Consider the following 57671-nt stretch of genomic DNA (forward strand, 5'->3'; position numbering starts at 1 on the left):
AACTTTAATCCATAGGTCAATAAAAAAATGGACGCCCCCTAAAAAGAGAGGACGTCCATCTAAAAATGACCAAATATTAATAGATAGGTGGTTTAACAACACTTAAATAGTTACCTACCGAATACACTGAAAAGAAGCTTTTTATATGTTTATTTTTCTATTGAGCTAATTTAGCTTTAATGAATAACTCTACATCAGGCCATAAAACAGATTTACCATCAGCACCTTTATGCAAGTCATAACAAACTTTGTTTAATGCATTGATAGCATCCATGCCATTCCAATCTTTTACATCAATCATACCTTTCATTACAACTACGTTTTTGTCTGCTTTTGCAGTTAATTCTACGTCTTTTGTAATGTCATTCATAGTAATACTTACTTTAGCTTTACCATTTTCAACAGATTTAACTTCACCTGAGATATCAACAGTATTCGCTAATGTTCCAAAGAAGAATTCTACGATTTTAGCATTTCTACCATTGTCGTTTGTTTCGACAGAATTTACAGGAATTGTGAATTTTAAACCAGGTAAAATATCAATAGCATTATCTACAGATGCTTTTGCTGGTGTCACATCGAATTTTGTGAATTTCCCGCCAACACCGACTTTATCAGATGTTTTAAAAGCAGTAAAAGAAACTACTGTTCCTTGAGCATCATAACTATAACTTGATTCATCAACAGTGATTACTTTTTGTGAAGAAGATTCTTCTTCAGTTGACGATGATTTTGGTGATGAACATCCAATCGCTGAGATTAATGCTGCACCCATTAGATAGTTAACTAACTTTGTCATTTGTTCTTAAATTATTATTTAGTTGTTAGACCAACTGTTTAAAGTTTTTGTTTTAGTTTACGACTATAACGCTGTAAAACTAACTCAACCTCAAAGTTGCCTTTTTCTTTGTAAATTTTCAAAATTTTTGCTTCAACAGGTGATTGATTTTGCAAACGTGATTTAATTTCTATTGAAATATCCATATCCAAGAAACCAATTTGCTCACCATTTAAACGAACAACCTTGATTGCATCTTTATCAAATCGATTTAATTCATCTGGAATTAACATCAAAATTTCATTTTCTTTTGTAGAAGAAAGAATATCTTGACGATTTACACCTGTATCTTCATTATTATATTTTGTTCCAGCAACTTTAGTGACTTGTACTTCCAACTTTTCAAGGTTATTGATATCATTAAACCTTTTTAAATACAATTCATAAGTTTTTAGTTCCTTCTCTTTTTGTTCTTGTAACTGTTTCTTACTGTCACTTAAACTTCTTTTTATATAGAATAAAAACAGGATACAAATAGGGAAAATAATAAACCAAATTATCAGATTGCTCATATATTTATACGAATAGTTTCTAAATATTGAAGTACAAAAATGTTTTACTAAATATCGATGAAAAGTTTTATAATATTAAATTTTTAAAGAATTATACCTTAATATTTTTTGTAGAACATAGATTTTATCTAAGAATGATTATATTTATTAATTAATGCTATAATCTTGTTATTAGAGAATGACATGACTTTTTCAGTAGATTTTTTGTAATGGATAATTTTAAAGAAATATTTTTTTCAATTTTAGGTATTGGTCTCTATTGGTTTCTTTCCAATTTAGGAAAAAAGAAAACGGAGGACACACACAATCATAATATTGATGATGATAACATTGTTCCACCTTCTTATGAAGTTAATAATAACAAATCAGAAGAGCATTTAGGTGATTACAATTCAAATGAACCTAATTCTTTCAAAGATCTATTGAATGTTTTATCTGACCCAAGTAAAATTATCGATCGTCAAAAAGAACTAAATCCATTAGATCCTAGTTCTTCTGAAAAGAGGCTTCTTTCTGATTTGGATGAATATAGTCCATCAAGAGTAGCGCAAAATACCTATGAGTCCGGAATGGATAGGTATTATTCTGAAAAAGAAGAATATCAGTGGAAAGATGATTATGCTATTGATATAGATCGTGAAAAAGTTGATAAAGGTAAAAATATTACAAAAAAGAAAAAAAATAAAAAGAAACAGAAAAGTATAACACAGCTCTTAAAAAGTCCCAATAGGGTTCGAGATGCTTATATCATGAATGAGATATTGACAAGAAAATATGATTAAAAAGTCATAACCCTATACTAATTCCATAATTACCTTTTAGCTCTTTTTAATAAACTCACTACTTTATACTATGAAAAGAATATTGCTTTCGATGGTTGGAGGATTACCCTCAGAATGGCCAAGAATTGCTGCTTTATTAACCTTAGGATTTTTTACGGGTATTTTTATGGCGACTTATAGTGTTGCTATTAATACGCTATTCATATCATCATTTGGTAATGAAAATGATTTCCCATTAGCACTAATTACACAAGGAGTTTTAGGAATTATCTTCACAATTGTTTTCTCTAAACTCCAAAATATAATTGGTTTTAGGAAGCTGGTCTATTTTACTTCCATTATCATATTAATGATCATTGGGGGGATTTCTGCATCATTGATTTATTTTCATGAAAATGAATGGATTGCTTTTTTTGGATTTGCTACGTTAGGACCAATTGCGTCGATTTCTCTCTTGATATTTTGGGGTGCTTTTGGTCGTTTATTTAATTTCTCACAAAGTAAAAGACTTTCGGGTGGTATTGATACCGGTCAAGCAGTGGCCACTATATTGGCATTTTTCTCAGTACCCCTAATCCAACAAATTTTACCATCATTAGACTATTTGTCTCTAGTTGGAACATTTTCTTACTTGGGGTGCTTAGTTTCTTTAATTTATATCCTTAAGAAATTTAGAATGCATGCTGCAGAGGCACTTACTGTAGATGAAAATAAAAAGGATGATCATCAACGAGTTCGTTTAAGAGATTACAAAAAGTACTTTTTAGTGATTAGTACATTTGTTATGTGTTCAAGTTTTTCTGCAGCATTTGTTGACTATTCCTTTGTTACAGTTACTCCTCAATATTTTCTTAAGGAACAAGAACTAGCCAATTTCTTAGCCTTTTTTGAAGCTTTTGTTATCATTGTATCTTTCTTAGTTCAAACATTTTTGAATGATAAGATTCTTGAAGTATATGGTTTAAAGTATTCATTAATGCTATTACCAGGTCTACTTGTGTTTTTTGGTGTGATTGATTTAGTCATAGGTTCTTTATTTGGACATAGTCAAGAATCTGAAGTATTCCTTATGTTTTTCTTGATTATTTCAATGTCTAAACTTGTAACAGATGCCTTGAGAGATTCACTAGAAAATCCAACAGTTAAGATCTTCTTTTTTCCTCTTCCAACAGAAATTCGTTATGAAGCTCAAACATTGGTAGAAGGTACAGTTGCTCAAATTTCAACTCTTGGAGCCGGTATCATTATGATTGGTATTTCCCGAATGGGAGGGTACAATATTCTTTACAATAACTTTGTAATCTTTGGAATTGTTGCTGTATGGGTATTCATTACTGTTAAAATGTATAATGAATATAGAGTGTCATTACAAAACCTTTTAGCCGCAAATTCTACTGAGACAGAATACTTTGATGGAATAGGTAAAAGATTTCAAAATAATAAAGTACAAAATTTACTTCAAAATAGATGGAATAGCGTATCTACTAAGTTATCACCATTATTATTCAAACTAATTGAAAGATTAGATATTTTCCTATTTAGGTCAATTCTTTCTGAAAAGGGGAATTTATTGAGGTTTGTCAATAAGAGAATTGCTTTAGGTAAAATTAAACAGTATAGAATTTACGAAAGTACAACTGCCTTAGATGATTTTATTCAAGGGTCCTTTGATGATGATGAATTGACGGGCGTTGCTAAAAGCCTTTCTGAAGAATTAAAAGCTGAAGTGTTATTAGAAGCCAATGCTGAAAATATCATTGAATTTTCAAAATCTTCAGATCCAAAAGATAGAATAAAGGCTTCACGACTAATTTTTAGTCATTATAATGAATCATTAGATAATGTAGTTTCCAAGTTAATTAGAGATTATAATTATGATGTTCGTGTTGAGGCAATGTCGTTGGTGGGGTATCATAAATTATCCAATCTGATTCCAGTTTTGGTTGAACGTCTTTCAATAAAAGGAGATGAAAGAGTGGCCTTATCTGCAATTGTGGCTGTAGGCGAGGATGGAGCAAATATTTTAGAAAACTCTTTTCATAAAAATGGCCAAATTCAACAGACAAAAAGATTAATTCTTCAAGCTTATGCAAAAATTGGTTCAGAAGAATCAGTTCAATTGTTAGCAGATAAAATTACATCTCCAGAGAGGAAAATTTCATATGAAGCATTATCCTTATTGAGTGCTTTAGGTTGGAATGCAGAAGATGAATATCAAATTATTTTCTTAAAGGAAGCTCTGAAAAGAGAAGCAAATAACTGTTATTGGAATATAGCTGTTTCATTGGAAATTGAAGATTCTAGAGAAACTGTTTTAGTTCAAAGAGCTATACAATCTGAAATATTGAGCAATTATAATCAAATGTTTCTGATTCTTGATATGCTTTATGATAGAGGTTCTCTTGATCTTATTAGAAAAAACCATGAGTTAGGAACAGCTGATAGTATTGGATATGCAGTTGAATTGTTAGATGTATTGATTGATGAAGATATCAAAGGGTATGTTTTACCATTATTTGAAGATTCTTCAGCAGAGGAAAGAGTTAAAAAACTACAAGAGTTATTTTATAGAGAAACATATACAAGTGACTATGCTTTAATAAGGTTAGCTACTAGAGACCCTAACTGGCTGTCTTCTTGGGCTAGAGCAGCAGCATTGTATGCGTTAGCTTATAAACCTAGAATTTGTAATCCAAATATCTTAGTAGGTTATTTATTTGATCGAAATAAATTATTATCTGAGTTGGCAGCATGGATTTTGAAAATAAATTTCCCTGATATCTTAGAAGAGTCATACCATAGATTGGATCAGAAAATGGAATCTGATTTAAGGGAGTTATTGAGAGATGTAAATTCATTGGATTGGAAAGAAACGCCAAAATTCACCTTTTCTAAAGCATTATTTTTCTCTAATATGTCTGAGTTTCATGGCTTAACTGGGGATGAGTTGAGTGAACTTGCTGAGGTTTCTAATTTGAAATTTTATACTTCTGGTAAAACAATTACGACAGCAGATCAATTAAAGGAAGAAGGGCTTTATATTGTGAAGTCAGGTGAAGTTGCTATTGGTAACGGAGATGTACACACACTTTTATATAAGAAAAGATCAATGATTGGAACATATATTTCTCCAAAAGCAGAAGCATGGGTCGGAGAAATGTATACACTTTCAGATACGTATATTTACACTATCGATGAAAAATCTTTCTTCTTATTGTTAGCGACGGATATGCACATGGTTGAGATTATTATGAATAATGTAAGAAGATCATATAGAACTTCTATCAACCTCCAAAAAGTGGCATTAGAATAAACGAAAAGGTCATGAAATTAAATTATTTCATGACCTTTTTAATATAAAAAAAGATTTTACAAACTCAAACCAATTGTTTCCTTTTGATCAAATGGTACTTTGAAGTTTACCCCTAATACTTTTGTTCTGATATATCCAGTATAACGTACTTCAAAATCTTCACCAGTTGCCATATTTAAAAGACCACCTAATAAATTTTTAAATAAGGCTTTTGGAGGGAATTGTACTTCAAGCGGTAATTTAAATTCTGACTTTTTCTTTGCTTCAGAAGTAATATTTTGGTTTACTGACCCAATATTATTACCATTTACCAAGACATCAACATATATTTCATCGATTGTGATTGAAACACTATTCGGATTATATAAAACCGCTTCTGCTTTCACTACAAAATTACCATCTTCTAAAGAAAACATTTCCATATTTTCGAGGTTAACAAATTCTGGAGATTCAGGTCCACAAGAAGTTAATGATAAAAGTAAAATTGAAGTAAATAAATACTGTAATAAAGACTTAAAGTTCATTCTAAATTTAGTTTAAAAAGGGTGAAAATATTTCAACTTAAAAATAGTTTAATTATTCATTATAATTATGATTTATTAAAGAAATGATAGCAAAAAAATACCTAATGACATAATTATTACCATATTTCTTAAGAGAAAATTCCTTTTTCAAGTATTTTTAAGTTTTACATATAGCGATGGTTCAAAGTTATTTTATTACTCACGTGTGAATACATGTTAATATTATTCTGTATTCACTGATTTACATTAAATTTGTATAAAATAGTAATCCGAGAATTTATTATCTAAATAATCGACAATTTCATCAATGATTCAGCCTGATAAAAAAAGCATATTTTTTCAAATTATTGAATATTCTGTTTATCGATTTTATTCTCTTCTTAAAGAAGGAAAAGGTGATATCGGGGATGGAAAGCAATGCTTTAAATTAAAGGGGAGAGGTGTAAACCTATATTCAAAATTTGATTTTTTAGAATATAATAAAATTAATGATACTGATTTTAATGAAGTTTGTTTCGAATTATATTCATTATCAAAGAGAACTCCTACATGGGATATAGATAGATTATTTGCTTATAAAAATGAAATAGTAGATAACCTAGAGAATATATCTGAGGCTAGAAGTGTCAATGATTTAGAAGTATTTGTATCGGATTCTAAAACAGCAAATTTTATCTTTACCTTTCTAATGACTATACAACAAGAAACTGATGCTACCGAAAATTATGTAGAAGAAGTAAAAAGTGAACCTAACATTGAAAATGTTGAGTACAATTCTCATGAGGAATCAGATGTAATAAAAGGGTTGCAAATTGAGTTTTTACAACGTTTTCAAGTATTAGAACAACGTATCAACGATCTTGAAACAGATAATAAAAGATTGGAATCTAAAGAAAAAGAAGATCAAGAAAAGATCAAACTTTTAGAAGCTAGTTTAAAAAAAATAGAAAAAATTGAGGAGCAAATTGAGATTTTGCAAAAATCAAGACAGAAAGAAATTAGAGAAGTTTTTGATGAACTAGAAAATAAATTGACTGTTATTTCTGATCAATTGAGTAATGTAAATCAATCTTCTTTCCAAAAAGAATCTATGCATGATTTTTTGACAAGAATAGATCAAGTTGAAAAACAGATCATTGATATCAAAGATGAATATGTTAAAGATGATGCCTTACACTCATTCTCAAAACAATTTGAGAAATTAAATAAAGAAATTAGTTTCCTTACAGATGAACATGGTAATGAATTAAAGAAAGTTGATTTAAGATTTACCAAGATTAAGGGAGAAAGATTAGAATTAAGAGATAAAATGAACATTATCGAAGAAACTACTTCTGAGAAGATTGAAGATCTTAATTCGAAATTAGATACTGAATTAGAACAAATGAATACAGTATCGGATGAAATGACTAGACGTCAACAAGAATTGCAAAATATTTTAAGAGAAGAAATTTCTAATAATAAATCTTATATTGATAAACTTTCAGAAAAAGTAGCAGATTCATTTGCTGAGGTTAAAGATAAGCAACATGAGATGTTTATAATGTTGACTGAAAGTAAAATATCTAAATCAGATAATTCTCCAGAAATTAAGATAGAAGCATCTAGGCATGAATCTAGTGATTTCAACACAAACGAAGAAAATTCTTCAGGGGACTACTTAGAAGTATTTTATGCAGAACCTGATGGTAATGGTTTTCTTACAAACCTTTCTTCAAGAAAATTAACTTATAAACATGTTTATAAGATTAAAGTAATAGATGAAAATTCAGCAGACTTTGAATTTGTAAATGAAGAAGATGCAAAGAAGACATTAAATATGAATCTAGCTATGATGTTTGATGAGTATATGTCAGATAATGGGAGTGTTGGACCAAAAATTACGTTGTCGAGCTTTGGAGAAGCAAGAAAAGTAAGAGGTTTAAATGCTTGGAGAGTACATAGAAAAGCAATTGTAAGCAGGTCTTAATTTACCTTTGTGTATGTTTTTCAAAATGAAGAGGCTCACCTAAAATAGTTACTTTACTTAAAGGGGATTGAAAAATAATGGCACTTTCTTTAGCTGTCATTTCTATTTTTGAAACCCCTTTTGCTTTTGCTTTCAATTCATTTACATTGAATTTTTTACCCTCTATTTTTGATCCATCATTTGCAAAAATGTAGGCTTTAGAAGAGCTGCCTGAAATATTTAGTACAGACGAACCTTGTAGTATTGTGTACAAAAGTTCAGTATTCATGCATACATTTGCATCAATATTACCATCCAAGTCAATCTTTAATGAATCAGATTTTGATGAACTTAAATTAAATGTACCATTACCTTTAAACTCAACTGCTTTTATGTTTTTTGGTACTGTAATCGTTAATTGTTCATTTTTTTCATCTGATTTATTGAATGGATAAATTGATAAAACACCATTTTCATTTTTATAATGATAAGTAGAACTCTTACCTAAGATAATCAATGGTTTTTCACGTCTATCGGCTACTTTTAACTGTACATTTAAATTTCCATTTAATCTAAGCGTATCAAATCCTTCGTGAATTTGAAAGTTGATAGAATTATGATCACGCCTGTCTGTTGTATGTACCCTTTGTCTAAAAACTCTTGGTGCTTTTGCTGATTTTTTAGAAGGGTTTGTATACAATTGAAAGGGATTATTTTGTACTGTTTGACATAAATCATCTCTGTCAAACATTAAAAATTCGTCTTGATTATACTGATCAAAAGCAAGGTCTTGATTTTTTAATCTCGCCTGTAGGACTTCATCAATAGTGAAAAGTCTCATTTGAGGAATATAAACGTATAAAGAAAGTTCTTGATATCTATATTTAGCACCTCTTGGAAATGAAAAATGTGAACCTAAAGTAATATCATTATCATGAATTGAAGATAAATAATCTATTGCTTTGGCATTTCTGATTGCATCTTCTCTAGTTTTTCCAAGTGCTTTATGGAAAAAGACCATCTTTACTTTATCACCTTCATAACTATTGATATGAATATCTACTTCATTCGCATCGATATGACCTAATTTATTTAATTTAATATTAATAGGTCCACCATTTATTGGAATAAATACTTCTTCTTTATGTGAAGCTTGATTATCTATATTATAAACTGACATGTTTAAAGCAGTCAGCATTAAAACAAGTAATACAACGTTAGAAATCACTAAACCTACCCAACTAGTATTCTTTAATACCTTCTTGAAAGCCATTAATGTTATACTCAATGCAATCATTAAAGAGGCAGCTGCAGTAAATTCTAATGTGGATATTATTGCAAAAGTATTTGGTATACTATCTTGAAATGTATTTAAGAAGTTTTTATCATATTCCATTAATGTGAAAAAACCAAAATCTTCAGATATAATACTAGTTATTGAAGATAATGAAACAAATTTCAAACTAACAGCAATAAATGGTAAGGTTGTAATGATGGTTATAATCGTAGAAATGAATAAAAAACAACCAAATATAAAACTTAAAGCTCTCCATAATTTATATAATAAAGGGCTAACATTTATGTTTGTGTTTTCAACTTTCTTGTAGATTTTACCAAAATATTCACCAGAGAAATTAGTTTTTTCAAATGTTTTTGTAAGGTAAGTTTCAATTTCATTAAGGTTAAATTGAACACCTTTACTCTGGAATTTATCTTTTAATGACCTCGAATACGGAGTAACAATCCAAGTTACTATATAAACAATGATCAACTCATGAATCATGTAACTCAGTCCAATAAGACCTAATCTAAGCCAAGTAACTTCCATATTAAGGTAATTACTCAATCCTGAAGCAATACCACCAATCATTTTATTTTCTTTATCTCTAAAGAAGATCTTGGTATTAGGATCTCTTTTGATATTTCTTTTTTCAGGTAATAATAACCATCCGATCAGATAAGAAATACAAACAATAGCTAAAGGTATTTTAGTAGTTCCAAGTAAAAAGATGGGAAGTATTAATAACATTCTAATCCATAATGGATCTGTTCTCAATATATCAGCAATACCAGCAGCTACACCACCTATTTGTTGACGATCTATATCTCTATATAGATGTTTGAATTTTTCAGATAGAGTAGTAACAGTACCTTCGTAAATAGATTGGTTATAGTACTCTTCTTCTTCCACTTTGTTTTGTAGATCAGGAATTGTATAGCCATCAGGTAAACCAATAATTAGTATTGCTTGCTTAACATCATCTTCAGTTAAGAAATCAAATTCATTGTCTATATAGGGAAGGAGAAGTTCAGAAAGTTTATATTCTAACTCCTTAATTATGATTCCAGAATTATTGAAATTCTTAAGGTGTTCATATAAAGCAACACGATAGCTTTCCAATAATTGCTTGGCGTCTTCCGTGATCTTAAAGATATTATTACCTATATGTACACTAGTATGAATCATGTAAAAAGTTACGTTTATTCTTATTTGAACTATAATTATAACTAATCAAATCTAAAATTTGACCAAAAAAGTGTAATCATCTATCTTATTCTCGTAAATCACTGATATACAAGGTGTTGAACTTGGTTTCATTTTAAATGTTAAAATAAAATAAAAAAAAAGACTGTTCATTATTGTACATTTTGAACACAATTCTTTAGAAAAAATACATACAACTGTATATTTGATCATACAAAATTTAAAATTCTATTTAATATATGAAACATCTCGTTTTTTTAGTTTTACTATTCACGACTACTTATTCTTTTGGGCAATGTGATAAATGTAATCCTTCACAGGAAGAATCAGACTTTTGTTACACTGATAAAAGATTTGATGGATTATGTGCCAAGTTCGTTGAAGGTAAATCGTATTTTTTTCTTGATAGAAAGAAAAAAGAAGTTAGACTAGATTTTGATTTCAGTAAGGCTGACGACCCTTTAGCTTATAAAAAGCTTGTAATGGATAAAAAGCTAAAGGTTTCGGCTTATGAACTATTATTTATTCAAACTGCTGTTGAGGTTTGGAACGTTGAAAAAAATAAATTAGGGTATGAATTTTTACCGTCAGGTTTAGGTATAAAAATCATTACAGAAGGTGATGGAAGAAAACCAAAGAAAGGTGAGAATGTGATCGTACATTATGAAGGTTTTTTAGAAGATGGGAAAAAATTTGATTCATCTAGAGATCGTAACAAAGAATTTGAATTCCAAGCTGGAGTTGGGCAAGTGATTAAAGGTTGGGATGAAGGAGTTTTAAATTTACCAATCGGTTCAAGAGCAATGTTGATGATTCCTGCTGAATTAGGTTATGGCTCAAGAGGTATTGGCCCAATTCCTCCGAATGCTACTTTAATCTTTGATATTGAGGTAATTGGAGTGAATTAGTGTTAACTCTCGTTAATGCTTCTTATCGAAGAAACTTTTTCATTAAATCAAGAATCTTTTTTTTCTCAGTTACGTTAGAAAGGTTATAAGTACAATTAAACTTTTTGCTTTTATGAGAAAGATATTTTTGATTACTGTTTCTATTTTATCATCATTTATTGTTAACGGTCAGACTTTAGATAGTAAAGAATATTTAACTGATGTTACAAAAGACATCATCACTACGATTGAAAATGGTGAAGATAAAGAAAAAGCATTTGATTTGATTCAAGCATCAAAATCAGAAATAGAATATGCTCATTTCTTAGAAGATAATTTTGAATTAAATAACGAAGATAACATTCAGTTGTCGGTTAGAGATATAGATCATCTTACAAAAGTAGTTACAATCCGAAATAAGGGTAAATCTTTTATGAAGATGGTAGATGAAGCTGCTCCTATGGTACAATCGGATGGCACAACAGTATTTTATGCTAATTCTGACAAAACAGTGAGCTCAATAAATGCTCAAGTTGGAGTACGTGTAGCAGTTATATCAATAAACAAGAGATAAAATAATAACTCAAAATAACAATTAAGGCAACCATTTGGTTGCCTTTTTTTAAGTTGATAAGTTTTTAATGCTATTTCTTTTAGGTTTCCACTTAAAGCTATTTATTAAAAGACCTATTACGACTAACAAACCACCAAAGATTTGTGCGGTAACAATTGGTTCTCCTAAAATAAATGACGCACTTACACCAAAAACAGGAACTAGGTTCATAAATAAAGCACTTGTTTCAGCTCCAATTTCTTTTATCGAAATAAACCAAAAAGCTCCACACATTGCTGTACTTAATGCTCCCATAAAAAATATAGCACTGATATAAGTAATGTCAGTAGGGAAAATAAATGTTTCATTAGCAATGCTAAAGATATTAAAGCAAATACAAGCTACAATAGTGATTAAAGTAGTTAACCAAAGAGGAGAGATGCCACCTAAGAATTTCTTTAAGTATACATTACTAAAAGAGAAACTAAGATTTGCCCCTAGAATAAATAAATCACCTTTTGAAAAAGAAAGGTTTGTAATTACTTCAAGATCACCTTTAGAAATCACCATTAGTATCCCCAAGAAACCAAAAATAATGGCTAGAATTTGTTTTTTGGTTAACCGCAGCCCTAACATTGGAATGGAAATCAATGCTGTATTCAAAGGAGTTAATCCAATAATTAATACACCGTTAAATGCAGAAGTGTATTTCATTCCTTCTAAAAATAAGATGTTGTAAATAAAAGCACCAACAATACCGATGAAGATGATTCCTTTCCATTGTTTTTTAGAATCTTCGATATCCTTTTTTGTAGGTTTTTGTAAAAACATAAAACCAGCTAAAAGTATAGCTCCAAGAGTATACCTATAGTTGCCTGTTAACATTGCAGAAGTATAATCTAAAGCAACTTGTGTAATGTGAAAATTTACCCCCCAAATGAAGGTAGTTATCACTAAGAAGACATAATATTTATTTTTCGGTGGCACAGTGAGATTGATAAAAAGTTGGAAATGAGATGCAAATATCCAAAATTTCATCAATAGTGCTACAATTTTTTAATACATTAATTCAAAAGCACTTCTATAAGCATTGATTTCTTGAGTGTAATCCACAAATTCTTTATAAAACTGATGACGACAAATTGTACTGCTGTCACCAATAATAACAAGCTTTCTTTTAGCCCTAGTCATTGCAACATTCATACGACGAGTGTTTTGTAGGAAACCAATAATACCCTCTTCATTGGATCTTACTAAACTAATATAGATAATGTCACGTTCTTGCCCTTGAAATGAGTCAACAGTATTAATATTAATTTTTTCTTTTAAATGTTCATCAATATCAAGATGATATAAAGCTGTTTTTAATTTTTTGACTTGTGCTTTATATGGAGTTATTACACCTATATTCTTTACTTCATCTTGAATATTTTGTGCATTGAGATTTTCTAAATAAAGTTCTAAATGTTTTTTTAATAAATCAGCTTCTTCTTTGTTACTTGTACTTAAAGATTCAGGATCAGTATAATCATAGAAACCAGTCCCTGCCGTATCAATAAATTCTAAGGGTAGATCTTCAGAGAATATCAATTGCTCTTTGACGAGTTCATTTGCAATGAGTAGATTTTTGTAAAAATATTTCGAAGAGAAATTCATGATCTTTTCATGCATTCTATATTGCTCAGTAAGCATTACATCTACTTCTTTAGATTTGATTAATCTTTCGAAAAGTGTTAGCTCTAAGCCATTTTTTGCTGCTTCTATCGATTTAATAGTAGGAGGTAACTGTTGGTGATCGCCAGCTAATATTATTTTATCAGCTTTAAGAATTGGTACCCATGTAGCTGCTTCTAACCCCTGTGCGGCTTCATCAATAAATAAAGTTGAAAAGTTTTTACCTCTCAATACTTGAGTGGAAGCACCAACTAATGTACATGCAATAACTTGTGCTTTATCAATGATATCTTTAGAAATATAATCAGAAAGTGCTCTTATTTCTTTTCTTAATTTATTGGCTTCACTCCATAGCATTTTTCTCTCTGCTCTTTCTTCTTTTCCAAAGTTTCGTTTGAACTTTTGAGCAGCAGTTCGGTATTGATTTTCTTGTTGCTTTACCGCTTTTAATTCTTTATATCTTAAATGCTTTGTTGTTTTTACGTCGATAGTTTGATTTAGAATTGTATCAGTTATTCTAGCAGGATGACCAAGCCTGACAACATCTATGTCTTTCTCTACCAATTTTTCTGTCAGAAGATCTACGGCAGCGTTACTTGGAGCACAAACTAAAACTTGATCAGTATTTTTTAAACTTTGAATAATACATTGAATAATTGTTGTTGTTTTTCCAGTACCAGGAGGACCATGTACAATGGCAATGTCCTTACTTTCTAAAACATTCATTAAAGCATTATTCTGATTAGTATTTAAATATGGAACATCAAATTTGTGAATTTTATTTTTCTCCGGTGATTGATCTCCAAAGAAAACAAATAAGTGCTTTGAGATTGGCATTGTATCACTATCCTTACAGATCATTAATGCTCTTTCCATTTCTTTGTATGTACTTTCATCAAAAAGTAACTGTATTCCTAATTGCCCATCATTTATCCACTCCGGTAAATCATCGTTATTTAGTGTGATCGTCATGGTATTTTTCTTTACCATGTTCACTACAGCTTTTACATTTTCAGTATGTTCTTCGTTTTTTCCTGCTGTTGAAAATAAACTAATACTTTTTCCTGATTGAAAAACATGATTCTCCGTATGATTTTCATTTCTAGAGACTTCCACAATAATTCGGTCACCAGCATCATATGAAGTTTTATTTAATTGAATCGGATACCAGCATATACCTCTTTTTCTTCTCTCTTCAATAGAGGTATCACTCATTAATTTTTTGTACTGTTCTAAATCTTCCTTTCTTTCTATTTTCAATAACTCTAATTGTTGTTGAAAATGTTCTTTGATCTCTTGTTTGTTCATATTCTATTTTATGATAGGGTCTTTCATTTAAATTAAACTTTTTTTTAATAAAAATCATTGTTAATGCAACCCTTATCATTTCAAGATGTCTTTAAGGTAGAAATGAAATAAAAATTATAAAATTCGTACGATAATGGACAGTCCTGTTCGATGGTGTTACAGCGTACAGTGTGTTATTATTAAATTTATAATTTTTATTGCGTTTTGTTTGTGAATTTAAAATTCATGATCTATAATTGAATCAAATATTAAATGATTGTAAATTATTATAAGCTTCCATTAAATTGTTTATAATCAGCTCTTTACTATTTGCTGATCGATAAAAATCAGTTCAAAAAACTATTAGTGTCAAATTATTATTTTTTTTAAAATCTATGAAAACTTCTACTCTAGTATGTGCATATATAGCATTTATATGCCTAATTTTTACATCATTTACTTCCCTAGCAAATGAACCACTAGCAAAAGGTACTGTAAGTGGTAAACTAATCGATGCAGAAACAAGTGATCCTATAAGCTATGCATCAATCGCTTTATTCGACAGTAATAATACTTCAATTACAGGTGCGATGTCCGATGAAAATGGAATATTTTCTATTACCAAAGTTCCATTAGGTAAATACTCATTAGTAGTTCAATTTATTGGCTATGAAAAATTCACAAAAGAAATTGAACTAACACAAAAATCTTCTAAAATTAATGTTGGTGAAATAACATTGAAATCATCTATTGAGCAATTGGATGAAGTGGAAATCACTGGGGAAAAGTCTTTTATTGAAAATAGAATTGATAAAAAAGTGATCAATGTCAGTGAGGCCATGATCGCTGATGGAAATTCAACTTCTGAAATTTTAAACACTTTACCCGAGGTAAATGTAGGAGCGGATGGTACAATTTCATTAAGAGGGGACAATAATGTTAGAGTACTATTGGATGGAAAACCTTCTCAAATGGATATCAACCAAATTTTACAGTCACTTCCAGCGGATGCCGTTGACCGTATAGAAGTAATTACAAATCCTTCTTCAAAATATGATCCTGATGGTCTTTCAGGCATTATCAATGTCATTACAAAGAAAGATGCTTTGAAAGGATTCAATGGTAATTTTAGCTTAAATACAGGTTCAAATAATAAATATTCTGGTTTTGTTGGGCTAAATTATCGAGTAAGTAAATTCAACTTTTTTGCTCAGTCATATATAAGTTCAAATGAGTGGGATAATGAAAGAGATCTATACAGAGATTATACTGATAACTCTATCAATAATTTAAAGCAATACGAAAATATCAATGATGATAATGGATTTAGAAATGTTCGTTTAGGTATGGATTATTTCTGGGATTCAACGAATACATCAACTTTTGCATACGAAAGATGGCAATGGAAGTCAGATGCTTTTTCTGAATTTACTAATGAATATATGAATGGTGATAATGTTGAAGGTAGCACTTTCCAATTAGGAGAAAATTATAATCTTGCTCAAGGAGATCAGTATAATCTAAATCACAGAAAAGAATTCAAAAAAGGAAATTTAGAAATTGATTTATTTGCTAATATTGGAGAAGCTGATATTTCTCCAAGAAATGCTCAAAGAATTGGTAGTGGAGAATGGCAACCTCTAACAAGTAATAGCAATACTGCGAATTGGGTATTTGGACAGTTAGCTGTTGATTATGACCAACAAATAAGTAATAAGTCATCTTTTGAAGTAGGATATAAAGGACAAGTAACTGATGCTGAAATGAATGTTGAAAACGTAAATTACGTTTCTGATGACACATTGTCTTATACATATCCTTATGCTGAATCTGTACATGCATTATATGGATCTTATTCTTTACAGTTAGGGAAAACAAGAATCAAGGCTGGTTTAAGAGCTGAAACAGCAATGATGGAAGGACAAATTACAAACTCTTCAATTGGCGATACAACTTATACAATTGATTATCAAAACTTATTCCCTTCGCTACATATTCAGCATAAATTAGGTGACAAAAACACAATTGGTGTGAGTTACTCTAGAAGAATAAAAAGACCGAATGTGATGCAATTATTACCAATTGAGATGTCTTCAAATCCTCAAAGTGTAATGGTTGGTAATCCAGGTTTACAACCGTCTTTCACAAACTCTATGGAGTTGTCTTATGGATACATGGGAGGTGCTGTAAGTTTTAATTCATCATTCTATGTGCGTCATTCAACAGATATAATCAGAGAAATTGTAGAGTATAATCCAGATAGAGATTTGACAATCATGACCTATAGAAACTTAGGAGAGTCAATGACAGGAGGTGTTTCATTGTCTTCGAATTATTCAATGACGAAATGGTGGGAATGGAATGGTTCAGTTGATATTTACTATTTAGATATCGAAGATGAAAATGAAGAATTTACAATTCCTACAGATGCAAATCCTATCAACTGGTCCGCTAAATTGAGTGCAAAAATTACTCCTATTAAATCTTTGACTTTACAATTAATGGGTAGATATACTGCGGAAAAATATGATGCACAGCGTATTACAGATCCTCAATATTCAATGGATTTAGCTATTAAAAAATCAGTCTTGAAACACAAAGGAAGTTTAAGTTTTAAAATTAATAACCTTCTATATAGTGGTGAACAAAGAACATCATACGGTGATGGTTTTGTAGAGATGACTGATTTCCAGCAAGAAAATCCTGTATATAGACTCTCATTTTCGTATGCTTTCGGAGGTCAATTCCAAGGGCGTCAAAAAAGAAAATTACAGTCTAGCGGAGGAGGATTATAAAAATAATTCATAGATAATAGTATAAATGAGAAATGCTACCTAACGATGTTGGGTAGCATTCTATTTATACTTTTTTTACTTAAAGATTTGTCCAACCTCCAGCATTATATACTTCTTTTATACCTGCATTTTTCATTATTGCTTTAGCATTGGAAGCTCTCATTCCTGATTTGCATACCACAATAATTGGATCTCCAAGTTTTAAAATTTCAGGCATTCTTTTTTTTACTTGATCTAAAGGAATATTTACAGATCCTTTAAAATGTCCTGAACTAAATTCACCAGTAGTTCTTACATCTAATACTTTAACGCCATCTTGAATTAATTGAGCGTAATCGACTTTTGGCCCAATGCCAAATAATTTCTTTAAGAATTGCATAATTTGAGTTTAATTTTATTCAACGAATTTAAGATTAAATAAATTAACTCAATGTGATAATTGTTACTTTAGCAATTCAACTTTGTTTCTACCCAATTTAACACTACCTAATTTTTCTAATTGCTTTAATAATCTAGAAATAACTTCTCTAGACGAATTTAAATTCAATGCTATCTCAGAGTGTGATATATTTAATATATTACTATCTTTTATCTTACTTAATTTATCTAAGTAATTTAATAACCTCTCATCCATTTTTTTGAAAGCAAGTTCATCGATAGCCTTTAATAGCCCATCAAACCTTGCCTTATAAGCTTTCATAACAAAATTTCTCCATTCTGGGTATTTTGTTGTCCACTCAGTGATAATTTCTAAAGGAATTTTATAGACAATAGAATCTTCCTCTGCGGTTACAGAAACGGCACTTTCTTGATACATCATAGAAATAGTACAAGTCTCGCCATATTCTAAATAATATAAGAATAATTCATGACCATCTTCGTCCTCTCTTGTAACCTTTAAAATACCTTCAGTCACAATTGGAACAAAGTTCATTTCTTCTTTTATATCTATTAAATAGTCTCCCTCTTTAACATTAACTAATTCTCCTACTGATAAAAATTCCTTTTTTAATGGGTGATTTTCATCTAACATTGAAAAGCTAACATCAACAAAATTCTTAAGATTATTATTCATAACGGTTTATATATGAAGAAGTTTACATATGTCAAAAGTACAATATTAGTATGAATTCAAAAACAAAATAAACTTTAATAGTAGTTCTTTTTATATGAAATAGGTAACTAGTTGATAGAAAAATATTTATCTTGTATAAAAGATTAAATTAAGATAAACCACTTATAAATGAAAAAACAAGAAGTCATTGATTACTTAGAGATGATGCCTCATCCTGAAGGAGGGTATTATGTAGAAACTTACAGGTCGCACAAAACAACACATATCAAATCTGACGATCTAGAGAGAAATGCTTCAACTGCCATATATTATTTAATGGGAAAAGGGGAATTTTCTACATTTCACAAATTAAAATACACAGAAATTTGGCATCACTATGATGGAGCAAGAGTAAAAATTGTCGAAATAACTCCAGAAGGTGAATTATTGGAAACAATAGTTGGAAAAGATCTATTAGCAGGAGAGCATCCTCAATATGTTATCAAAGGAGGAAACTGGTTTGCTGCAAAAGCTTTAATCGATAATGACGAAGATTATGTTTTGGTGGGTTGTACAGTATCTCCAGGTTTTGAGTTTGAAGATTTTGAAATTGCTAATTTTGATAAATTAGTAGAACAATTCCCAAATCATAAAGATGCTATACAGGGTTTTAAAAGATAATCTATTTGAATATTATAGGTATTAAAGTATGACCTAAAATGGTTAATAATACCACGGATATAATATTTAGAGCAACTCCAGCTTTTACCATTTGCGATACTTTTACATGACCTGATGCAAAAACAATCGCATTTGGGGGAGTTGCCATCGGTAACATAAAAGCACAACTTGCAGCCATTGCAATTGGCGCAGCAAAGGCTAATATATCAAATCCCATAGCGGTTGCTACACCTGCGACGATTGGTAAAAATATTGTTGCTAAAGCTGTATTACTCATAACTTCGGTGGCAAACAACATAATGGTTATAAGTAATAGTGTCATCGCAATGATACTCAAATTCGTAGATTCATATATCTCTTTACCGATATACTCTATAACACCTACATTGCCAAGAGCACTTGCCATACTTAAACCTCCACCAAATAAAATTAATACACCCCAAGGTAGTTTTTCAGTATCTTTCCAAGCTAATAAAAAGGTTCCTTTGGCTTTTGATGATGGAATAATAAAGAGTAATACTGCTGAAAAAATCGCAATACTTGAGTCATTTAAATTTATAGGAAGATATTTATTTAATACTGTTCTAAAAGTCCATAATAATGCTGCTAATATAAAGACAACACCAACACTTTTTTCTTCCAACCCTAAATTACCTAATTCATCATATTTATCCTCTATTAATTTTTTTCCACCTTCTATTTTTTTCAATTTATTAGGGTAGACAATTTTTACCAAAAAGAAATTGACTATACCTAGCATGACGATAGAAAAAGGTAAGCCAATCATCATCCAGCTAAAAAAATCAATATCTATATCATAAGTCTCTTTCATAAAGCCTCCAAAAATAGCATTAGGAGGTGTACCAATTAAAGTAGCTATCCCTCCAACGCTTGCACTGTAAGCTATTCCAAGCATTAAAGATGTACCAAAATTTTTAGCGTCCTTTCCATTCGTTGAATTTTGGTTTTCTAACAACAGGTCTATTATTGATTCAGCAATTGGAAACATCATAACAGTTGTTGCTGTATTGGAAATCCACATACTCAAAAATGCAGTGGCTAACATAAATCCTAAAACTATCTGATTGGCGTTTGTTCCAGTTTTTTTAACAATAGAAAGAGCAATCCTAATATGTAAATTCCATTTTTCCATACCAAGGGCAATCATAAATCCACCCATAAAAAGATAAATGATTGGATTACTGTATGGTGAAGTAGTTTCTTTTATTGTTTGGACATCAAAAAATGGAAATACAAAAATTGGTAAAAGAGCAGTTACAGCTAAGGGGACAGTTTCCGTTACCCACCAAACTAACATCCATGCTGCTAGTGCAATAACTGTAACACCTTCATCAGATATAGACGAGGGTAATAAGTCGATATATTTAATGAAGAAAAATAGGAGTGGACCAACAATTCCACCGATCATTTTTTCTTTAGAATATTGTAGTAACTCAGGCCCTTGAGTGGTGACTGGATTTTCTGGATGTGTAGAATTGGACTTTTTTTGATGTTCTAAGTCGTTAGGATTTAAGTCACTACGTTTCATTCAATGTTACTTTAGGTCAGGAATGAGAATTTCTAATTTTTGTGTTCTGTTGTTAGTATAATTTACTTGATATTTTCCTTTTAACTTCTCAATTAAATCAGTTGTGATAAAAATTCCTCTAGTAAAGTCATTGTAGATATATTCAGAAGTATTTGATTTATCAAAACTATGGTTATTTGAAGCATAAGAATTTTGTGGGGAAACATTATCTTCAAAAGAAAGATACATTCCATTTTTTATGTTTTTTAGTTCAATCGTAAGTCTAATATTTATATCTCTTGATACATTTTGTAAAATTGTTGAACATATATTTTTGAATAACAATAGAAGCCTTTCACTATCTGTATGTATACTTTTTTTGATGAGGTTATTAGTTGTAATTGAAATATTATAGCCTGATCTCTCTATAAAAGATTCAAGTTGTATCAATAAACTTTTTATATCAACGGGTAGTATATTGATTTCTTTTTTCTGATTATAGTAATAGGTTAAGATTTTTTGAAGATGCATATCTTGTGTCCAAAGTGTTTCCTCTAATAATTGAGTATACTCTTTTGAATCATCAGAAGCATTCATTAATTGAACAAGACCTTGCATTGTAGTTAAAGGTCCTCTTAAGTCATGAGCTGCTCTATAAACAAAATGATCTAATTTATCTTCTACTTTTTTCTGGTCAGAGATATTTAAGAATACGACATTAAGACCTACAACTTTTCTATTTTCATATATCGGAGTGAGATATATTTCAATGGCTTTCCATTCTTTATCAAAACCAATATAGAAACTTTTATATTCTGTATTTTTTGATTTTAAAGTTTCATTCATCAATAAATAAATCACTTTTCCGGATTCATTAGTGATGATTTCTTTAATGTTTTTCCCATAATCCTTTTCAGTCAAAAAGATTGAAGAATAGGAATCATTTAAGGATCCAGTCCACGATAATTTTAAATTTTTATCAAATTGACAAATTTTAATCTTCGAATTGTCTAATATCGCTTCATAGCGTTTTTCGTTGTCTTTAAGTTGTTTTTTAGCTTTTGTAAGAGCTGTTAAATCTTTTAAAACACAAACGATATAAGGGGTGTCATCCTCAGAAGATACAACGTTGGCACTAACTTTTACAGGTAGTAAAGTATTATCTTTTTTTATGACAACAGTCTCCGTAATTATTTCTTTATTCTTCTTGAGAATGTTGAAATCACTTTTACTTTTTGCCTGTTTTTTATCTTCAATTATATTGATGTAGGAATGACCAAAAACTTCCTTTTCTGTATAACCTGTGATTTTTGAAAAAGATGGATTAGCAAAAATTATTTCTTTTGAAAATGGATCGATCCAAATGATAGCATCAACTGAATGTATATATGTATCTTTAAACCTCTTTAGGTGTAGTTCTCCTTCTTTATTTACTTCTTCAAAAGTTGCATTGACAAATGCTTCTTGAATAAAGAAAGGGTAGAGCGTTACTTTAAAAATATGAGGTTTAGATTGGATTGAGATAGTAAATTCAAATACGACAACGTCCTGTGTGTCCAAAGCATCAAATATTTTTTGCTTGAATACAATCTGGTTTTTCGGAGATAATCCAACAGCAATAGATCTATTTTCTTCAAAAGTGTGAATTCCATTAAGGAACCCTTTCGAAATAAATTTAATATTGCCATTACTATTAATAACTAAATAATGATTTGCCTTTGTTAGCATAGATGAACTTTCTCCGATATTATTGTCCTTCTGTAGAAATACATTCATAGAGTACTAGAATAGTAACATTTTTGGTGTTATCATATACAATTTAACGAATAAGATCTATTTTATTGTAAACAAATTAGAGTTTATTGATGTTGCCAACAAAATTTCTCACCATTTTGAACTTTTCTTTTGCATCTGTTCCCTTTTTGAGTTGTTCCTTGACATTGAGAACTTTTAATAGTAGGAATATCTTTATTAGTTGATTTTGCGTCACTTTTTTCTTCCCAATTCTCTACATTTAATGTTTTTTCCATTTCTGTCTGAGAAGATAAGAGAAGTTGAGGAAAGAAATTTAAATGTGAAATATTCTCTATTGAATCAATAGTGACATAATGATCGTTTAAATCTGTATCTAAATCTTCATTCTTTAAAATGATACCGATTGCTGCATATTTATTCGATTTTGCTTCAACTGCAATTTTATAATAATACTTTGGAATGGATACATTTGTATTATAAATTTTTGGTAAATCATCTGTAAGAATTGGGCCTGTTACAATATATAAAGAGTCTTTTTCTTTAGCCCAATCCCTCACTTTTTCTTCTGCCTGCTTCCAAATTCCTCTATTAAATGCAGGAACTTGAGGACTAATATTTGAGTAATAAAAACTTTCTTCCATAGCATCTTTGCTGAATGACATATCAGCAGCAGGAGCAAGGTGACCTCTATCATAGCCAGATTTATAATAATCTTCATCATCTGCAGACGAAGTTATCACTAGAGGATCTTCTTCAAAATGATTATTTCTTTCTACTGTTTTATGTAATTCATTTTCTGTGAGCTTATAAATCACAAAGGCAGCTTGTTCATGTTTTTCTGAATAACCAAGAATATAATTATGATGATAGATCAGTTGAATGTTACGGTCATATGTTGGAATAAATTCTTTTGGAATCTCTTGAGTAGTCTGCCCATAACTAATCGTGATAAATAAGCTAAAAAATAAGAATTGTACAATATTGAAAAATCTAGTCATTTTATCGGTAATTGAATTATTTTAATAATCTATATTAGTTATTTGATAGAATTTTGTAAATATAGAGGAGTTATTTGGCGTATTAGTAAAATATTATCCAAATTAATGTTACTATTGTAATGTTCATTGATATTTATTTATAAATGAACGTGATACTGCTAAACAAATAATAACCTAAATAATACAAACAATGTCTACCCTAACTTTAACTTCAAGTATACTTGAAGACAACATGTGTGAATCTTTATTTAGAAATTTAAATAAGAGTTTTGGAAAATCAATTGCCTTACAAGCAGGGTTAAAAACCAATACTCTTTTATTGCAAAAGGATTATATTCCTAGTAAAAATGAGACGGTTAGATTAGATGCCATCATGTATTCTAAATCTAAAACAAACACGATGATTATTGGTTTCATCGTTTTGGATAAATATTCTTTTAAAAAGGATATCCCTAAAATAATCGAAGCTAAAAAATACTGTCATAAACTTTATCTCGTTACAGATTTAAAAGTCAGAAATAGTTTATATGATTTATTAGATTACAATGACTTGAATGATCTTGGTGTAGTTGGTAGAATGTCAAACCATCAGTTTGTCTTATGTAAAACAGCAAATTCTCAGGAATTAAATAAAGATATTTACGTAGAAAAAGTACTTTCAACTGAACATATTACTATTGAAAGAAAACAGATTGAAACTACGAATAGATATAAAAATTTGATGTTTTCTTCGCATTAAATGTTAATTGAATAACACTCATGTTATTGTTCTTTAAACTTGTGAAAACAAGTGTAAAGAAATGTCTACTTAAGAAGAAAATAGACGTAATTAGGTGTATAGGATGACGAAATCTTCCTGTTATAACCTAATTTTATATTCGTAGTGAGCTACGGAAAAGATTTACAAAAAAAATCCCTTACATTTTACTGTAAGGGATTTTTTTTATGCAAGACACTGGATTAACCAATGATCTCTAAAGTTTGTTGAGCAATCTCTAACTCTTCGTTTGTAGGGATTACCAATACTTTGATCTTAGAATCTGCAGATTGAATTTCTTCAATTTTTGAAGCTCTTAAATTATCATTTTTCGCTTCATCGACTGAGATACCTAAATGTTCTAAATTATTGGCCGCGTTTAAACGTACACCATGATCGTTTTCACCAACACCAGCAGTAAACACGATTGCATCAGCACCATTTAAAGCAGCTAAATAAGAACCAATATATTTTTTAATTCTGTAAGTATACATACCAAGACCTAAAGTAGCAGCGGCATCACCTTCTTTTACTCTGTCCTCAATATCTCTCATGTCACTGTCGCCAGTTACACCTTGCATACCAGATTTTTTGTTCAATAAATCATAAACTTCATCTGATTTCATTCCTAACTTGTCGATTAAGTAGAATACAACTGCTGGATCAATATCACCAGAGCGAGTACCCATCATTAAACCATCAAGAGGAGAGAAGCCCATTGAAGTATCAATACACTCACCATTTCTAATTGCAGCCATTGAACAGCCATTACCTAAGTGAATTGTAATGATTTTTGAATCTTTACCTTCTAAACCTAAATAAGAAATTGCTTCCTCAGAAACATACTTATGAGAAGTACCGTGCATACCGTATACACGAACACCGTTTTTCTCATATAATTCTGTAGGAATAGCATATCTGTAAGAAGTTGCAGGCATTGTTTGATGGAATGCAGTATCAAACACAGCAACTTGCTTAGCTTTAGAAAAGATTTTTGTACAATCTAAAATACCTTGTAAGTTAGCAGGGTTATGTAGAGGTGCTAATTGGAAACACTCTCTGATTTTTTCTTCAACATCATTATTGATTAATGTTGTTTTGTTAAAGAATTCACCACCGTGAACAACTCTATGACCTACTGCTTGAATATCATCAGTGTTTTGGATAACACCATTGTCAGCATCAGTCAGCAAGTTTACAACTTCATTTAAACCAACATTGTGATTTGGAATTGGTAACTCAAGTTTTGTTTTAGAAGCATTACCTTCAGCATCAAAAGTTTTGTGCGTGATAATACCATTTTCTAAACCAATTCTTTCTACAATACCTGAACAAAGAACTTGCTCTCCGTCCATTTCGAATAATTGGTATTTTAAAGAAGAACTACCTGCGTTGATGACAAGAATTTTCATTTTAAACTGTATAGAGTTATTTTTTAAATAAATTAGATTGCGAATTAACAAGAATACCCTTTACGCAAAGCAAAGGGTATTCTTAATAAATTTTATTAATAACAATTGTTTACTATTGAATACCTTGGATAGCAGTAATGATTACTGTATTCAAAATATCTTCTACTAAACATCCTCTACTTAAATCGTTAACAGGCTTGTTCAAACCTTGTAAAACAGGACCAATTGCTAAAGCACCTGTTTCTCTTTGAACGGCCTTGTACGTATTGTTACCTGTATTCAAATCAGGGAATATTAATACGTTTGCTTGACCTGCAACTTCAGAACCTGGCATTTTCTTTTGTCCTACGGTAGCATCTACAGCCGCATCGTATTGGATAGGGCCTTCAATTTTCAAGTCTGGACGTTTTGCTTTTGCAATTTCTGTAGCTTTACGAACTTTTTCTACTTCTTCACCTGATCCTGATGAACCTGAAGAATAAGAAAGCATTGCAATTTTAGGTTCAATACCAAATGCAATAGCTGTTTCAGCTGAAGATAATGCAATCTCTGCAAGTTGTTCAGAGTTAGGATTTGGATTAACAGCACAGTCACCATAAACTAAAACTCTGTCTGGCAAGCTCATAAAGAACACAGAAGAAACAACAGAAGTTCCTGGTTTCGTTTTAATCACTTGTAAAGCAGGGCGAATTGTAGCGGCTGTTGTATGTACTGCACCCGAAACCATACCTTGTGCATCTCCCATTTGTACCATCATAGTACCAAAGTAAGATACATCTGACATAGCATCAGTAGCCATGTCTAAGTTCATACCTTTATGTTTTCTTAATTCATAAAGCGTATTTACATATTCATTGAATTTTTCGTATTCAACAGGGTTGATAATTTCTACTTGATCAAAATCAATGTTGATTACATTCTTACGAGCGATATCAACGATTTCATCTTTTTTACCTAATAAAACAATATCAACAATATCTTGATTTGCTAAAATTGCAGATGCCTCCAAAATTCTTGGATCTGTACCTTCTGGTAATACAATTTTTGCTTTTTTCTTTCTAGCACGTTGTGTTAACATGTATTGGAACATCTTCGGAGTCATTCCAGTAACTTTTACAGTACTTAATAACTCTTCAAGCATTTTTGAATCTACATGTTGTTCAAATAATTCTTTTGCATAAGCAATACGCGTCAAATCATTCGCACGCATAGATGCTGTTACATTTGAAGCTGCATTTGCGGTTTGATATGTGTTTTCTTTTACTGAAAGAACAGGAAACATATCTTTCATACCTTCGATTACTTTTTTTATTGAATCTTCTGGTTCTAATCCAGTTGTTAAAAGTAATCCAGCTACGTTAGGATAGTTTTGGGATCTATGTGCTGATAAGGTACCTAACACAATATCACCTCTATCACCAGGTGTGATAACTAACGCATTATCTTTAATTTTTGGTAAGAAGTTTTGCATCTGCATGGCTGCAATTGTAACATTATCTGCCAATACATCCATATTTCTTACACCATATAATACTTTTGCATCTAAATGCTCAGCAATATCTCTAATCGTTGGACTAGAAATTCTTTCATCATCAGGAATAGAAGCAAGTAACATATCTTTACTTGCAAATTTCTCTGCTAATTTTGTATTTAAAGAATTGATAATATTATGATCAACTCTATTTACGATAGCACCAATTACTTTACAGTCATTTGATCTAAAGTCATCAATAGCTACTCGTAATGAATCAGTACATTCTTCTAATGATTTATTATGAGCATTTGTAAGAATTAGAACAGGAGTCGCTAAGTTTTTTGCAAACTCAATATTCAAACTATGTTCTAATGTAATACTATTTTTATAGTCGCTACTTTCAATTAAAATGAAATCAAAACGCTCTTCTAATTTTTTATATTTCTCAATAACAATTTCAAGCATTTCGTCTTTTTTGCCTTGAGAAATTAATTCGTTTGCTTTTTTTAATGTTAAACCATAAGCTTCTTCATGAGAAAGGTCTAAACCAAAGTGTTCAATAACTAAAGAAATATGTTCATCTTCTTTTCCTGAAGTATAATCTCCAATAACTGGTTTAAAGAATCCGACTTTTGAACTTTTACGTAAAGAATTTTCTAAGATGCCTAAGGCAACCAATGCTTTGCCACTATTAGGCTCCGCAGTACTGATGTAAATCGAATTTGTCATTTGATTTGAAATGGTGGTTGATTTATATGCGTGTAGATAACGTTATAATAGAGGTCTAAAAATCATTAGACCTCTATTATCCCACGTTTAATTTTTACCTTTGTTTCAATTTTTTGTGAATTAATATTAACAAGATAAAAATCGATTTATTTAGTGTTCTAAAAAGTGAATTAGAAAGATTTTTCTTATTGAATTGCTATACATGAGATTTCGATTCCAACATCCTTCGGCAGTCGTGCAACTTGCACAGTCTCACGGGCTGGAGCAGTTTCCTCATTAAAATAAGTAGCATATACTTCATTTATTCTAGCAAAGTCATTCATATCTCTAACGAAGATACTACATTTCACTACATTCTCATAAGACAAACCTGCCTCCTCAAGGATGTGTCCTAGATTCTTCATTACTTGGTGTGTTTCATTTTCAATAGTGTCAGAAATAAATTTTCCTGTAGATTGGTCAATTCCTATTTGTCCAGAAACATACAATGTTCCATTTGCGAAAATGGCTTGATTATAAGGTCCAAGAGGTGAGGGTGCAAGCTTACTAAAAATAATTTTTTTCATGAGAGTACATTAAATATTTGATTTTAATGCACAAAAATATACAGATAGTTTGACCCTCTTAGTGACAGATGTCAGTTTTTTGATTAATTATTAGAAATTTGTTGAATTTGCATTAACAAAATTCTACATTTTTCGACAAATCCCTCGACTTTTGTTCCTAATTCTTTTTCATCAAACCCTTCTTCTTTGAAATCTTTTTCAAGATGGAGTATAGTTTCTTTTAAACTTGTAACACCTAACACGAGCATTGAAGGTTTTAACTTATGAGCAATTTTACCAATCGTTGCCCAATCATGTAATCGATAAGCATCGTTTATTTCCTTAATGCCGTCTTTTAGGTTATTTATAAAGGAATTTAGCATCTTTTTTACAAAAGTCTCATCTCCTCTAGAAAGCATTTCTAACTGTGATAAATCGTATAGCTTTGTATTTTGAACAGTACTCATGAGTAATAAAATTAAGTTTTAGGTTTTTGAGATCTTGCCTTCAGTAATCCATTTATAGATTTTGGATTTACTCATTGCAAGTTTATCTGCTACAAAGTTCACCTTTCCTTGGTACTTTTTCAAAAAATGCTCAATGATCTCAATGTTATATTCTTCCAATGTTCGTTCTTTTTCAAGAATATTGAAGTCACTTTTTTGATATTCTATTAATATATCACGCTCAGAAATGACATTATTATCTGATAAAACTACAGCCAATTCGATTATTGCTTTGAGTTGTCGAATGTTTCCTGGAAATGAATAGTTGTTTAAAACTTTAAGCGCTTCTTTATTGATTTTTTTTAAGGGTATAATATTATTTTGAAGACATGTCTGCTCAATAAAGTTGCTAACAATTTCAGGGATATCTTCTTTTCTTTCTCTTAAAGGTGGCAAGTGAATAGGCAAACCAAGTATTCTATAATATAAATCTTCTCTAAAATTATTATTAGAAACTTCATAATTCAAATCTCTATGAGTCGCTGTAATAAGTCGAATATCTGTTTTGACAACCTCATTACCACCTAATCTGCTTAATTCTCCCTCTTGTAAAACACGAAGTAACTTTGTCTGAAGGTTCATTGGTAGTTCTCCAATTTCATCCAAAAACAAAGTGCCACCTTTAGCCTCTTCAAATTTACCTATTCTCTTTTTTGTTGCTCCAGTGAATGCACCTTCTTCATATCCAAATAATTCACTTTCAATAAGGTCCATAGGGATCGAGGCAATATTGACTGAAATCAATTTATTATTTTTTCTTGATGACCCTTCATGAATTGCTTTAGCGACTAATTCTTTACCTGTTCCTGTTTCTCCAGTAATATTTACATTAATTTTACTAGCAGCCGCTTTCTTCATGACTTTAAACACCTTTGAAATTTTTTCAGATTGTCCTTTAATAAGGTCATTGAATTCAAAACTATTTAATTGGCTTTTGGGTGTTTTCAGAATTGAATCATTGAGTTGATTAACAAGATGTTTATCATTTAAAATGTAGTTATCAAAACCAAGAGATATAAATTTTTGAAATTGGTAAATGTCATTTACAGTAGAAATGATAATTTTTTTTTCAAAAGCAGGATTAGAAATAATAGATGTTAGGAGGTCTTCATTAAAAGATTTAATCATCAATTCATCGATATATAGGAGGTCTATTTTTCTATCTCTAGTAAATATCTCTTCTAACGAATATATCAGTTCAACCGACGCATCGTGATTTTTGAGTTTTTCATGTAATGATAAATCCGTTGATAATAGTGCTGTACCCATTCAGTTTTTTTTACAATTCAATATCAAAGGTAAAAAAAAGGTGACCTTTTGTAAAGTCACCTTTAAATTCAATCATTTCTACTAATATTATTTTGTAACCACAAGAAGGTCTTCTTTCTCAACATGTCTGCCTTTTAAAGCCTGAATATGTCTAGCGTTATTTCCCTCAATTTGATTTAATATCTTTATTTGCTCTTCTGAAGCTTCAAATATTACTTGGTTGATATGCCAAGAAACAGTTTCAGTATATGGAGGAGTAGTAAGCGATCCTTTATAATGATAATAATGCTTCATTTCTTCACTTTCATAATTACCAAAAAGATCCTCAAGGTTTACTTCAGTATCTTTTACATTGACCATACCTGTATGATCTCTAGGTATTTTGTTGATAAATTCATCTATGAATGCATTTCTTTTACCCATTTTAAATAATACACCAATTACTAAGTAATGTGGCTTAGGGCTTTTGTCATCTTGCAATACATTGACCATATGCATTTCCATTGGGTAGGTAATACCGTCAATTTGATGCTCCGAAGGTGTGTGGAAATGCAATTGATTGAAATCATAGGCATGATTATCAAATAAAATTTGAGAAGTACTGTCAAAATCTAGTTGTACAGAATGCCCTGTATTCTCAACAGCATTAATATGTGCATTAATATTTAGATTTGATGCAACAGCTCCTTCGACTTTGCCGGATAGGATATTTATTGGAGATTGTATATTTCCAAATTCTTTCTCAGTCTCACAGTAAGCAATTTTGTTTGTTTGATCTGAATGATTTTGCTTACATGATAGTGAAATAAAAACGAGACATAAGATGCTTAGCGATGATAGTAATTTCATGTTAAAAATGAGATATTGACGAATGAAATTTTTATACTTCAAAAGTCATTGAAATAGTTGTAAAAAGTAGTGACATATAAATGCAAAATTTGATAATTTTCGTCATTAATTCATGAAACCCAATTTTTTAAACAAGATACCTCTCGTTTGTTTTAAAAACCTCTCATTGTTATAAATAAAACATATTGTGAAATATCGGTATTTTTACTTTTTATATTTCATTAAATAAACCCTACAAATCATCTTTACGTTATATTTTAGGTTAAACAGAAAAAATAAACAGATTTAGTGCGATGTTAGTTTATAAATTTGGAGGTACGTCAGTTGGTTCAGCAGAACGCATGGTTCAAGTATCAAATTTAATAGTAGATGAAAAACCAAAAATAGTTGTATTATCAGCTGTTTCAGGTACTACAAATGCTTTAGTAGGTATATGCGATGCTTATTTTGCTGGCGATAAACAATTAGTAGAAAAATTAGTTGCTGACTTCAAACCAAAATACGATAAACATATTTATGAGCTTTTACAAGAAGAGTCTTCTCGTGAAGCTGCTCATACCTTAATGAATGAGAAATATGAACTATTAACATCTTACAATCTTGAAGGTTTTTCTGCTAAGCAAGAAAAAGAAATTCATGCTCAAGGGGAGTTGATTTCAACCAAATTAATGCACTTATATTTAACTGAAAAAGGAATTAAGTCTGCATTATTACCTGCATTAGATTTTATGAGATCTGAAAATGGAGAACCTTCATATGATCAGATCGAAAATAGATTAAAAGAAACATTAGCTCAAAATAAAGATATAAACTTGTTCATTACGCAAGGATATATTTGCACGAATGAATTTGGAGAGGTTGATAACTTACAAAGAGGAGGTAGTGATTATACAGCAACAATTATTGGTGCATGTATAGAAGCTGAAGAAGTTCAAATTTGGACAGATATTGACGGAATGCATAATAACGATCCTCGTTTTGTAGAAAATACAAAAGCTGTAGAACAACTAACATATGATGAGGCTGCGGAATTAGCTTATTTTGGAGCTAAAATTCTTCACCCATTAGCAGTTTTACCAGCTCAGAAAAAAGATATTCCAGTTCGATTAAAAAATACAATGGCTCCTCAAGCCTTTGGAACATTGATTGGACCAACTTCTGATAGTTCAATTCCAGTAAAATCTGTAGCTGCAAAAAATGGTATTGTAGCAATAAAAATTCGTTCAAGCCGAATGCTTATGGCATATGGTTTCTTGAAGAAAGTATTTGAGGTATTTGAGAAATACAGTACTCCAATTGATATGATCACAACGTCAGAAGTTGCTGTATCATTAACGATCGATAATGATACTCACTTGGAAGAAATTGTTCGTGATTTACAATCTTTAGGTGGTGTTGAAGTTGATAAAGACATGACAATTGTATGTGTTGTAGGACAAATGCTTGTTGAAGATGCTAAAATTGTCTCTCAAGTAGTTCATGCTTTAGAGTCTCTTCCAGTGAGAATGATCTCTTATGGTGGTAGTAAATCAAACATTTCTGTTTTGATCCCAACTTTTGAAAAAAATAACGCATTAAACTTATTACATAAAGAACTTTATAATGAAGAATTAGTTTAATAAGGTTTATAAAAAATACTTAAGGTACTTGCTATTATAGTAGGTGCCTTTTTTTGTGCAAGAAATAATAAGTGTTTAATGTACAACTTTAATTGAATTTTAAGAATAGTTTTTGTACTTTATTATGAATATCTAGAGAATAGTAGATATTTTGTCGTTTACCTTAACTTATGAAGCTAAAAAAATTGCACTTCTTATCATTAACTATATAAATTAGCACCCTGAATTATAGCCAAATTAAATAAATGCATCAATTACCCCGTAAAATACTCATCATGATTACACTCCTTGTTACATTTGGAGTGGGGGATTTGTATGCTCAAATGAATAAACAGCTCGCTCAATATTATAAAAGAAGAGCTCAAAAATATTTGGTAAAGAGTCCACATCTTTATGAATATTTCACTATTAACACTAGAGGTATCGTAATTTTTGCTTCTCCAGCACATAGAAAAAAGGGGATAGCGGAGTTTTTTATGCCTTGGAGTGAATTATCCATGATGCAGGACGTATTCGAATTTACCGATAGAAACTTTCAATATAATGTCTATAATTCAAAAGGTATAAAACCTTTCTCACAAGATATGATTCAAACAATTAGAATTTTGAAATTGAATCATAATTTCGTTCCAACCTCTGTGATGAAACCTCTTTCGGGCATAAGAGTAGCCATTGATCCTGGTCATATTGCTACTGATATGAAAATGGCCAAGATAGAAGGTAGGTTTATTGATATGAAACTTGAGAATGGTGAAGAAATCAAATTAAAAGAGGGTGATTTAACACTAACTACTGCCTATGTTTTAAGGGATAGCCTTGAGAAATATGGTGCCGAAGTTTTTATGACTAGAACAGCTGGAAATAATTCAGGAGCATCAAGTGAAAATTATGAGCTTTGGAAAAAGAAACATCTTCAACGTAAAGTGACACATAAGCACAAATTGACTAAAAAACAATTAATGCATGTACTTTACCATTCTCCTGAGTCAAAGATTTACAGGGATTATTATTTACAAGATGACCTAGAAATAAGAGCGAATAAAATTAATTATTTCAAACCTGATGTTACCGTAGTTTTACATTATAATGCTGATGAGTTAAATGTAGGATGGAAGAAGCCATCTAAAAGAAATTTCTCGATGGTTTTTGTTCCTGGCTCGTTTATGCAAAAGGAGTTAGCTACTAAAAGAGACCGATATGATTTTCTAAGAATTTTAATTAGTGATAATACTAAGAACTCTTATTATCTAAGTAAATTCATAATGGAGCAGTTTGTAGATTATCTAAAAGTCCCTGCCGTAGATCAAACAAATGAACCTAGATATCTAAAGAATGTTGCCATGTCTTTAGGAAACGGTATTTATGCCCGAAACTTAAGATTATGTAGACTGCTAAATAGTCCATTGTGTTATGGAGAACCACTATTGCAAGACAATGAATTAGAGCTAAGGGGATTAAATAACAACGACTTCAAAAATGGTAATATTTCACCAAGAGTTATTGAAGTAGCGAACAGTTATTTTTATGGAATTCTTGATTATGTGAATTATCAGAAAAGCAAACATACTCCATAATATAGCCTATCTTATTTCGTGTTAACAAAACATCATTTCCTTTTTCAAAATTTTAGTTGGTAAAATTGGATAATAACAAAATATAATTATAAATTGCATTCATCCTATTTTAAGAGTGAATCTGATTTTTTATTATTTACAGATTTTCTTTTTTAATCACATACAACACATTGGGACAATAATTAAAAGATATTTTACATGTCAACTTACAAAAAAGCAGTTTTAAGACTTGATCAGACTGACAGAAGAATTTTAGATATTCTTCAGAAACAGGCTAAAATAACAAACGCTCAGCTATCGAAAGAAATTGATTTATCTCCAGCCCCAACATTAGAAAGGGTAAAGAAATTGGAGAATTCTGGAATAATTGAAAGTTATCATGCAAAACTGAATACAAAAGCGTTAGGTTTAGGCGTAACTACTTTTGTAAATGTGAAGATTGAAAAGCATAATCAAGAAAACCATACTTCTTTTTTAAAGCAAGTAGACAATATACCTGAAGTGATTGAGTGTCATCACGTAACAGGGAATAGTCACTATTTATTGAAAGTTATCACAACTGATATAGAAGAATATCAAAGAGTGTTATTAAATAAACTAAGTGAAATCAAAGAGGTTGATGATTTACAATCAATGATCGTATTATCTTCACCTAAAGATGCTCACACAATTCCAGTTCCTTAGGTCTGGGATTCAGTTCATTAAATTTCATCGAAACAAACTAAACACTTACATCTCATAAGAGACAATCAACAATTATGAAAAAAACAGTTATCACGGCTGGTATTCTAGCTGCATCACTGACTTCTTCATTTGCACAGAACATTACCCTAGAGTCAAATAAGGAGGAAGTAAATAAGTACAAGAATACAATCACTCAAGAAGAGTTAAAAGGTCATTTATCAATCTTAGCTTCTGATGAATTTGAGGGAAGAGAAACTGGGGAAAGAGGTCAAAAAATGGCTGCAGATTATATTTCTCAATTCTTTTTCGACCAAGGTTTAACAGGGCCAGTTAAAAACGTTCCAAATCCATATTTACAGAAATTTGATTTATTTCAACAGAAATATTCAAACTTTACAATCAGTGCCAATGGTCAATCATTATCTTTAATCGAAGATATTTTCCCATATGGCAACTTTTCTTTTGACAAAGATTTAGAGGTTGTTTTTGTTGGATATGGTGACGAAACTACTGATATCAATGATTATGCTAATGTAGATGTAAAAGGAAAAGGTGTAATTTTCTTTGAAAAATCTCCAGAAGGCTATGGTGCTACAAGCAAAATGAATGGTTTAAGAAGAAAAGCAAAATTAGCAGCTGAAAAAGGTGCTGCATTTGCAATTATTCTTCCTGAATCTGATGAAAAATACAATACGCAAGCTCAGCGCTATGGAAGTTATATTACTAAAGGTAGATTAACTTTTGAACCACAACAGAAGAATGCAAAAGCAGGAAGTTTTGGTTTAATCTTAGGTAAGCCGTCTAGCTTTATGTCATTATTAGGTTTGAATGAAAAGAAACTTGAAAAATCAATGGCAAAAGCAGTAGCAAAAGGTAAATCTGCTGCAACAGGTGAAGCTTATACTTTAGATATCAATGCTAAATTTGAAACGAAGAAAGTTCCTACGGAAAATGTTTTAGGTTTCATGGAAGGTACTGATCTTAAAGATGAAATTTTAGTTGTTACTTCACATTATGATCATGTTGGTATTATTAATGGAGAAATCCATAATGGTGCTGATGATGATGGTTCTGGTACAACAGGTCTTTTAGAAGTTGTGAATGCATTTTCTCAAGCTAAGAAGGATGGACATGGACCAAGAAGATCTATCTTGTTCATGACTGTTACAGGTGAAGAAAAAGGTTTATTAGGTTCTGAGTATTATTCAGATCACCCAGTCTTCCCATTAGAAAACACAATCGCTGATATCAATATTGATATGATTGGTAGAGGTGATGATGCACATAAAGATCAAGAAGACTTCATTTATGTTATCGGTGCAGATATGCTTTCATCTGAGTTACATGTAATTCATGAAAAAGTTGCCAAAACATATATGCCTGATTTAGCATTAGATTACACATACAATGAAAAAGACGATCCAAATAGATATTACTATAGATCTGATCATTATAACTTTGCGAAACATGGTATTCCAGTAATCTTCTACTTCAATGGTACACATGAAGATTATCACCAACCAACGGACACAGTAGACAAAATTACTTTTGGTCCAATGGCAAAAAGAGCTCAACTTGTATTCTCAACTGCTTGGGAATTAGCGAATAGAGATAAAGCACCTGTCGTTGATAAAAAAGACGGAGAGCAAAAATAATTTAAGAAAGAGGTCATTAGAAATAATGATCTCTTTTGTTATAAACTTATAGGACATGTTAGTTCTATCATAATAATTGAAGAAGGAAGAGAAATTTTCCTTCTTTTTTTTGCACGATATTGTTAATAATTATCATTTGTTTAAGCTTGAATATGCGTGTTTATGCGTTTTTTGATTTCGAATGTGTAAATTTAACACGTTAAAAATAATAGAAACCTTAGCATTACTACAGAATATTAATAGAAAGAAACAATACGATTTTACCATGAAATGATTGAAATATTAAACTCAAGAATGAATCATATATTATCTTTTTAAGTTATTCAAATTGAAGTAATCACATAACACGTATTTATCCATGGGAAGCAGAAGAGATTTTTTAAAAGTTTCGGCTTTATCATCAGCCGCATTAATATCACCAACATTATCTTCATTTTCATTTGCAGGGAAAAGAAAAGGTACAATGCCTTTAATGATTTCAACATGGAATCATGGTTTTGGAGCAAATGAAGCGGGTTGGAAAATTTTAAAAGATGGAGGTTCTTCTCTTGATGCTGTGGAAGCAGGTGTAAGAGTACCTGAAGGTGACCCTAATGAAAGAAGTGTAGGTTATGGAGGTTTACCCGATCGTGATGGTATAGTAACCTTAGATGCTTGTATCATGAATCATGATTATGAGTGTGGAGCTGTAGCGTGTTTAGAAGATATTATGCATCCAATTTCTGTAGCTAGATTAGTGATGGAAAAAACACCACATGCCATGCTTGTAGGTCAAGGAGCCAAGACTTTTGCTTTGTCTCAAGGTTTTAAGGAAGAAAACCTTCTAACTGAAAAATCTAAAAAAGATTGGGAAGAATGGTTAAAGAAATCTGAATATAAGCCAGTCATTAATATTGAAAATCATGATACTATTGGAGCATTAGCTATTGATGCCAAAGGACATATTGCAGGCGCTTGTACAACTTCTGGTGCTGCTTATAAAATGCATGGTAGAGTGGGTGATTCGCCACTTATTGGTGCAGGTCTATTTGTAGATGGTGAAATTGGAGCAGCTTGTGCTACTGGATTAGGGGAAGCTGTAATCAGAACTGCTGGTTCAGCCATGGTTGTAGAACATATGCGTATGGGGAAATCACCTGCTGAAGCATGTGAAATTGCAGTAAAACGTATTATGGATACCCATAAAAATAGAATGGAAAATCTTCAAGTCGGTTTCTTAGCTATTAATAATAAAGGTGAATATGGTGGATACAGTATTCGTAGTGGATTTAATTTCGCTGTGGTAGATACTGCCAACGGAAACAGAATGGAAGATTCAAAATATAAATTAGAGTGGTAATTAACCATTTCAATTGACCAACAATGCATTAACTACGTTTTAAATGATAAATATCAAATCAACTTTACTAGCCTTATTATCAATCTCACTTTTTGTTTCTTGTTCTGAAAATAAGCCAGAACATAAAACAGTTCAAGTGAGATATACTGATTATGTTAATCCTTTTGTAGGTACAGATGGACCTGGTAATACATACCCTGGAGCGACTGTTCCTCATGGTATGGTTCAACTTTCTCCTGACAATGGATATGGTGGTTGGGATAGAATTGCAGGTTATTTTTGGCCTGATTCTACTATAGCAGGTTTTTCTCATACTCACCTTTCAGGAACTGGAGCAGGTGATTTATATGATATTCTTGTAATGCCCTTTAACAGTAAGTCAGATAGAACATTAACTGAAAATGGAAATATTAGACCTGTTTCTTTATTTTCACATGAGAAAGAAGAAGCAGAACCGGGTTATTATGCCGTAGATCTTCTAGATTACGATATTCATGCTGAGATGACGGCTACTTCTAGAACAGGTTTTCATAAATATACTTTCCCTAAAGATGATGATTCTCAGATTTATATAAATCTAGGCTATGCTTTAAACTGGGATGGTCCTACTGATACATATCTAAAAGTAATTGATAATCAAACTGTAGTAGGTTACCGTTTTTCTTCGGGTTGGGCACCTGTTCAACATGAATTCTTTGTTGCAAAATTTAGTGTTCCTTTTACCTCTTACGAATTGTTCAATTCTGAAAAAGGAGATAAGCTAAGTAAAGTTGAAGGCAAGGAAATTAAAGCAAAGAAAACAAGAGGATACTTCCATTTTGATACTTCAAAAGACAAAAATGAAGTTTTAATAAAAGTGGCACTGTCATCAGCAAGCATTGAAGGTGCTCAAAAAAATCTGGCTGCAGAAAATACAACTTGGGATTTTAACCAAGTAAAACAAAATGCTTCTGATACATGGGAAAAAGAATTAGAAAAAATTAAAGTCTCTTCAAATGACATTGAGCACTTGAGAGTTTTCTATACAGCAATGTATCAGTCGATGTTAGCACCAACTTTACATTCAGATGTAGACGGTGCATACAAAGGTGCTGATCAAAAAAATCATATAGCAAAGGGATTTAATAAATATGATACCTTTTCATTATGGGATACTTATAGAGCTGTACATCCTTTGTATACAATGATTCATACGAATAGAGTACCTGATATGATCAATTCTTTTCTTTCCCATTATGATGAAACAGGTTTATTACCTGTATGGTCAATGAAAGGAAATGAAACAAATATGATGATCGGTTATCATGCTGTCCCCATCATTACAGATGCTTATTTTAAAGGAATAAAAGGATTTGATGTAGAAAAAGCTTATGAAGCTTGTAAAGCCTCTGCCATGAATGAAAATGGTGATGCAATGAAAGATTACATCAAATTAGGTTATGTACCTATCAGTTATGATCATGAAAATTGGAATGTTTCCAAAACACTAGAATATGCATATGATGATTGGTGTGTCGCTGAATTTGCCAAAGCATTAGGGAAAGAAGATGACTATAAATATTTTGCTAAACGTGCTGAAAACTGGAGGAATGTATATGACCCTGAGTCTTCTTTTATGCGTCCAAAAGACAAAAATGGAAAATTTATTGAAGATTTTACCCCAAAGGATTATACAGATCACTTTTGTGAAAGCAATGCATGGCAATATTTCTTCTATGTACCACAAAATGTAAAAGGCCTAATTGATGCAATGGGTGGAGAAGAGCGTTTTGAACAAAGATTAGATTCAATGTTCACATATTATCCAACAGCGGATGACAAATTACCGATCTTTTCTACAGGTATGATTGGACAATATGCTCATGGTAATGAACCTTCTCATCATGTAGCTTACTTATACAATTACATTAATAAACCAGAGAAAGGACAGAAGCTTATTCGTCAAATCATGAATACGCAATATAAGTCTACTCCTGATGGAGTTTGTGGTAATGAGGATTGTGGTCAAATGTCTTCATGGTTTATTTTAAGTTCAATTGGTTTGTATCCTGTAAACCCGGGTAATGCAACATATGACTTAGGTGCACCATTATTTAAGAATGCCATTGTGACTTTAGGTAATGGAAAAGAATTAAAAATTATCGCAAAAAATATATCTGACGAGCACCCAACCGCTAGCAAAGTGCTTTTCAATGGAAAAGAAATTAAAGGTTGGAAAATAAGTCACAATGATTTAATACAAGGAGGAACGCTTGAGTTCATCTAGAAATAAAAAAGGGCAATTAAATATCACATTTAGTTGTCCTTTACCTTTTAGTATTGCGATTAAATAAATCTCTTGAAATGAAATTAAAACTACTAACAATATTACTTCTATTGAGTCAAATAGTAATTGCTCAAACATCAAAACCTACTTTAATCCCTTATCCTCAAAATATAGAATGGAAAGAGGGTGAATTTAAGTTGCAGAACAATGATTGGATTTATATTGAAGATCAAAATTTTGATGTTCAACATTTTATTGATGAAATAAAATTTCAAACAGGCTTATCAGTTTCAAGTACAAATGAATTAGAAAAAAGTAGTATAAAGATGCTATTAGACTCTACAATTCAAGAAGCTGAAGGTTATCAATTAACTATTGTTGATTCCTCTATTGTCTTAAAAGCAAAAACAACCAAGGGAATTATTAATGGATCATCTACTATTCTACAGTTTCTAGGTTTCAATTCAACTATACCGAACGTAATTATTTATGATTTTCCAAAGTTTGCATGGAGAGGAATGATGTTGGATGTAAGTAGACATTTCTTTTCAGTGGAGATTATAAAATCTTATTTGGATTTGATGGCTCACTATAAGTTGAATAAGTTTCATTGGCATCTCACCGAAGATCAAGGGTGGCGAATAGAAGTCAAACAATACCCTGAACTCGCAAATAATAGTGCATGGAGAGTTGAAAAAGATGGAACAAAATACGGGGGATTTTATACACAAGAACAGATTAAAGAAGTTGTCGCTTATGCTTCTAAAAGAGGAATTGAAGTGATACCTGAAATTGATATGCCTGGACATATGTTAGCTGCTTTGGCTTCATATCCACAATATTCTTGTACTGGTGGGCCTTTTGACGTTCAGACAGAGTGGGGTGTTCATAAAGATGTACTTTGTATAGGCAATGAAGATACTTATGTTTTTATTGAAAATATTTTAAAAGAAATAATGCCTCTTTTCCCTTCGAATTACATGCATATTGGAGGAGATGAATGTCCTAAATCAAGATGGGAAGTCTGTGATAAATGTCAAGCTAAAATCAAATCTGAAGGTTTGAAGAATGAAAACGAATTACAAAGTTATTTTATCAAAAGAATAGAAAAAGTCGTTAATAATAACGGAAAAGAGATGATTGGTTGGGATGAAATCCTTGAAGGAGGACTTTCAGAAACAGCTACAGTTCAACTTTGGAGAGATTGGCACGATAAAGATGCCGTTAGAAAGATTGCAGAGCTGGGTAATGATGTAATTGTATCCCCAACAGGTATGTGTTATTTTGATTATGATATTGAAACTACAGATGTAAAACAAGTCTATAATTATAGTCCTATTCCAATTGATTTAATAGAAGATAAACATCATCATATTTTGGGTGGAGAGGCTACATTATGGACAGAAAGAATGCCAGATAAAGCACGTTTAGACTTTATGGTTTTCCCAAGACTTTTGGCCTTGTCTGAAGCTTTATGGATTGGTCAAAAAGAAGGGTTTGATAATTTTATGCAACGTCTTGAAAGAGAATATGCTTATCTAGACAAAAAAGGAATCCAATATGGTCCATCTTCCAAAGTTTTAGAAGTCAATGTTTTTAAGAAAGAGAACGGACTTTTTATTGAAGGAAATTCACTAATTGATGGAGTTTCATTAAAATACAAAACTCCATCTTCTACTCAATTCATGAATTATAACGGAGCAATTGAGATAAAAGAAACAGGAGAAGTAATACTTCAAGGTTATAAAAATGGTAAAAAATATGGTGATCCTGCTATTTCCAAATTTGTGATTCATCAAGGTAATTATGCCAAAGTATCTTTATCTATTAATCCCGATAAACCATATAACACCGTAGGTGCACAAGGATTAGTGGATGGTCGTTTAGCCAACGAACAGAAATTTAAAGATGAAAACTGGTTAGGATTTAATGGTAAAGACCTTACCGCAACTTTAACTTTTGAAAAACCTATTAACCCAAAAAAGATAAGTATAAGAGCATACGATGAAGTAGGCTCGTGGATTATGGCTCCGAAGAATATAGAAATCATGTATTCTAAAGACGGGAAAAAATATAAATCTGCGGATAAATACAGAATGGATGAAACGACTGTAGACGGCGATGTGTTAATTTATAGTTGGGAGGACCTGTCTAAATTAAAAAATATCAAGTCGATCAAGGTTAAATATATAAATGGAGGCCCATTACCAGAAGGGGCTATGGGAGCAGGTCAACCCGCTTGGCTTTTTGTTGATGAAATAATAATAGAATAAATACAATATAAAATGAATCGAATTTTCATTTCTTTCTTTTGGGTACCTCTACTTTTTAGTTGTGTTTCCCATTTAAATAAAGTAGCTAGTAGCGAACAGGATGATCCTGAAATAATAGATTATACAAAATATATTGATCCTTTTATAGGTACTGGAGGTCATGGTCATACTTTTCCTGGAGCAACAGTTCCTTTTGGTATGGTACAATTAAGTCCGGATACTGGTATCCAAGGATGGGATTGGTGTTCAGGATACCACGCATCAGATTCTTCCATTATGGGATTTTCTCATACACACCTTTCAGGAACCGGTGGAGGTGATTATGGGGATATTTTACTTATGCCAACTGTTGGAGGAATTAAAATCGATGCAGGAACAAAAGAAGACCCTGATAGTGGATACAGATCACGTTTTGAACATATAAAAGAACAAGCACACCCAGGTTATTATTCAGTGTATTTAGAAGATTATAAAGTTCAAGCTGAATTAACTTCTACGACACGTGTGGGTGTACACCGTTATACTTTCCCTAATTCAAAAGCTTCTCATATTATGCTAGACCTAAAGCATGGTATTTCAGATTCACCAAGGGAAACATGGTATAAAATCAATGGGAAGAATGAGATTGTAGGATTAAGACGTTCTTCTGGATGGGCTAGAGATCAATATGTTTATTTTGTAGCTCAATTCTCTAAACCATTTAAATCCGTTGATGGTGTAAAAGAAGGAAAATTAATACAAAACGTATCGAATCTTTCTGGAACAGGTGTTAAAGCTGTGATTAATTATGAAACAGAGGTAAATGAAGAAGTAATTGTGAAAGTTGCTATTTCTGCTGTTTCAGTTGAAGGTGCGCGTAAAAATTTAGAAACAGAGGTTAAAGATTTTGATTTTGACGGAATCCATAAGCAAGCACAAGCACAATGGAATGAAAAATTATCAAAAATTGAAGTGGAAGGTGATGATAAAGTGCAGAAAACTATTTTCTATACCGCTTTATATCATACTATGATGGCTCCCAATGTATATATGGATGTAGATGGTTCATACAGAGGAATGGATCACAAAATTTATAAAGCAGATGGATTTACAAACTATACATTATTCTCACTTTGGGATACGTTTAGAGCAACACATCCTTTATACACTTTTATTGCCCCTGCTGAAAATAATGATTTCATCAAATCAATGTTAGCAAAATATCAACAGTCTGGACAATTACCTATTTGGGAACTTTCAGCAAATGAAACAGGAACGATGATTGGTTTTCATTCAGCTCCAGTCATAGCAGATGCCATGTTGAAAGGACAAACTGACTTTGATGAAGAATTAGCATATGAGGCATTAGTTGCAGCAGCAGAAGATCCAAAAAGAGGTTTAAATTGGTTTAATTCTGAAGGATATATACCAGTTGAAAAAGAATCAAATGCGGTCTCAAAGGATGTGGAATATGCTTATGATATGTGGACGGTTGCACAAGTAGCAAAACGATTAGGAAAAGAAGAAGACTATAAAAAATATATTAATAGAGCCTTAAATTATAAGCTGTTATTTGATGAAGAAACAGGGTTCATAAGAGGAAAAGATTTATATGGTAATTGGACAACACCTTTCGACCCAATGAAAATTTCTTTATTGGGTGCTGGTGATTATACAGAAGGAAATGCTTGGCATTACAATTTCTTTGCTCCACAAGATGTAAACGGTTTAATAGGTTTGCATGGTGGAGATGAAGGTTTTGTAGCTAAAATTGATGATATGTTCGTACAGGAAGCAGTCAATGATAATCACATGGCGCATGATGTTACGGGTTTAATTGGCCAATATGCTCAAGGTAACGAACCTTCTCATCATGCCATTTACTTGTACAATTATGCCGGTCAGCCATGGAAGACGCAGGCCCGTATTCGTCAGGTTATGGATGAAATGTATACTGCGAAGAGAGATGGATTATCTGGAAATGAAGATTGTGGTCAGATGTCTGCATGGTATGTATTTTCTGCGATGGGATTTTATCCTGTTAATCCAGCTAGTGGTCAATATATTATTGGTTCACCTATTTTCAAGAAAGTGACGATACATTTAAATAATGGACAAGATTTTATTATTGAAGCTCCTAATAACGATTTTAATAATATCTACATCCAACATGCTACATTAAATGGAGCTCCTTATAGCATGTCATTTATCACTCATGATGAAATTGAAACAGGCGGAACATTGTCTTTTACGATGTCAGATATCAAATCAAGATGGGCAACAGAGGTAGGTGATAGACCTGTTTCATACGCAATTGATCCATCAGAAACAGAAAAATGGTTGGTTAAAAAGGAACAAGTTTTCCGCCCCGCTATTTCTAATAAATCAGTGATTTTTAATGCATCTACTACCGTTACTCTAACAGATGTTACTCCAAATGTAAAAATCTATTATACTTTAGATGGATCAGAACCGACGACATCTTCTACTGAGTTTACAACACCTTTTACTTTGGATAAATCAACTATGGTGAAGGCAATGGCTGTCAATGATAATAATGTGTCAAGTAAAGTTTCAGAATTTGATTTCAAAAAAGCTTTTTATAACACAGGTGGAGAGTATCCAAAATTATCCTTGAATTATAAAAAACATGGGAAATATGATGCTGGAAAAGATGGTATTTTAAATGGCATTTATGGTTCTGATAACCTAAGAGATGGTAAGTGGGATGGAGTCTCCAATCAAAATTTAGAAGCAGTTGTCGATTTAGGTAAACCAGAAGAATTACATCAAATTTCAATGGGTTTCCTTGAAAATACTTCTTCTTGGATATTCTTACCAAAAGAAATTTCATTCTATGTTTCTAAAGATGGAAAAGAATATACAAAGTTAAGTACTCAAAATATTGAGATGCCTAAAGATCACCCAGTGATTAGTATCACTCGTTTCAAAACGGCTGTAGAAGGTTCTTATCAATATGTAAAAGTGGTAGCTGTTCCTTTTGATCAACTACCATCATGGCATGCAGGAGCAGGTAACAAACCTTGGATGTTTACAGATGAAATTGTGATTGAATAAAGCAAGATTTTAGAAATGAAAACCTTCTATACACTAAGTATGGGAGGTTTTTATCTTCAAATTTATAAAGATATACTACTTAAAAACTTCTGATAGTCTCAGACTTTATTTTAATTGAAATGAAAACGGTATTATTTATTTTCTCATTTTTCTTGAGTACCTCATTACTTGCTCAAGATTATACAGAATATGTCAATCCATTTATTGGAACTTCCAATTATGGTGCGACAAATCCAGGTGCAATAGCCCCAAGAGGAATGGTGTCTGTTGTTCCTTTTAATACTTCAGGCAAAGACAATAAAATGGAAAAAGATAGTGATTGGGTCTCTTTTCCTTATGCTTATGAAAATACTATCTTTACAGGTTATAGCCATGTCAATTTAAGTGGTGTAGGTTGTCCTGATTTGGGGGCTATTATTGTCATGCCTACAACAGGAGCATTAAATATTAATCCTTCTGAATATGGAACTACTTATTCAAAAGAAACTGCAAAGGCAGGGTATTATTCCAATTTCTTAGAAAAATATAATATTACAACTGAAGTAACTGCTACACAAAGGGCAGGGATAAGTAAGTTTAAATTCCCCGCTGGAAAAGCCAACTTATTACTGAACTTGGGACAAGCGCTATCAAATGAAAGTGGAGGATTAATTAAAGTTGTTGATGATCAAGAAATAGAAGGAATGCGTATGGTCGGATCTTTCTGTTATAATAATCCGAAAACTATCTATCCCGTTTATTTTGTGATGAAAGTCAATAAAGTAGCGGATAAGTCGGGCGTTTGGCAGCAACACAATAAAGTAGAAGGTATCGAAGGACAATGGATGTCTGCCTACAATGGAAAACAAAGAATAATTGAAGATGTATATTATCCCGTAATTGGTGATTCTCTAGGAGCTTTTTTCTCCTATGATTTTGAGGTAGAAACTGAAGTAGAAGTGAAGATAGGTATTTCTTATGTGAGCATTGAAAATGCAAGGGAAAACCTAGAGAGAGAGGTTTCTAATTTACCATTTAAAGAGGTTACAGAAAGAGCAAAGAATAATTGGAATGATGTACTTTCAAGAATAAAAGTTGAAGGAGGATCAGAGGATGACAAAACTGTTTTCTATACTGCTTTATACCATTCTATGATTCACCCTAATGTGATGAGTGACGTGAATGGAGAATACCCTGAAGCCAAAACGCGTAAGACTAAGAAAACAGAAGGTGAACGTTATACAGTTTTTAGTTTGTGGGACACTTATAGAAATTTACATCAATTGATGACATTGGTTTATCCAGAACAACAATTAAACATGGTCAATACAATGTTGGATATTTATGACGAAACAGGTTGGTTGCCGAAATGGGAATTGAACGGAACAGAAACATTTACAATGGTGGGTGACCCTGCAGCTATTGTTGTAGCTGATACTTATGTTCGCGGTTTAAGAGATTTTGATGAAAAGAAAGCATTAGAAGCTATTTTAAAATCTGCCTACCCAGTAGAAGGAGGAAATCCAGTTAGACCTTGTATTGATGATTACATTAAGTACGGTTACATTCCTGTTGAAGATGAATTAGATAAAAAAGTATGGGGTTCTGTTTCTACTTCATTAGAATACAATGTGGCAGATTGGAGTATAGCACAATATGCAAAAGCATTAGGAGATGAAGAAAGGTACAAGGAGTTTTATGATCGTTCGATGGGTTATAAAAAGCTTTTTGATAGGGAAACGGATTTCTTAAGACCAAGACATAAAAATGGAGATTGGTATACACCTTTTGATCCAAAAGATGGAGCTAATTTTACCCATAGTGTAGGTTATGTTGAAGGAAATGCATATCAATATAACTTAATGGTACAATACGATATTCCAGGTTTAATTAAGCAATTTGGTGGAAATAAAAGTTTTCAAAACAGATTAGACGAGATCTTTTCAACCAAACAGTTTGATATGGCAAATGAACCAGATATTGCCTATCCTTATGCTTATAATTATATAAAAGGGAAAGAGTACTTGACTCAGGACAAGGTAATTGAACTAAGAGAGCAATATTTTACAAATAAACCTGACGGAATTGCTGGAAATGATGATACAGGAACGATGTCAGCATGGGTGGTTTTCTCAATGATGGGCTTTTACCCTGATGCGCCAGCAACACCACAATATGCACTAACTACTCCTGCTTTTGATAAGGTAATTATTCAATTAGATAAAGAAGTTTGGGGTAGTGATCAATTGGTTATTCGTAAAAAAGGAGGAGAAAGCAATCATATTAATTCTATAAAGATCGATGGTAAAACGAAGAAAGGATATTTTATTACGCATGAAGAATTAATTAAAGCGAAAGAAATTATTTACACTACTAAATAAGTTTAATAAAACTTTAAAAAAGGTAAGATATTTAAAATGTCTTACCTTTTTTGTTACCTTAAACATTGATCTTACAGACTCTTTTCAAATATAGAAGCAAACTCTCAATGAAATATATTCTCATAATTCTAAATTTTTTCATAATTACTTTTAGTTCATCAGCATGTAGTTTTAAATATATTGGTGGTTTTGCTTATGCTAATCAACTAGCTGATATAGTAGTAAAAGGAGAAGTACTTAAAGAAAATTATGGAGAAAAAATTAACGGTGAACCTTATATGAATATTAAGATTCATAAAACGTTTAGAGGTTATTCAATCCAGAAAATTATAAGAGTTTTTGGCGATAATGGCGCTGCATGTAGGCCTTATCTTGGAAAATTTAAACCAGGTGAAGAATGGGTTTTTGCATTAAATTTAATGGATGATGATTATGAAATTTTAATCTGTGGTGAATTGACATTAAAGGTTGAAAATGAAATTGTTATAGGAAAAATCTTTGGCTATAATTACAATGAAAAGGAAACAACAATAAGTTTAGAAGAAATAGACAAGGTCATTATTTCACCGTTTCTTTATCCAATAAAAAGACGTTGCTATCCTAAAATTAATAAAGGAGAATACTTCCCAATTTTCTACAATACATTTAGCAATTCATCTTGTACAGCGGAGTATATAAATAATGTTGTTAATTCAGAATTATCATACGAAGGCTTATTATCATCTTTAGATTATAGGTTATTACTTCATGTAAATGTCAATTTTGATGTTAATGGAAAAATTAAGTCTATATGTATTCCTAACTTTTCTGAAAACAAAAATATTATTGAATTATCACCTTATATATATCAAATTTTTGAAAATAAACTGAACTGTTATGTAACACCAACTTACCAAAAGATGAGAAATCAACCTTGGGTAAGTTTTCCAATTTTATTATCAAAAAAATCTTTTTGAATCCATTTGATTTGAGAAAAGATAACTAACTTAGAATATGTAATAACCCTAAAGAAAAGCAATTTGAAAAATACAATACTTTTATTCATTTTATTCTTTCCCATTCATAGTTTTAGTCAATCAATAGATATTGAAAATAAAGAAACAATAATTTACACTAATGATTCTCTAATTGAAGCTAGAGGAGTAATATTGAATGGTGAAAAGCAAGGTGAATGGAAATATTATTTTAAAACTAAAGAACTTAATACACAATTATCTTCCATCATTAATTATAAAAATGGCAAACGGGATGGAAAATATATTGTCTATTACCTATCTGGTAAAGTGAAGGAAAAACGAGAGTATGTCAATGATCAATTATCAGGAGAAAATATACAATACTATTATGACGGAACTCTACAAAGCATTACACATTACCATAATGGGAGAAAAGATGGAAATTCTAAATTGTTCTATGCAAACGGAAAAATAGAAAGGACTTTTACTTATAAAAATAATAGACTTGAAGGAGAATACTTACACTATCATAAAAATGGAAAGTTAAAAGAAAGAAGATTATTAGTGAATGGAGTGGTAGTCGATACAATCACTACTTATTATGATACTGGAGTAATAGAGAGTGTATTATGTTATGAAGATGGTTTAAAAGAAGGTGATTTTAAAAAGTACTTTAAAACTGGAATTCTTGCTAAAGAGTATCAATATCAAAAAGGTAAAATTAATGGAGTTTACAAAAAGTATAATTTTGAAGGAAAATTACAGAGTATTCAGCTTTTCAAAGAGGGTTTTAAAGAGGGGAAAGCAATAAGTTATTTTACAAAAACATCTACAATCAGTTCTTTTGAATATTATCAAAGAGGAAAAAAAGAAGGGATATCAAAAAGATATTACCCATCTGGTGAATTGGAAATAGAAAGAGTTTATAAGAACGATTTTATTGAAACACATTATCATTACTCAATAGAAGGGAAGTTACAAAAAGAAGTACATTATATAGAGAAATTAAAAAAACTCATTTTGAAAGAATACAACGAAGAAGGTAAATTAATTGCTTCAGGACCAGTTACCGAAAAGTTAAAACGTTATGGGCAATGGCAACTATTTTATCAAAATGGTTCTGTTGAAAGTGAAGGTTATTTTAGAAATGGAAAAAAGGTAGGAGAATGGCTTTTCTACTCTGATGATGGAAAGGTAACAAATGAATTAAACTTTGATAAATTAACAGAATAAGAAAAGAATAAATGATTGATTTTTCTACTATATTTATATGTATAAAGCAAACTAACAATAAATATTTCTATGAATAAATCAATAGTTTTTTACTTTTTCATCTTCATATTTAACTTCTCTTGTGCAAAGAAGGAAACAAATAAAACTCAGAATTTAGATCAAAATAGTAAGGGAGAAACTCCATCAATTGTAGAGAAGGATACAGTGGTAATAACAACAGCACCTAAACTTATTGATCTTAACTTTGGGAATACTATTCTTAATCAGCGATCGATAGAAAAAATTGATTCTTTAATTGAATTGAAGGAAGGAAAAGTGGAGTATTTTGCTAAAACATATTTAGATAGCACTTTTACTCGTTATACCAAAAAAGAAGATGTTCCGAACTATGATCATCTTTATATTTTCTGGAATTATAGAGGAAATACACATTTTGCTATTGAATTATTTAATGATGAAAGTGGAGATACTGAAATTCAATATCAATATTATTTTAATAAAAAGAAGGAGACCATAAAACATATTGCACAAGCAAAATACTTCAATTGTCTAGCGAAAGATGATCTCACTATGGAAACCATCATTACAGATTTTGATTTAAATACGAGTAGTGTTTCCTCGGATACAACCTTTGAAAACTTTGAGGATAGTAAGGCTGTCAAAAATGATTGTATTAATCCTCTATCTTTTGATTTTACGATTGAATCCAATTCAACTAGTATGTATAGTAAAATAAGAGGATGAAATCTAATGTTTCATTCTCTTATTTTTTTAAACAAAGTTTTAATTCAACTGTTCTAATTTTGTATTAAAAAAAGCGGAAATGAAATACCTATTACTCCTTCTATTTTTCTATTCACCAATGCAATTATTAGAAAGTTATAAATGGAAAAATCGATTAGTTATCCTTCTATCATCTTCATTGGAAAATGAGGTTTATATGAAACAAAATGTTCTTCTTTCTGGTGAAAAAGAAGAATTGATAGATCGGAAAATTATTCTAATACATATCATAGATGATAATTACCAAATTATCGATTACAATACAAATTCTATAGAAAAGTGGAAACCATTGGATAATGAATTAAAAAGTATCGTTGATCAGGATGCCAATTTTCAAGTTATTTTATTGGGTTTAGATGGAGGTATAAAAAGAAAACAAACAGAGGTTCTTTTACCAGAAATCTTATTCAATCAGATTGATAAAATGCCAATGAGAATTTCAGAGTTGAAGGGTAGAGAATAAAGTAGTAATATAGTATATTGAAAGAAAAAAAACTTTAATCTCTGATACTTATGAAAATTGCTGTAACTGCTGCATCTGGAAAGTTAGGAACTGCTATTGTCAATGCTCTAATAAAAGAAATTGGAGCTGAAAATGTTATAGGGATTGTTCGTACTCCTGAAAATGCTAAACATCTTGGCATTGAAGTTCGAAAAGGAGATTACAACAATTTTGAAGAGTACAAAACGACTTTGAAAGGTATTGATAAAGTACTCTTGATTTCTGGAATGGATGAACCTCAGAAAAGAATTCCTCAACATAGAAATGTTATCAATGCAGCAAAAGAAAATGGGGTCAAGAAAATTGTTTATACCAGTATCATTGGAGCTAAAGAAGGAAATGCATTTAGTCCGATTGTTCAAAGTAATAGACAAACAGAACAAGATGTGAAGGATTCTGGTATGGATTGGGTAATTGGTCGAAATGGAATTTATATCGAACCTGATCTCGATTATTTAGAAACTTATAAAAATGAAGGTGAAATCCGAAATTGTGCTGCTGATGGGAAATGTATATATACAAGCAGAGGTGAACTGGGGTTTGCTTATGCTAAAATGCTAATAGAAGAGCATCATAATACGAGTACTTATAATCTAGGAGGAGAAACGATTACGCAGCAACAATTAGCTAATCGAATTAATGAGGTGTATGGTACTAATTTATCTTTTCATAATGTATCTGTAGAAGATTATACTAAAGAAAGGCAAGCTGTATTAGGAGACTTTTTAGGAGAAGTAATTGCAGGAATATATACAGGCATTAAAGATGGAAAATATAATGTAGCTTCAGATTTTAAAAAAGCAACTCAACGTGAGCATCAAAGTGTTCAAAAAATGATACTAGATTATAAACAAACAAATTAATAGTTAATTGAATTTAGAGACCAAATTAAACATCATTTTATATAGTATAATTTATGGTGTAATACTTTCATTCTTCTTCATCTTATACTACTTAACTTATACATTTTTTTATGACATATATCTTGTTTCAAAAATTTTAAAATTTTGTATTCATTTCATGATGTTTCTCTTTTTTACTATTATAGAAATGGGTCTTCATGAAACACTAAAATATCCAAAGAAGTACAAGAAAGTCCTTAAGGAAATAAGAATGATGCCCACATTTTTTATGGTCATTATTCTTTCATCTACCTTTAACTATATTACATCAAACATTAATGTAATGATTCTAGATGATAATCATCAAATTGTTCAAGCTATTGTAAATGTGGAAACTAAAGAAGGGGTTGATTTAGAGTTTTATGAATTTACTTATGAAAGTAAGGTATATAGAAAAGAAATGAACAAATTAGTAACTTATAATAATCAAGATACAATTTCAGTGATTGTTTCTAATTATACACCATATATAAGTGCACCATTATCAACATTTAATAGTGATAATTAAGATACCAATTTTGAATTTACCCCACATCCTAAAGAATTATTTTAATGATGACAACAAACAAACTTTTACAACATACTCATCATCGGCCTTGGGATTTATCAAATAAAAAATGGCAGTATTATCAGGAATGGAATAAGGCCGTCTTTTTACATTGGGAAGTAGAGGTGTCTGAATTAAGAAAATTCGTTCCAAAAGAACTAGAAATAGACTTATTTGAGCATAAAGCGTATGTGTCTTTGGTGTCTTTTAAAATGGAAAAAATACGACCTAGATTATTACCTGCATTTCCTCCTATTTCTAATTTCGGTGAAATCAATATTAGAACTTACGTTAAGTATAAAGGAAAAACAGGTGTTTACTTTTTAAGTATAGAAGGAGGAAAGTGGCTTTCTTGTAAGTTGGCAAAAGCGATGTCAGAATTACCTTATCGTTATTCTAAAATGAAACAAAAAAGCCAATGTCATGAATCTAAAAATGATAATTTTTCTGATCGCTTTACTATTGATTTTGAAATTGGTGAGAAGGTATTCAACAAGACTCCTTTAGATCTTTGGTTAACGGAGCGTTATGTTTTATTTCAAAATGGGAAAAATGGAATTAATGCATTTGAAATTCATCATTTGGAATGGCCTGTCCAACAACTTAATATTAATACTCTAGAAGTAGATTACAAACGATTTTCATCTCTATTAAACAATACACCTGTAAAAGTCCATTATTCAAAAGGTGTTCAAGTAATAGCTTGGGGAAAGGAAATTTATTAACTTATTGGATATTTACAGCTAAACCTTATTCTTTAACATAGCAAACAAATCATTTAAGCTAATTTTTTATGATAACAGGATATTTATTTACAATTCCCGAAGAAGATTATAACGTTTTTAATTTTAATCAAAACGAGAGAATAGGCGTTGCAATGATCAATAAAAATCTCAGAGGGTTTGAACCAAGAGATGTTTTTAGTTGGCATTGTTCATTAACAATTTACTTGGAGGATTGTAATGATAAAGACCTTCCTACTAAAGACGAAGTAAAAGTCATCAATGAATTCTGTGATTTTTTAGATAGAAATATAAAAGGTCCTTACAAAAGACGACCAAATGCTGTCTTTTTAGGAAGAGTTACTTGGAATAAAACACGAGAGATAATCTGGAGAGTTAACGACCCAGAAGAGGTGCATGATTTTTTACAAAGAGTAATTGCACACAACCGAAATGACCGTGAATTTGATTTTAGTATTGAAGATGATCCAAACTGGTATAAAACGGAATGGCATCTTAGGTAATAAAAAAGGGATAGCATTTAAACTATCCCTTTTCCATTATAACGAATGTTGAGATTCGGAGATTTTGGTTTTGTTTTCTTTTTCATCAAAAACTTTATTTAACTCTCCATTGACCCAATATCCATCAATGATTTTATCTTTTGTAATCAATTGGCCTTTTCCATTTTTGAGATCTTTTTTAAAGTTGCCCTCAAAAACATCCCCATTGGCATAATTGATTTTTCCTTTTCCTTTTTTCTTTCCCTTTTTGAAGTTTCCAGTGTAAATGTCTTTATTCTTATAAGTATAAACACCTTTTCCCTCAGGAAGACCGTGATAGAAAGTTCCTAGGTAATGATCTCCATTAGCATAATCAATTTGACCGGGACCTTCCATATTATCATTGATAAATTGCCCTTCATATCGATTACCATTGGCCCAAAGCATTACGCCTTGTCCTTCTAACAAGTTAGATTTGAAATCACCATAATATATAGAACCATCAGCCCATGTAAGTTTACCTTTACCTTCCATGTTACCATAAATAAAGTCACCTTCGTAGATATTTTCTCCAAAGATAAATACACCTTTACCCATTGGATAACCATTAATAAAGTCTCCTTCGTACGAATCCTGATTTTTATATACTTTCTTTCCTTTACCATTTTCACAGTCACCAGTCACACATTGTGCTTGTGTCATCAATGATACTAAAAGTAAGGCACTTGTAATAAACGTTTGTAATGTCTTCATAGTCATTCTATACATTTAAAAACAAAGGTGCAAAATATAAATAGTAATCCTTTACTTCGTTTGCAAACGTTAGAACTGTGTTAAATACTTTAACGTTTGTAACTTACTGAAAGAGAAGTGCATATTGAGCAAAACCAGCAGCACCACCTAATATTGCACCAACGACAATAAGGATCCACTCATCTTCTTGGAAGGCAGGACGAAGAAGAGCTTCAAAGTCTTCATAAGGAAGTTCTTCAATCTTTTTTTGGATATTATTTTTTAAGTCAAAAACTTTATCGGCATAAGGAAATGCATCTCTTAAACAGATGTGAAATTCAGCCATAAAAGTAAAATGAGCTATATTTTTTATGATGCTTAAATGTTTCTGAACGATTGTATCTGTTGTAAAATTACTGACTAGGTCTTTTACCTCATCATAGGCCTCATCGACTACTTCACCGATTCTATTTTGAAATATCTTCGATAGAATGCTTTTTCCAGTATTTTGTAATGCATATCTAAACAAACGCTCTGTAGTAAGAATTTCAGTAGTAATCAAAGACGCATATTCTTCAGCAACTGTTTCTTGACGTTGTAAAAATAAACCTTGAAATTTCATCCCAAGAAGATAGATAGGTTCTTTGGGTTCAAAAATTAGTTTTAAAGCAAGCCAATTTGTCGCATATCCTACTAATAAACCAAATAGAGGTAATATCCACCAAGGGTTATAAAAATAGGCGACAATCATTTGAATTAAGCCAAAAAGAAAACCAAAATATAAACCAGATCGCTCTATAAATTTAAATTCATCTTTACCACATTTCATAAAAATTTCATTCAATAGCGCGGGATGAGTTGCGACTGTATCTAGTGTTAGTTTTTTAAGGTCTAACATGTCGCGAATATTAGCCCCCATATCAATCAAAACTTTTTCAGTAGCATTCGGAATGCGGTTTTCTATATTTTCATAAATGCTAGACTTAAGTGTTTCTGGAGCATTTTCCCAAAAAAAAGGCATTTCTGATTGCATCACCAAATCCACTGTTTTTTTGGAAACGGCATTGATACTATCTTTCATTTCTGAGTTAACGATGTCAGGATCCAGCATGGCAAACTGTTCTTCAATTTTGATCAGTTTTGCTGTAAGAAGGTCTACAGATTTTGAAGCAATCTTAGTGGATTTGGCAGGGATAATACCTTGCCAACCAAAAGGTTTAATACCTTTAAAATGAATTGGATAAAACATCATTTTAATGGCAGCCCAATTGGTGAACCATCCAACAAAACCACTTATTAAAGGGATAGAAAGATATAGAAGTATGTCGTTAAGTGATAGATGCATGATGCAAAAGTAATAAAATAATACAATTTGATTCTTTGCAGAACAAAAACTTCATTTTCAAGTTAAAATTAAATATATTTAAATGTGAAATGAACACTCATTCAATTATATTAAGATTAAAAGAAATTTCTACTAACACCTTGAAACAACATTATGAACAATAAACAATATGACTATATCGTAATTGGCTCTGGATTTGGAGGCAGTGTATCCGCTATGCGTTTGGCCGAAAAAGGGTATAGTGTTTTGGTGATTGAAAAAGGAAAGAGATTAAAGGAAAAAGACTTACCAAAAACAGACTGGAATATTCGTAAATTTTTATGGGCTCCACTTTTGAAGTGTTTTGGGCCCCAAAATCTTACTTTTTTCAAAGAAGTGTTCATTTTAGGTGGAGTGGGTGTTGGAGGAGGAAGTAATGTTTACGGAAACACACATATGTATCCTCAAGATCATTTCTTCGAAAATAAGGCATGGAGTCATCTAAATAATGACTGGAAAGCTACATTAAAGCCATTTTATGATAAAGCCCGTTTTATGCTAGGAACAATTCCTTTTACAGATATGCAAGAAGAGGATCATATCTTAGAAGAGATCGCAAATGAAATGGGAAAAAAGGAATCATTTGGTGGTGTAAATGTTGGAGTATATTATGAAGGAGAAGATGATGTTGATCCTTATTTTAATGGTCTAGGGCCGAAAAGGAATGCTTGTAAAAAGTGTTCTGCATGTATGTTAGGATGTCAACATAATTCAAAAAATACGTTAGAGAAGAACTATCTTTATTTTGCGGAGAAATTTGGTGCTGAAATATTACCTGAGACAAAAGTAAATGGTATCGAAAAAACAGATGAAGGCTATACATTACATATTGAAAATAGCACATCTTTATTTTTAAAAAATAAAAGAACATTAAATGCTAAAGGCATTGTAGTGAGTGCCGGTGTAATCGGTACAATGAAACTTTTATTAAAAGAAAAGTTTGAGACGGGGCGATTAAGTCAGCTTTCTAAATTTCTAGGTTTTAGTATTAGAACAAATTCAGAAATGTTATGCGGCATCTCTAATGCTGATCGAAAATTAAATCATGGTTTAGCCATTAGTTCTTATTTTAATCCAGATGACAATACGCATATAGAAGTCGTGAAGTACAATGATAAATCTGGTGCCATGGGTAGAATGTCATCTTTAGCGACAGGTCCAGCTAGGACAGGAGTTAGATTTGCAAAATTATTAGGGAATATCATTACACATCCTATACAGTTTTTAAGAACGACCTTCTCTTTTCATAATTGGGGAAGAAATTCAATTATTCTACTGGTAATGCAATCGTTGGAGGAAAGTATGACAATGCAATGGAGTAAGGGTTTATTTGGTGGGAAATTAAAATTTGACCCCAAAAATAGTTTTGCAGTACCTGCTTACATTGATATAGGACAAAAAGTGTTACATAAGTTTGCTAAGAAA

45 protein-coding genes (1 of these 45 running past the window's edge) are annotated in these 57671 nt (G+C 31.1%); 26 read left to right on the top strand and 19 right to left on the bottom strand.

Annotated features, from left to right (window positions below):
* Positions 1-157: 157 nt before the first annotated feature.
* Both ACXAHM_RS07535 and ACXAHM_RS07540 read right to left on the bottom strand, forming a co-directional pair.
* A complete protein-coding gene (locus ACXAHM_RS07535; protein ID WP_474959806.1) occupies positions 158-799 on the bottom strand; it encodes a YceI family protein in 642 nt (213 codons plus the stop codon).
* A gap of 38 nt (positions 800-837) precedes the next feature.
* On the bottom strand, positions 838-1350 hold the full coding sequence (locus tag ACXAHM_RS07540) for an HIRAN domain-containing protein (RefSeq protein ID WP_474959807.1): 513 nt from the start codon (positions 1348-1350) through the stop codon (positions 838-840).
* A gap of 209 nt (positions 1351-1559) precedes the next feature.
* On the opposite strand from ACXAHM_RS07540, the gene ACXAHM_RS07545 reads away from it, so the two are divergent.
* Positions 1560-2132 (top strand): hypothetical protein, encoded by a 573-nt coding sequence (locus tag ACXAHM_RS07545; RefSeq protein WP_474959808.1) that lies wholly within the window; start codon positions 1560-1562, stop codon positions 2130-2132.
* 70 nt (positions 2133-2202) lie between these two features.
* Complete coding sequence (locus ACXAHM_RS07550; protein ID WP_474959809.1) at positions 2203-5445, top strand: hypothetical protein; 3243 nt, start codon at positions 2203-2205, stop codon at positions 5443-5445.
* Positions 5446-5501: 56 nt separating this feature from the next.
* Here ACXAHM_RS07550 and ACXAHM_RS07555 read toward each other — a convergent pair whose 3' ends face one another.
* Positions 5502-5969, bottom strand: coding sequence for an LEA type 2 family protein (locus tag ACXAHM_RS07555; protein ID WP_474959810.1), 468 nt, complete (start codon positions 5967-5969; stop codon positions 5502-5504).
* A gap of 307 nt (positions 5970-6276) precedes the next feature.
* Here ACXAHM_RS07555 and ACXAHM_RS07560 point away from each other — a divergent pair, with 307 nt between their 5' ends.
* Positions 6277-7938, top strand: a complete 1662-nt coding sequence (locus tag ACXAHM_RS07560; protein WP_474959811.1) for a hypothetical protein — start codon at positions 6277-6279, stop codon at positions 7936-7938.
* Position 7939: 1 nt separating this feature from the next.
* On the opposite strand, the gene ACXAHM_RS07565 is transcribed toward ACXAHM_RS07560, so the two are convergent.
* Positions 7940-10384 (bottom strand): PspC domain-containing protein, encoded by a 2445-nt coding sequence (locus tag ACXAHM_RS07565; RefSeq protein ID WP_474959812.1) that lies wholly within the window; start codon positions 10382-10384, stop codon positions 7940-7942.
* 257 nt (positions 10385-10641) lie between these two features.
* Here ACXAHM_RS07565 and ACXAHM_RS07570 point away from each other — a divergent pair, with 257 nt between their 5' ends.
* Both ACXAHM_RS07570 and ACXAHM_RS07575 read left to right on the top strand, forming a co-directional pair.
* Complete coding sequence (locus tag ACXAHM_RS07570) at positions 10642-11310, top strand: FKBP-type peptidyl-prolyl cis-trans isomerase (protein WP_474959813.1); 669 nt, start codon at positions 10642-10644, stop codon at positions 11308-11310.
* Between the two features lie 112 nt (positions 11311-11422).
* Positions 11423-11863 (top strand): hypothetical protein, encoded by a 441-nt coding sequence (locus ACXAHM_RS07575; protein WP_474959814.1) that lies wholly within the window; start codon positions 11423-11425, stop codon positions 11861-11863.
* A gap of 48 nt (positions 11864-11911) precedes the next feature.
* Here the strand turns inward: ACXAHM_RS07575 and ACXAHM_RS07580 are convergent, their stop codons facing one another.
* Entirely contained in the window at positions 11912-12880 is a 969-nt protein-coding gene (locus ACXAHM_RS07580) for a DMT family transporter (protein ID WP_474959815.1), read from the bottom strand.
* An 18-nt stretch (positions 12881-12898) separates the two neighbouring features.
* Positions 12899-14824 (bottom strand): AAA domain-containing protein, encoded by a 1926-nt coding sequence (locus ACXAHM_RS07585; protein WP_474959816.1) that lies wholly within the window; start codon positions 14822-14824, stop codon positions 12899-12901.
* A gap of 374 nt (positions 14825-15198) precedes the next feature.
* Between ACXAHM_RS07585 and ACXAHM_RS07590 the strand changes: the two genes are divergently transcribed.
* Positions 15199-17598, top strand: coding sequence for a TonB-dependent receptor (locus tag ACXAHM_RS07590; RefSeq protein WP_474959817.1), 2400 nt, complete (start codon positions 15199-15201; stop codon positions 17596-17598).
* Between the two features lie 79 nt (positions 17599-17677).
* Here ACXAHM_RS07590 and ACXAHM_RS07595 read toward each other — a convergent pair whose 3' ends face one another.
* Entirely contained in the window at positions 17678-17977 is a 300-nt protein-coding gene (locus tag ACXAHM_RS07595) for a rhodanese-like domain-containing protein (RefSeq protein WP_474959818.1), read from the bottom strand.
* A 63-nt stretch (positions 17978-18040) separates the two neighbouring features.
* Positions 18041-18673, bottom strand: coding sequence for a Crp/Fnr family transcriptional regulator (locus ACXAHM_RS07600; protein ID WP_474959819.1), 633 nt, complete (start codon positions 18671-18673; stop codon positions 18041-18043).
* 168 nt (positions 18674-18841) lie between these two features.
* On the opposite strand from ACXAHM_RS07600, the gene ACXAHM_RS07605 reads away from it, so the two are divergent.
* Positions 18842-19333 carry a cupin domain-containing protein gene (locus ACXAHM_RS07605; protein ID WP_474959820.1) on the top strand — a complete coding sequence of 164 codons (492 nt, stop codon included), beginning with the start codon at positions 18842-18844 and terminating at the stop codon, positions 19331-19333.
* A gap of 1 nt (position 19334) precedes the next feature.
* Here ACXAHM_RS07605 and ACXAHM_RS07610 read toward each other — a convergent pair whose 3' ends face one another.
* From ACXAHM_RS07610 to ACXAHM_RS07620, 3 genes are all read right to left on the bottom strand, one after another.
* Entirely contained in the window at positions 19335-20882 is a 1548-nt protein-coding gene (locus tag ACXAHM_RS07610; protein WP_474959821.1) for an SLC13 family permease, read from the bottom strand.
* 6 nt (positions 20883-20888) lie between these two features.
* Entirely contained in the window at positions 20889-22637 is a 1749-nt protein-coding gene (locus ACXAHM_RS07615; RefSeq protein ID WP_474959822.1) for a PAS domain-containing protein, read from the bottom strand.
* A gap of 83 nt (positions 22638-22720) precedes the next feature.
* Entirely contained in the window at positions 22721-23614 is an 894-nt protein-coding gene (locus tag ACXAHM_RS07620; RefSeq protein ID WP_474959823.1) for a DNA/RNA non-specific endonuclease, read from the bottom strand.
* Positions 23615-23804: 190 nt separating this feature from the next.
* Between ACXAHM_RS07620 and ACXAHM_RS07625 the strand changes: the two genes are divergently transcribed.
* A complete protein-coding gene (locus tag ACXAHM_RS07625; RefSeq protein ID WP_474959824.1) occupies positions 23805-24353 on the top strand; it encodes a hypothetical protein in 549 nt (182 codons plus the stop codon).
* Between the two features lie 221 nt (positions 24354-24574).
* On the opposite strand, the gene ACXAHM_RS07630 is transcribed toward ACXAHM_RS07625, so the two are convergent.
* The 6 genes from ACXAHM_RS07630 to ACXAHM_RS07655 form a co-directional block, all read right to left on the bottom strand.
* Positions 24575-25783: an acetate/propionate family kinase gene (locus ACXAHM_RS07630; protein WP_474959825.1), complete on the bottom strand. Its 1209-nt coding sequence runs from the start codon at positions 25781-25783 to the stop codon at positions 24575-24577.
* Between the two features lie 112 nt (positions 25784-25895).
* On the bottom strand, positions 25896-27986 hold the full coding sequence (pta, locus tag ACXAHM_RS07635) for a phosphate acetyltransferase (protein ID WP_474959826.1): 2091 nt from the start codon (positions 27984-27986) through the stop codon (positions 25896-25898).
* 185 nt (positions 27987-28171) lie between these two features.
* Complete coding sequence (locus ACXAHM_RS07640) at positions 28172-28552, bottom strand: RidA family protein (RefSeq protein ID WP_474959827.1); 381 nt, start codon at positions 28550-28552, stop codon at positions 28172-28174.
* An 83-nt stretch (positions 28553-28635) separates the two neighbouring features.
* Positions 28636-28998 carry an Hpt domain-containing protein gene (locus tag ACXAHM_RS07645; protein ID WP_474959828.1) on the bottom strand — a complete coding sequence of 121 codons (363 nt, stop codon included), beginning with the start codon at positions 28996-28998 and terminating at the stop codon, positions 28636-28638.
* A gap of 18 nt (positions 28999-29016) precedes the next feature.
* Entirely contained in the window at positions 29017-30306 is a 1290-nt protein-coding gene (locus ACXAHM_RS07650; RefSeq protein WP_474959829.1) for a sigma-54 interaction domain-containing protein, read from the bottom strand.
* Between the two features lie 87 nt (positions 30307-30393).
* Positions 30394-31155, bottom strand: a complete 762-nt coding sequence (locus tag ACXAHM_RS07655) for a carbonic anhydrase family protein (RefSeq protein ID WP_474959830.1) — start codon at positions 31153-31155, stop codon at positions 30394-30396.
* Positions 31156-31448: 293 nt separating this feature from the next.
* On the opposite strand from ACXAHM_RS07655, the gene ACXAHM_RS07660 reads away from it, so the two are divergent.
* From ACXAHM_RS07660 to ACXAHM_RS07740, 17 genes are all read left to right on the top strand, one after another.
* On the top strand, positions 31449-32774 hold the full coding sequence (locus ACXAHM_RS07660; RefSeq protein WP_474959831.1) for an aspartate kinase: 1326 nt from the start codon (positions 31449-31451) through the stop codon (positions 32772-32774).
* 245 nt (positions 32775-33019) lie between these two features.
* Positions 33020-34348 (top strand): N-acetylmuramoyl-L-alanine amidase, encoded by a 1329-nt coding sequence (locus ACXAHM_RS07665; RefSeq protein WP_474959832.1) that lies wholly within the window; start codon positions 33020-33022, stop codon positions 34346-34348.
* 198 nt (positions 34349-34546) lie between these two features.
* Positions 34547-35032 carry an Lrp/AsnC family transcriptional regulator gene (locus tag ACXAHM_RS07670; RefSeq protein ID WP_474959833.1) on the top strand — a complete coding sequence of 162 codons (486 nt, stop codon included), beginning with the start codon at positions 34547-34549 and terminating at the stop codon, positions 35030-35032.
* 74 nt (positions 35033-35106) lie between these two features.
* Positions 35107-36687: a M28 family peptidase gene (locus ACXAHM_RS07675; protein WP_474959834.1), complete on the top strand. Its 1581-nt coding sequence runs from the start codon at positions 35107-35109 to the stop codon at positions 36685-36687.
* Between the two features lie 358 nt (positions 36688-37045).
* Positions 37046-38026, top strand: coding sequence for an isoaspartyl peptidase/L-asparaginase family protein (locus ACXAHM_RS07680; RefSeq protein ID WP_474959835.1), 981 nt, complete (start codon positions 37046-37048; stop codon positions 38024-38026).
* 43 nt (positions 38027-38069) lie between these two features.
* Positions 38070-40292, top strand: a complete 2223-nt coding sequence (locus ACXAHM_RS07685; protein ID WP_474959836.1) for a GH92 family glycosyl hydrolase — start codon at positions 38070-38072, stop codon at positions 40290-40292.
* Positions 40293-40369: 77 nt separating this feature from the next.
* The gene (locus ACXAHM_RS07690) at positions 40370-42565 is read left to right on the top strand and encodes a beta-N-acetylhexosaminidase (protein ID WP_474959837.1); all 2196 of its coding nucleotides are present in this window, start codon (positions 40370-40372) and stop codon (positions 42563-42565) included.
* 12 nt (positions 42566-42577) lie between these two features.
* Positions 42578-45622, top strand: coding sequence for a GH92 family glycosyl hydrolase (locus ACXAHM_RS07695; RefSeq protein WP_474959838.1), 3045 nt, complete (start codon positions 42578-42580; stop codon positions 45620-45622).
* 119 nt (positions 45623-45741) lie between these two features.
* Positions 45742-47982 (top strand): GH92 family glycosyl hydrolase, encoded by a 2241-nt coding sequence (locus tag ACXAHM_RS07700; protein ID WP_474959839.1) that lies wholly within the window; start codon positions 45742-45744, stop codon positions 47980-47982.
* Between the two features lie 107 nt (positions 47983-48089).
* Positions 48090-48938, top strand: coding sequence for a hypothetical protein (locus ACXAHM_RS07705; protein ID WP_474959840.1), 849 nt, complete (start codon positions 48090-48092; stop codon positions 48936-48938).
* Positions 48939-49001: 63 nt separating this feature from the next.
* Positions 49002-50171: a toxin-antitoxin system YwqK family antitoxin gene (locus ACXAHM_RS07710; RefSeq protein ID WP_474959841.1), complete on the top strand. Its 1170-nt coding sequence runs from the start codon at positions 49002-49004 to the stop codon at positions 50169-50171.
* Positions 50172-50240: 69 nt separating this feature from the next.
* Entirely contained in the window at positions 50241-50915 is a 675-nt protein-coding gene (locus tag ACXAHM_RS07715) for a hypothetical protein (RefSeq protein ID WP_474959842.1), read from the top strand.
* A gap of 79 nt (positions 50916-50994) precedes the next feature.
* On the top strand, positions 50995-51417 hold the full coding sequence (locus tag ACXAHM_RS07720; protein ID WP_474959843.1) for a DUF4174 domain-containing protein: 423 nt from the start codon (positions 50995-50997) through the stop codon (positions 51415-51417).
* Between the two features lie 50 nt (positions 51418-51467).
* On the top strand, positions 51468-52319 hold the full coding sequence (locus tag ACXAHM_RS07725) for an SDR family oxidoreductase (protein WP_474959844.1): 852 nt from the start codon (positions 51468-51470) through the stop codon (positions 52317-52319).
* A 157-nt stretch (positions 52320-52476) separates the two neighbouring features.
* Positions 52477-52866, top strand: coding sequence for a hypothetical protein (locus ACXAHM_RS07730; protein WP_474959845.1), 390 nt, complete (start codon positions 52477-52479; stop codon positions 52864-52866).
* Between the two features lie 44 nt (positions 52867-52910).
* Positions 52911-53630, top strand: a complete 720-nt coding sequence (locus ACXAHM_RS07735; RefSeq protein ID WP_474959846.1) for a YqjF family protein — start codon at positions 52911-52913, stop codon at positions 53628-53630.
* 68 nt (positions 53631-53698) lie between these two features.
* The gene (locus ACXAHM_RS07740; RefSeq protein WP_474959847.1) at positions 53699-54151 is read left to right on the top strand and encodes a DUF695 domain-containing protein; all 453 of its coding nucleotides are present in this window, start codon (positions 53699-53701) and stop codon (positions 54149-54151) included.
* Positions 54152-54187: 36 nt separating this feature from the next.
* On the opposite strand, the gene ACXAHM_RS07745 is transcribed toward ACXAHM_RS07740, so the two are convergent.
* Both ACXAHM_RS07745 and ACXAHM_RS07750 read right to left on the bottom strand, forming a co-directional pair.
* Positions 54188-54883, bottom strand: coding sequence for an MORN repeat-containing protein (locus tag ACXAHM_RS07745; protein ID WP_474959848.1), 696 nt, complete (start codon positions 54881-54883; stop codon positions 54188-54190).
* Positions 54884-54986: 103 nt separating this feature from the next.
* Positions 54987-56207, bottom strand: coding sequence for a DUF445 domain-containing protein (locus ACXAHM_RS07750; RefSeq protein ID WP_474959849.1), 1221 nt, complete (start codon positions 56205-56207; stop codon positions 54987-54989).
* Positions 56208-56360: 153 nt separating this feature from the next.
* Here ACXAHM_RS07750 and ACXAHM_RS07755 point away from each other — a divergent pair, with 153 nt between their 5' ends.
* Positions 56361-57671: the 5' portion of a GMC oxidoreductase gene (locus ACXAHM_RS07755; RefSeq protein ID WP_474959850.1), read on the top strand. 306 nt of this gene lie beyond the right edge of the window; the window shows 1311 of its 1617 coding nt (coding positions 1-1311); its start codon is at positions 56361-56363; the stop codon falls past the right edge of the window.

Source organism: Flammeovirga sp. AWQ4_249, assembly GCF_056161045.1.

What these genes read in the sequence shown, in the direction of transcription:
- ACXAHM_RS07535 (WP_474959806.1), bottom strand. Translation starts at nt 799, where the DNA reads ATGACAAAGTTAGTTAACTATCTAATGGGTGCAGCATTAATCTCAGCG.
- ACXAHM_RS07540 (WP_474959807.1), bottom strand. Translation starts at nt 1,350, where the DNA reads ATGAGCAATCTGATAATTTGGTTTATTATTTTCCCTATTTGTATCCTG.
- ACXAHM_RS07545 (WP_474959808.1), top strand. Translation starts at nt 1,560, where the DNA reads ATGGATAATTTTAAAGAAATATTTTTTTCAATTTTAGGTATTGGTCTC.
- ACXAHM_RS07550 (WP_474959809.1), top strand. Translation starts at nt 2,203, where the DNA reads ATGAAAAGAATATTGCTTTCGATGGTTGGAGGATTACCCTCAGAATGG.
- ACXAHM_RS07555 (WP_474959810.1), bottom strand. Translation starts at nt 5,969, where the DNA reads ATGAACTTTAAGTCTTTATTACAGTATTTATTTACTTCAATTTTACTT.
- ACXAHM_RS07560 (WP_474959811.1), top strand. Translation starts at nt 6,277, where the DNA reads ATGATTCAGCCTGATAAAAAAAGCATATTTTTTCAAATTATTGAATAT.
- ACXAHM_RS07565 (WP_474959812.1), bottom strand. Translation starts at nt 10,384, where the DNA reads ATGATTCATACTAGTGTACATATAGGTAATAATATCTTTAAGATCACG.
- ACXAHM_RS07570 (WP_474959813.1), top strand. Translation starts at nt 10,642, where the DNA reads ATGAAACATCTCGTTTTTTTAGTTTTACTATTCACGACTACTTATTCT.
- ACXAHM_RS07575 (WP_474959814.1), top strand. Translation starts at nt 11,423, where the DNA reads ATGAGAAAGATATTTTTGATTACTGTTTCTATTTTATCATCATTTATT.
- ACXAHM_RS07580 (WP_474959815.1), bottom strand. Translation starts at nt 12,880, where the DNA reads ATGAAATTTTGGATATTTGCATCTCATTTCCAACTTTTTATCAATCTC.
- ACXAHM_RS07585 (WP_474959816.1), bottom strand. Translation starts at nt 14,824, where the DNA reads ATGAACAAACAAGAGATCAAAGAACATTTTCAACAACAATTAGAGTTA.
- ACXAHM_RS07590 (WP_474959817.1), top strand. Translation starts at nt 15,199, where the DNA reads ATGAAAACTTCTACTCTAGTATGTGCATATATAGCATTTATATGCCTA.
- ACXAHM_RS07595 (WP_474959818.1), bottom strand. Translation starts at nt 17,977, where the DNA reads ATGCAATTCTTAAAGAAATTATTTGGCATTGGGCCAAAAGTCGATTAC.
- ACXAHM_RS07600 (WP_474959819.1), bottom strand. Translation starts at nt 18,673, where the DNA reads ATGAATAATAATCTTAAGAATTTTGTTGATGTTAGCTTTTCAATGTTA.
- ACXAHM_RS07605 (WP_474959820.1), top strand. Translation starts at nt 18,842, where the DNA reads ATGAAAAAACAAGAAGTCATTGATTACTTAGAGATGATGCCTCATCCT.
- ACXAHM_RS07610 (WP_474959821.1), bottom strand. Translation starts at nt 20,882, where the DNA reads ATGAAACGTAGTGACTTAAATCCTAACGACTTAGAACATCAAAAAAAG.
- ACXAHM_RS07615 (WP_474959822.1), bottom strand. Translation starts at nt 22,637, where the DNA reads ATGAATGTATTTCTACAGAAGGACAATAATATCGGAGAAAGTTCATCT.
- ACXAHM_RS07620 (WP_474959823.1), bottom strand. Translation starts at nt 23,614, where the DNA reads ATGACTAGATTTTTCAATATTGTACAATTCTTATTTTTTAGCTTATTT.
- ACXAHM_RS07625 (WP_474959824.1), top strand. Translation starts at nt 23,805, where the DNA reads ATGTCTACCCTAACTTTAACTTCAAGTATACTTGAAGACAACATGTGT.
- ACXAHM_RS07630 (WP_474959825.1), bottom strand. Translation starts at nt 25,783, where the DNA reads ATGAAAATTCTTGTCATCAACGCAGGTAGTTCTTCTTTAAAATACCAA.
- pta (WP_474959826.1), bottom strand. Translation starts at nt 27,986, where the DNA reads ATGACAAATTCGATTTACATCAGTACTGCGGAGCCTAATAGTGGCAAA.
- ACXAHM_RS07640 (WP_474959827.1), bottom strand. Translation starts at nt 28,552, where the DNA reads ATGAAAAAAATTATTTTTAGTAAGCTTGCACCCTCACCTCTTGGACCT.
- ACXAHM_RS07645 (WP_474959828.1), bottom strand. Translation starts at nt 28,998, where the DNA reads ATGAGTACTGTTCAAAATACAAAGCTATACGATTTATCACAGTTAGAA.
- ACXAHM_RS07650 (WP_474959829.1), bottom strand. Translation starts at nt 30,306, where the DNA reads ATGGGTACAGCACTATTATCAACGGATTTATCATTACATGAAAAACTC.
- ACXAHM_RS07655 (WP_474959830.1), bottom strand. Translation starts at nt 31,155, where the DNA reads ATGAAATTACTATCATCGCTAAGCATCTTATGTCTCGTTTTTATTTCA.
- ACXAHM_RS07660 (WP_474959831.1), top strand. Translation starts at nt 31,449, where the DNA reads ATGTTAGTTTATAAATTTGGAGGTACGTCAGTTGGTTCAGCAGAACGC.
- ACXAHM_RS07665 (WP_474959832.1), top strand. Translation starts at nt 33,020, where the DNA reads ATGCATCAATTACCCCGTAAAATACTCATCATGATTACACTCCTTGTT.
- ACXAHM_RS07670 (WP_474959833.1), top strand. Translation starts at nt 34,547, where the DNA reads ATGTCAACTTACAAAAAAGCAGTTTTAAGACTTGATCAGACTGACAGA.
- ACXAHM_RS07675 (WP_474959834.1), top strand. Translation starts at nt 35,107, where the DNA reads ATGAAAAAAACAGTTATCACGGCTGGTATTCTAGCTGCATCACTGACT.
- ACXAHM_RS07680 (WP_474959835.1), top strand. Translation starts at nt 37,046, where the DNA reads ATGGGAAGCAGAAGAGATTTTTTAAAAGTTTCGGCTTTATCATCAGCC.
- ACXAHM_RS07685 (WP_474959836.1), top strand. Translation starts at nt 38,070, where the DNA reads ATGATAAATATCAAATCAACTTTACTAGCCTTATTATCAATCTCACTT.
- ACXAHM_RS07690 (WP_474959837.1), top strand. Translation starts at nt 40,370, where the DNA reads ATGAAATTAAAACTACTAACAATATTACTTCTATTGAGTCAAATAGTA.
- ACXAHM_RS07695 (WP_474959838.1), top strand. Translation starts at nt 42,578, where the DNA reads ATGAATCGAATTTTCATTTCTTTCTTTTGGGTACCTCTACTTTTTAGT.
- ACXAHM_RS07700 (WP_474959839.1), top strand. Translation starts at nt 45,742, where the DNA reads ATGAAAACGGTATTATTTATTTTCTCATTTTTCTTGAGTACCTCATTA.
- ACXAHM_RS07705 (WP_474959840.1), top strand. Translation starts at nt 48,090, where the DNA reads ATGAAATATATTCTCATAATTCTAAATTTTTTCATAATTACTTTTAGT.
- ACXAHM_RS07715 (WP_474959842.1), top strand. Translation starts at nt 50,241, where the DNA reads ATGAATAAATCAATAGTTTTTTACTTTTTCATCTTCATATTTAACTTC.
- ACXAHM_RS07720 (WP_474959843.1), top strand. Translation starts at nt 50,995, where the DNA reads ATGAAATACCTATTACTCCTTCTATTTTTCTATTCACCAATGCAATTA.
- ACXAHM_RS07725 (WP_474959844.1), top strand. Translation starts at nt 51,468, where the DNA reads ATGAAAATTGCTGTAACTGCTGCATCTGGAAAGTTAGGAACTGCTATT.
- ACXAHM_RS07730 (WP_474959845.1), top strand. Translation starts at nt 52,477, where the DNA reads ATGATGTTTCTCTTTTTTACTATTATAGAAATGGGTCTTCATGAAACA.
- ACXAHM_RS07735 (WP_474959846.1), top strand. Translation starts at nt 52,911, where the DNA reads ATGATGACAACAAACAAACTTTTACAACATACTCATCATCGGCCTTGG.
- ACXAHM_RS07740 (WP_474959847.1), top strand. Translation starts at nt 53,699, where the DNA reads ATGATAACAGGATATTTATTTACAATTCCCGAAGAAGATTATAACGTT.
- ACXAHM_RS07745 (WP_474959848.1), bottom strand. Translation starts at nt 54,883, where the DNA reads ATGAAGACATTACAAACGTTTATTACAAGTGCCTTACTTTTAGTATCA.
- ACXAHM_RS07750 (WP_474959849.1), bottom strand. Translation starts at nt 56,207, where the DNA reads ATGCATCTATCACTTAACGACATACTTCTATATCTTTCTATCCCTTTA.